49 protein-coding genes (1 of these 49 cut by a window edge) are annotated in these 55636 nt (G+C 68.2%); 16 read left to right on the top strand and 33 right to left on the bottom strand.

Annotated features, from left to right (window positions below; genetic code table 11):
* Positions 1-91: 91 nt before the first annotated feature.
* The 6 genes from malG to glk all read right to left on the bottom strand — a co-directional run bounded on the left by malG (position 92) and on the right by glk (position 9533).
* Positions 92-982, bottom strand: coding sequence for a maltose ABC transporter permease MalG (gene malG, locus AC3WQY_RS07425; RefSeq protein WP_285231592.1), 891 nt, complete (start codon positions 980-982; stop codon positions 92-94).
* 18 nt (positions 983-1000) lie between these two features.
* Positions 1001-2506, bottom strand: a complete 1506-nt coding sequence (malF, locus tag AC3WQY_RS07430) for a maltose ABC transporter permease MalF (protein ID WP_492707093.1) — start codon at positions 2504-2506, stop codon at positions 1001-1003.
* A complete protein-coding gene (gene malE / locus AC3WQY_RS07435; RefSeq protein ID WP_492707095.1) occupies positions 2503-3666 on the bottom strand; it encodes a maltose/maltodextrin ABC transporter substrate-binding protein MalE in 1164 nt (387 codons plus the stop codon). The genes malF and malE overlap by 4 nt, the downstream gene beginning before the upstream one ends.
* A 132-nt stretch (positions 3667-3798) precedes the next feature.
* Positions 3799-5313 (bottom strand): tryptophan halogenase family protein, encoded by a 1515-nt coding sequence (locus tag AC3WQY_RS07440; protein WP_492707097.1) that lies wholly within the window; start codon positions 5311-5313, stop codon positions 3799-3801.
* Positions 5314-5430: 117 nt separating this feature from the next.
* On the bottom strand, positions 5431-8226 hold the full coding sequence (locus AC3WQY_RS07445; protein ID WP_492707099.1) for a TonB-dependent receptor: 2796 nt from the start codon (positions 8224-8226) through the stop codon (positions 5431-5433).
* A 299-nt stretch (positions 8227-8525) separates the two neighbouring features.
* The gene (gene glk / locus AC3WQY_RS07450) at positions 8526-9533 is read right to left on the bottom strand and encodes a glucokinase (RefSeq protein ID WP_492707101.1); all 1008 of its coding nucleotides are present in this window, start codon (positions 9531-9533) and stop codon (positions 8526-8528) included.
* 349 nt (positions 9534-9882) lie between these two features.
* On the opposite strand from glk, the gene AC3WQY_RS07455 reads away from it, so the two are divergent.
* Both AC3WQY_RS07455 and AC3WQY_RS07460 read left to right on the top strand, forming a co-directional pair.
* Positions 9883-11796: a glucokinase gene (locus AC3WQY_RS07455; RefSeq protein WP_492707103.1), complete on the top strand. Its 1914-nt coding sequence runs from the start codon at positions 9883-9885 to the stop codon at positions 11794-11796.
* 93 nt (positions 11797-11889) lie between these two features.
* Positions 11890-12462, top strand: a complete 573-nt coding sequence (locus AC3WQY_RS07460) for a GGDEF domain-containing protein (RefSeq protein WP_285231586.1) — start codon at positions 11890-11892, stop codon at positions 12460-12462.
* Positions 12463-12465: 3 nt separating this feature from the next.
* On the opposite strand, the gene AC3WQY_RS07465 is transcribed toward AC3WQY_RS07460, so the two are convergent.
* From AC3WQY_RS07465 to AC3WQY_RS07480, 4 genes are all read right to left on the bottom strand, one after another.
* The gene (locus tag AC3WQY_RS07465; protein WP_492707106.1) at positions 12466-13164 is read right to left on the bottom strand and encodes a GNAT family N-acetyltransferase; all 699 of its coding nucleotides are present in this window, start codon (positions 13162-13164) and stop codon (positions 12466-12468) included.
* Positions 13161-13685, bottom strand: coding sequence for a MarR family winged helix-turn-helix transcriptional regulator (locus AC3WQY_RS07470; RefSeq protein ID WP_492707108.1), 525 nt, complete (start codon positions 13683-13685; stop codon positions 13161-13163). Before AC3WQY_RS07470 ends, AC3WQY_RS07465 begins: the two co-directional genes overlap by 4 nt.
* An 86-nt stretch (positions 13686-13771) precedes the next feature.
* On the bottom strand, positions 13772-14635 hold the full coding sequence (locus AC3WQY_RS07475) for a Rossmann-like and DUF2520 domain-containing protein (protein ID WP_492707109.1): 864 nt from the start codon (positions 14633-14635) through the stop codon (positions 13772-13774).
* An 8-nt stretch (positions 14636-14643) separates the two neighbouring features.
* The gene (locus AC3WQY_RS07480; protein ID WP_492707111.1) at positions 14644-15822 is read right to left on the bottom strand and encodes an acyl-CoA dehydrogenase; all 1179 of its coding nucleotides are present in this window, start codon (positions 15820-15822) and stop codon (positions 14644-14646) included.
* 127 nt (positions 15823-15949) lie between these two features.
* Here AC3WQY_RS07480 and AC3WQY_RS07485 point away from each other — a divergent pair, with 127 nt between their 5' ends.
* Complete coding sequence (locus AC3WQY_RS07485; RefSeq protein ID WP_492707113.1) at positions 15950-16861, top strand: LysR family transcriptional regulator; 912 nt, start codon at positions 15950-15952, stop codon at positions 16859-16861.
* 140 nt (positions 16862-17001) lie between these two features.
* Entirely contained in the window at positions 17002-17796 is a 795-nt protein-coding gene (locus tag AC3WQY_RS07490; RefSeq protein WP_492707115.1) for a transporter substrate-binding domain-containing protein, read from the top strand.
* 32 nt (positions 17797-17828) lie between these two features.
* Here the strand turns inward: AC3WQY_RS07490 and AC3WQY_RS07495 are convergent, their stop codons facing one another.
* The 13 genes from AC3WQY_RS07495 to AC3WQY_RS07555 are packed head-to-tail and all read right to left on the bottom strand — an operon-like array spanning position 17829 to position 30562.
* Positions 17829-18248, bottom strand: coding sequence for a RidA family protein (locus AC3WQY_RS07495; protein WP_492707117.1), 420 nt, complete (start codon positions 18246-18248; stop codon positions 17829-17831).
* Positions 18245-18679 carry an acyl-CoA thioesterase gene (locus AC3WQY_RS07500; protein ID WP_492707119.1) on the bottom strand — a complete coding sequence of 145 codons (435 nt, stop codon included), beginning with the start codon at positions 18677-18679 and terminating at the stop codon, positions 18245-18247. The genes AC3WQY_RS07495 and AC3WQY_RS07500 overlap by 4 nt, the downstream gene beginning before the upstream one ends.
* Before the next feature lie 2 nt (positions 18680-18681).
* Complete coding sequence (locus tag AC3WQY_RS07505) at positions 18682-19392, bottom strand: ABC transporter ATP-binding protein (RefSeq protein WP_425334617.1); 711 nt, start codon at positions 19390-19392, stop codon at positions 18682-18684.
* Positions 19389-20144, bottom strand: coding sequence for an ABC transporter ATP-binding protein (locus tag AC3WQY_RS07510; protein ID WP_492707121.1), 756 nt, complete (start codon positions 20142-20144; stop codon positions 19389-19391). The genes AC3WQY_RS07505 and AC3WQY_RS07510 overlap by 4 nt, the downstream gene beginning before the upstream one ends.
* Entirely contained in the window at positions 20137-21105 is a 969-nt protein-coding gene (locus AC3WQY_RS07515) for a branched-chain amino acid ABC transporter permease (protein WP_492707123.1), read from the bottom strand. The genes AC3WQY_RS07510 and AC3WQY_RS07515 overlap by 8 nt, the downstream gene beginning before the upstream one ends.
* Before the next feature lie 12 nt (positions 21106-21117).
* Positions 21118-22038, bottom strand: coding sequence for a branched-chain amino acid ABC transporter permease (locus tag AC3WQY_RS07520; RefSeq protein WP_285231575.1), 921 nt, complete (start codon positions 22036-22038; stop codon positions 21118-21120).
* A gap of 20 nt (positions 22039-22058) precedes the next feature.
* The gene (locus AC3WQY_RS07525) at positions 22059-23240 is read right to left on the bottom strand and encodes an ABC transporter substrate-binding protein (RefSeq protein ID WP_425334615.1); all 1182 of its coding nucleotides are present in this window, start codon (positions 23238-23240) and stop codon (positions 22059-22061) included.
* A 19-nt stretch (positions 23241-23259) separates the two neighbouring features.
* Complete coding sequence (locus AC3WQY_RS07530; protein ID WP_492707126.1) at positions 23260-24876, bottom strand: AMP-binding protein; 1617 nt, start codon at positions 24874-24876, stop codon at positions 23260-23262.
* 11 nt (positions 24877-24887) lie between these two features.
* Entirely contained in the window at positions 24888-26048 is a 1161-nt protein-coding gene (locus tag AC3WQY_RS07535; protein ID WP_492707128.1) for an acyl-CoA dehydrogenase family protein, read from the bottom strand.
* A gap of 2 nt (positions 26049-26050) precedes the next feature.
* Positions 26051-26902, bottom strand: a complete 852-nt coding sequence (locus tag AC3WQY_RS07540) for an enoyl-CoA hydratase family protein (protein ID WP_285231572.1) — start codon at positions 26900-26902, stop codon at positions 26051-26053.
* Complete coding sequence (locus AC3WQY_RS07545; RefSeq protein WP_285231571.1) at positions 26899-27465, bottom strand: MarR family winged helix-turn-helix transcriptional regulator; 567 nt, start codon at positions 27463-27465, stop codon at positions 26899-26901. Before AC3WQY_RS07545 ends, AC3WQY_RS07540 begins: the two co-directional genes overlap by 4 nt.
* Positions 27462-28235 carry an SDR family NAD(P)-dependent oxidoreductase gene (locus AC3WQY_RS07550; RefSeq protein ID WP_492707133.1) on the bottom strand — a complete coding sequence of 258 codons (774 nt, stop codon included), beginning with the start codon at positions 28233-28235 and terminating at the stop codon, positions 27462-27464. The genes AC3WQY_RS07545 and AC3WQY_RS07550 overlap by 4 nt, the downstream gene beginning before the upstream one ends.
* Positions 28232-30562: a bifunctional salicylyl-CoA 5-hydroxylase/oxidoreductase gene (locus AC3WQY_RS07555; protein ID WP_492707135.1), complete on the bottom strand. Its 2331-nt coding sequence runs from the start codon at positions 30560-30562 to the stop codon at positions 28232-28234. The genes AC3WQY_RS07550 and AC3WQY_RS07555 overlap by 4 nt, the downstream gene beginning before the upstream one ends.
* 219 nt (positions 30563-30781) lie before the next feature.
* On the opposite strand from AC3WQY_RS07555, the gene kynB reads away from it, so the two are divergent.
* From kynB to AC3WQY_RS07580, 5 genes are all read left to right on the top strand, one after another.
* Positions 30782-31411, top strand: coding sequence for an arylformamidase (kynB, locus tag AC3WQY_RS07560; RefSeq protein WP_492707137.1), 630 nt, complete (start codon positions 30782-30784; stop codon positions 31409-31411).
* Between the two features lie 13 nt (positions 31412-31424).
* A complete protein-coding gene (kynU, locus tag AC3WQY_RS07565) occupies positions 31425-32723 on the top strand; it encodes a kynureninase (RefSeq protein WP_492707140.1) in 1299 nt (432 codons plus the stop codon).
* Positions 32720-33571 carry a tryptophan 2,3-dioxygenase gene (gene kynA, locus AC3WQY_RS07570; RefSeq protein ID WP_285231566.1) on the top strand — a complete coding sequence of 284 codons (852 nt, stop codon included), beginning with the start codon at positions 32720-32722 and terminating at the stop codon, positions 33569-33571. The genes kynU and kynA overlap by 4 nt, the downstream gene beginning before the upstream one ends.
* 90 nt (positions 33572-33661) lie before the next feature.
* Entirely contained in the window at positions 33662-35401 is a 1740-nt protein-coding gene (locus AC3WQY_RS07575) for a right-handed parallel beta-helix repeat-containing protein (RefSeq protein WP_492707143.1), read from the top strand.
* A gap of 160 nt (positions 35402-35561) precedes the next feature.
* Positions 35562-37370: an aminopeptidase P family protein gene (locus AC3WQY_RS07580; protein WP_285231564.1), complete on the top strand. Its 1809-nt coding sequence runs from the start codon at positions 35562-35564 to the stop codon at positions 37368-37370.
* Between the two features lie 20 nt (positions 37371-37390).
* Here the strand turns inward: AC3WQY_RS07580 and AC3WQY_RS07585 are convergent, their stop codons facing one another.
* Both AC3WQY_RS07585 and AC3WQY_RS07590 read right to left on the bottom strand, forming a co-directional pair.
* Positions 37391-37606 carry a hypothetical protein gene (locus AC3WQY_RS07585; RefSeq protein ID WP_492707146.1) on the bottom strand — a complete coding sequence of 72 codons (216 nt, stop codon included), beginning with the start codon at positions 37604-37606 and terminating at the stop codon, positions 37391-37393.
* Positions 37607-37657: 51 nt separating this feature from the next.
* Positions 37658-38203, bottom strand: coding sequence for a GFA family protein (locus AC3WQY_RS07590; protein ID WP_492707148.1), 546 nt, complete (start codon positions 38201-38203; stop codon positions 37658-37660).
* Between the two features lie 139 nt (positions 38204-38342).
* On the opposite strand from AC3WQY_RS07590, the gene AC3WQY_RS07595 reads away from it, so the two are divergent.
* The 5 genes from AC3WQY_RS07595 (at position 38343) to AC3WQY_RS07615 (ending at position 46236) form a co-directional block, all read left to right on the top strand.
* Positions 38343-39971, top strand: coding sequence for an FAD-binding oxidoreductase (locus AC3WQY_RS07595; protein ID WP_492707150.1), 1629 nt, complete (start codon positions 38343-38345; stop codon positions 39969-39971).
* Positions 39968-41545, top strand: coding sequence for a glycerol-3-phosphate dehydrogenase/oxidase (locus AC3WQY_RS07600; protein WP_492707152.1), 1578 nt, complete (start codon positions 39968-39970; stop codon positions 41543-41545). The genes AC3WQY_RS07595 and AC3WQY_RS07600 overlap by 4 nt, the downstream gene beginning before the upstream one ends.
* A 7-nt stretch (positions 41546-41552) precedes the next feature.
* Positions 41553-43112: an FGGY-family carbohydrate kinase gene (locus tag AC3WQY_RS07605; protein ID WP_285231559.1), complete on the top strand. Its 1560-nt coding sequence runs from the start codon at positions 41553-41555 to the stop codon at positions 43110-43112.
* A gap of 15 nt (positions 43113-43127) precedes the next feature.
* A complete protein-coding gene (locus AC3WQY_RS07610; protein ID WP_492707155.1) occupies positions 43128-44177 on the top strand; it encodes an AraC family transcriptional regulator in 1050 nt (349 codons plus the stop codon).
* A gap of 127 nt (positions 44178-44304) precedes the next feature.
* Positions 44305-46236, top strand: coding sequence for a methyl-accepting chemotaxis protein (locus AC3WQY_RS07615; protein WP_492707157.1), 1932 nt, complete (start codon positions 44305-44307; stop codon positions 46234-46236).
* Here the strand turns inward: AC3WQY_RS07615 and thpR are convergent.
* The 4 genes from thpR to guaB all read right to left on the bottom strand — a co-directional run bounded on the left by thpR (position 46233) and on the right by guaB (position 51273).
* The gene (thpR, locus tag AC3WQY_RS07620; RefSeq protein WP_492707159.1) at positions 46233-46802 is read right to left on the bottom strand and encodes an RNA 2',3'-cyclic phosphodiesterase; all 570 of its coding nucleotides are present in this window, start codon (positions 46800-46802) and stop codon (positions 46233-46235) included. The two genes, AC3WQY_RS07615 and thpR, sit on opposite strands and share 4 nt — an antisense overlap.
* A 26-nt stretch (positions 46803-46828) precedes the next feature.
* On the bottom strand, positions 46829-48433 hold the full coding sequence (gene guaA, locus AC3WQY_RS07625) for a glutamine-hydrolyzing GMP synthase (protein WP_285231555.1): 1605 nt from the start codon (positions 48431-48433) through the stop codon (positions 46829-46831).
* A 13-nt stretch (positions 48434-48446) separates the two neighbouring features.
* Positions 48447-49742: an MFS transporter gene (locus AC3WQY_RS07630; protein ID WP_285231554.1), complete on the bottom strand. Its 1296-nt coding sequence runs from the start codon at positions 49740-49742 to the stop codon at positions 48447-48449.
* Positions 49743-49803: 61 nt separating this feature from the next.
* Positions 49804-51273, bottom strand: a complete 1470-nt coding sequence (gene guaB / locus AC3WQY_RS07635; RefSeq protein ID WP_285231553.1) for an IMP dehydrogenase — start codon at positions 51271-51273, stop codon at positions 49804-49806.
* 154 nt (positions 51274-51427) lie between these two features.
* Between guaB and AC3WQY_RS07640 the strand changes: the two genes are divergently transcribed.
* Entirely contained in the window at positions 51428-51964 is a 537-nt protein-coding gene (locus AC3WQY_RS07640; RefSeq protein ID WP_492707162.1) for a DUF4124 domain-containing protein, read from the top strand.
* 25 nt (positions 51965-51989) lie between these two features.
* On the opposite strand, the gene AC3WQY_RS07645 is transcribed toward AC3WQY_RS07640, so the two are convergent.
* Positions 51990-52337, bottom strand: a complete 348-nt coding sequence (locus AC3WQY_RS07645) for an RnfH family protein (protein WP_492707164.1) — start codon at positions 52335-52337, stop codon at positions 51990-51992.
* Positions 52324-52782 (bottom strand): type II toxin-antitoxin system RatA family toxin, encoded by a 459-nt coding sequence (locus AC3WQY_RS07650; protein ID WP_285231550.1) that lies wholly within the window; start codon positions 52780-52782, stop codon positions 52324-52326. The genes AC3WQY_RS07645 and AC3WQY_RS07650 overlap by 14 nt, the downstream gene beginning before the upstream one ends.
* A gap of 58 nt (positions 52783-52840) precedes the next feature.
* Between AC3WQY_RS07650 and smpB the strand changes: the two genes are divergently transcribed.
* Positions 52841-53314: an SsrA-binding protein SmpB gene (gene smpB / locus AC3WQY_RS07655; protein WP_285231548.1), complete on the top strand. Its 474-nt coding sequence runs from the start codon at positions 52841-52843 to the stop codon at positions 53312-53314.
* On the opposite strand, the gene AC3WQY_RS07660 is transcribed toward smpB, so the two are convergent.
* Together AC3WQY_RS07660 and rimO are read right to left on the bottom strand one after the other, a co-directional pair.
* Positions 53300-54523 (bottom strand): PLP-dependent transferase, encoded by a 1224-nt coding sequence (locus tag AC3WQY_RS07660; protein WP_492707167.1) that lies wholly within the window; start codon positions 54521-54523, stop codon positions 53300-53302. The genes smpB and AC3WQY_RS07660 overlap by 15 nt on opposite strands.
* A protein-coding gene (gene rimO / locus AC3WQY_RS07665; RefSeq protein ID WP_492707169.1) for a 30S ribosomal protein S12 methylthiotransferase RimO crosses the window boundary here: on the bottom strand, positions 54520-55636 show its 3' portion. 284 nt of this gene lie beyond the right edge of the window; only the last 1117 of its 1401 coding nucleotides appear in the window; the start codon falls outside the window, past its right edge — the gene reads right to left on this strand; it ends in the stop codon at positions 54520-54522. Before rimO ends, AC3WQY_RS07660 begins: the two co-directional genes overlap by 4 nt.

The raw sequence follows: 55636 nt of genomic DNA on the forward strand, positions 1-55636 counted from the left end.
GCGGGGGGTTGGCTCATGACGGAGGTGGAGGGCAAAAGGCAGGCCAGGGCCAGCAGGGTGGGAGCGAGGGAATGGAAGCGCACGTTGGGGTTCATCCTTTGACGCCGCCGGCCGCCAGGCCGGCGATGAGCCAGCGCTGGGCCAGCAAGAACACCGCGGTGATGGGCAGGCCCGACAGGATCGCCGCGGCCGCGAAATCACCCCAGTGGAAGTTGTGCTCATGCACGAAGAGCTTGGCGCCCACCGCCAGGGTGAGCTGGTCCTGCTGGGTCAGCAGCACCGAGGCGACCGGGTATTCGATGATGGCGCCGATGAAGGCGAGCAGGAACACCACCGCCAGGATAGGCAGGGCCATCGGCAGCAGCACGCGCCAGAAGGTCTGCCAGACGCTGGCACCGTCCACGCGCGCGGCCTCCTCCACCTCCTGCGGCAGGGTGTCGTAATAGCCCTTGAGCGTCCAGACATGCATGGCGATGCCGCCCGAATAGGCCAGCACCAGGGAGGCATGGGTGTTGAGCCCCAGCCAGGGCGCGACGCTGCCGAGGCGGTCGAAGATGGCATAGATCGCCACCAGGGCCAGCACCGCCGGAAACATCTGCATCAGCATCAGCGCGGTGAGCAGGGCACGCCGCCCGGCAAAGCGCATGCGCGCGAGCGCATAGGCGGCGGTGGTGGAGAACAGCAGCGTGACGAGGCCCGAGATGGTGGCCACCTTGATGGAGTTCCACAGCCAGCGCAGCACCGGCAGATCGGGCTCCAGCAGGCGCCCGTCGGGCCCCGCATAGGGCAGGCCCAGCACATAGCGCCAATGCTCCAGGCTCAGCGTCTGCGGGATCAGGCTGCCGGAGGCGAAGTTGCCGGGCCGCAGCGACACCGACAGCACCACCAGAAACGGAAACACCACCGCGGCGCAGAGCGTGAGCAGGAACAGATGCGCCGCCAGCTTGCGCCAGCGCTGCGACTTGGATTGAACAATCGCCATGCCTGCGCTCCCCTGCTGCTAACGCTTGTGATCCTGGTCCAGCCGCGTCATGCGCATCTGCACCAGGGTGATGGCGGCCACGATCAGGAAGATGAGCGTGGAGATGGCCGAGGCCAGGCCGAACTGCTGGCCCGAATCCTGGAAGGCGATGCGCCAGGTATAGGACACCAGGATGTCGGTGGTGCCGGCCGGCAGGCTGGTGTCGAGCTGATCCGGGCGGCCGCCGGTGAGCAGGCTGATCAGCACGAAGTTGTTGAAGTTGAAGGCGAAGGCGCTGATCAGCAGTGGCGTGAGCGGCTTCAGGATCAGGGGCATGGTGATGAGCTTGAAGTTGGCCCAGGGGCCCGCGCCCGCCACCGCCGAGGCCTCGTAGAGATCGGCGGGAATCGCCTTGATCATGCCGGTGCACAACACCATCATGTAGGGGAAGCCCAGCCACAGGTTGACGATCAACAGCATGCACTTGGCCAGCAGCGGATCGGAGAACCAGGCCGGCCGGACGCCGAACAGGCCGTGCAGGATCAGGTTGATCTCGCCCAGGTTCTGGTTGAACAGGCCCTTGAACACCAGGATGGAGATGAAGCCCGGCACCGCATAGGGCAGGAACAGCACCAGGCGGTAGGCCGCGCGCGCCTCCAGGCTCTCCCAGTTCAGCAGCACCGCCAGCAAGAGGCCCAGCGCGGTGGTCAGCAGCACCGTCATGCCGGCGAACACCACCGTCCAGACGAACACGCTCAGAAAGGGCGCGCGGAAACGCGGCTCGGTGAACACGCGTGCGTAGTGGCGCCAGCCCACGTTGACGCGGTAGCCGGGCTGCAGCTGTTCGCCGCTGGCACTGGTGTAGAAGCCCTCGCCCGCATCGGGCTGGTAGCGCGTGCCGCTCAGCTGGTCGGTCAGCACGCCGTCCGCCGCCTCCACATAGAGCGGCCGGCTCTGTGCAAACTCGCGCAGGCTGCTGAGGGTGTAGACCTGCCCTGCCGCATCGCGCAGGCGCAGTACGCGCAGGGCGGGCAGCAGGGCCACGCGCTCCGCCATGGCCAGGGGGGCGGCCAGCGTCTCGCCCGCCGCCACCAGGGTCAGGTCTTGCGGGTGCTCGGCATCGGGCCGGAAGCGCGGCGTCAGCAGCTCGCCCGCGGCGCCGGTCAGAAGCAGGCGCAGGCCGTCGCCCTCGCGGTGCAGGCTGAACTCGCGCTCCGAGCCCTGCTCGCGAATGCGCTCCTCCAGCAGATAGGCGCGCGCGCGCTCGAAGTCCAGCAGGTTCCTGGCGCTGTAGTTGCTGAAGCCCAGGCCGAAGGTGTAAAGCATGGGGAAGACCACGAACACCAGGGCCGCGGCCACACCGGGAAAGAGGTAGCGCAGCGCGCCGGTGCGCGGCGAGCTGTAGGTCCAGATCGCCAGCGCGCCCACCGCCAGCAGCATGGCGGCCAGCAGAGTCTGGCCGCTGGCATACACGCCCATCAGCGCATACAAGAGCCCCAGCACCGCGGCGGGCAGCAGCAGGCGCTGCAGCAGCGCAACGCTCATGCGCCCTCCCGGATGCGACGCACCGCCGCGGCCATGGCCTCGGCGGGCGTCTGCCGGCCCTCGCTGAGATTGGTCAGCGAGGATTTCATCGCGGCCCAGAAGCGCCCCATCTCCGGGATGCAGGGCGTGGGCATGCCGTCCTTGGCCGAGGCCATGATGCCGGCGATCCTGGGGCCCAGGCGCGGGTCGGTCAGCAGTTCGGCATAGAAGCGGCGGCTGGCCGGCGCGCCGATCGGCTCGGCCTGGTTCACCAGCCGCAGGCCCTCGGGCGTGAGCAGGTAATGCTCGATGAACTCCACCGCCAGCTCGCGCTGGCGCGTGGCGCGGTTGATCATCACGCCCTTCACGCCCACATAGGGCGCGGCGGCGCGGCCTTCCACCATGGGGATGCGGGCCACGCCGAAATCGATGCCGGCGCGCTGCAGATTCACCCAGGCCCAGGGCCCGTTGATCATCATGGCCACGCGCCCCTGGGCCAGCGCGGCCTCCATCTCGGCATAGCCGATGCCCGCGGGCATCAGGCCCTCCCGGATCATGCGCGCCAGCAGTTCCGCGCCCTTCAGCGCGCCGGGCGAGCCAAGGCCGGTGTCACGGGCGTCGTAGCTGCCGTCGACGCGGCGCTTGAAGGCGTAGCCGCCATGGGCCGAGAACAGCGGCCAGCTGAAATAGGCATTGGTGTAGTCCCACAGCATGGCCTTGCGACCCTGCCGCGACAATTGCGCGTCCAGCTCGAACACCTCGTCGAAGCTGGCCGGTGGCCGCGCCACCAGTGCCTTGTTGTAGAGCAGGGTCACCGCCTCGATCGCATAGGGGTAGCCCCAGCTGCGGCCGCGCCAGGCAAAGCCATCCCAGGCCAGCGCATCGATATCCTCGCGCAGCGCCCTGCCCGGCGTCACCGCATGCAGCAGGCCGCCCGCCACCCACTCGCCGATGCGGTCGTGGGTGTAGATGTAGATGTCCGGGCCCTTGCCCGCGGACGCGGCCTGCTGGAACTTGGAAGGGCCGTCGTCGGGCGTTTCCACCACCACCGGCACGCCGGTGGCCGCGCTGAAGGCCTCGGCCACACGCCGCATGCCCTTGGCCCCTTCGACGGTGAACCAGATCACCAGGGGCGCCGCGGCCGCGGGGGCCGCCGACGCCAGGCCGGTGGCGAGCGCCATGCCGGAAGCCGTGAACTGCCGCCTGGTGATGTGCTTTCTCAACATGACGTAGTTTTACTACGCATTGATAACGATTGCAAAACCTATATTTGCATGGTTTTCCCGGACATAAGACAAAATTTCGTAATCAAACTACATCTTCTTTGGCGCCGCACAGTGCTGCTGGATATAGGCCGCATGGTCCGGCATCACGTCCACGCATTTCGCAATCACGCCGCGCACGCTCTCGAGGTAGTCGGCCGTGTCGCCCTCGGGCAGCAGGTCGGCCAACGGGTTGTAGCCCTGGGTCGCGAGGTTCTGCCCTTCCATCACCTGCAGCCAGCCGACCTCGGAGAACAGTTCGTTGTTGAAGCGCACGATGCGGCCGCGCGACTGGTAGAGCGCCATCTTGCGCTGCAGCGACTCGGGCACCGCCATGGCCGCACAGGCCTTCCAGAACTCGGAATCGGTGCGCTGATTTGCGTGGTAATGCAGGATGATGAAGTCGCGGATGCTCTCGTACTCGAAGCGGTTCTGGCGGTTGAACTCGTCGATGTCGGTCTGGCTGAAGCCCTGATCGGGGAAGTAGTCGATCAGGCGCTGGATGGTGGCCTGGATCAGGTGGATGCTGGTGGACTCGAGCGGCTCCAGGAAGCCGCTGGCCAGGCCGATGGCGATGACGTTCTTGTTCCAGGTCTTGCGGCGCATGCCGGTGACGAACTTGATCAGGCGCGGGTCCGCCAGCGGCTTGCCATCCAGATTGGCCAGCAAGGTCGCCGCGGCCTCGTCCTCGCTGATGGCGTTGCTGCAGAACACATGGCCATTGCCGGTGCGGTGCTGCAGGGGGATGCGCCATTGCCAGCCGGCACGATGCGCGGTGGAGCGCGTATACGGCGTGAGCACCGGCACCGATTCGCAGGGCACGGCCAGCGCGCGGTCGCAGGGCAGCCAATGGGTCCAGTCGTCGTAGCCGGTCTTGAGCGTCTGCTCGATCAGCAGGCCGCGGAAGCCCGAGCAGTCGATGAAGAGATCGCCCTCCACGCGCTCGCCGCTTTCCAGCACCACGGCGTCGATGTGGCCATCGCCGGCGCGCTGCGTGGCATGGGTGATCTTGCCCTCGGTGCGCCGCACGCCGCGCTCTTCCGAGAGCTTGCGCAGATAGCGCGCATACAGGCTGGCATCGAAGTGATAGGCGTAGGCGATGTGGTTGAGCGGCGAGTTCTCCACATCGTGGCGCGGGGGCATGAACTTGTTGGCCTTGCAGGCCATGCGGGTGATGGAGTAGTTCTCCAGCCCCTGGGCGCGGCCGAGCGCGTGCATCTTGCGCCAGTACTGCTCGAAGGGCACGGTCCAGAGCGCCTGGCCGATCGGGCCGAAACCGTGCATATAGCGGTCGCCCAGCTTGCCCCAGTTGACGAACTCGATGCCCAGCTTGAAGCTGCCCTGGGTGGCGCGCATGAACTCGTTCTCGTCGATGCCCACCACCTTGTTGAAGAGCTGGATCATCGGGATGGTGGCCTCGCCCACACCCACGATGCCGATCTCGTCGGACTCCACCACGCGAATCTGGTAACGGCCGCGCAGGGTGGTGGCCAGGGCCGCCGCCGTCATCCAGCCGGCGGTGCCGCCGCCCACGATGACGATTGTTTTCAGAAGTGCCGGCTGCATCATGCTCATGCCTCACGAAATGAAAAACGGGGAACCAAAGTGCTCTTTGGTCCCCCGCGAGAATAGATCAGGTGCCCGGCCCGTTGGGGAGCACAAACACCTGTTGGCTCAGCGCGCTCAGAACTTGTAGTTCAGGCCCAGCATATAGGTCTTGCCGAACTTCTTGCGATCGGTGGTGTTGCCGTTCGCAGCGTCGTAATAGGCCAGCTCGGAGTTGGTCAGATTGCCAGCCTGGGCCAGCACCGACAGCCCCTTCAGGTAGCCATCGTTGAACTCGTACGAGGCCTGCAGATCGACCTGGGTGTCACCCTTGATGAAGACCAGCTGGGTCTTGTCCTGGTAGTCCGAGATCGAGCCCAGGAAGTCCGAGCGCTTGCGGGCGGCTACGGCGATCTGGAAGCCATGCTTCTCGTAGTAGGCGCGCAGGTTGGTGACCTGCTTGGACAGACCCGGCAGCGGGATCGACGGGATGTTGACGTTCTGGGTCTGGAAGGCCGCGGCCGGCAGCTTCAGCGAGCTGCTGGTGTTGGAGTAGTTGACCATCACGCCGAAGCCATCCAGGGCATCGAACACCATGTTCAGCGGCACGTTCACGGCCAGCTCGACACCGTGGATATTGCCGCCCGAGCCATTGAAGGGACGGCTCAGGAAGCCCACCGTGCTGCCGCTCGGCGGCAGCGTCGAACCCGGCGTCAGGTAGGACGCGAAGTCAAACACCTGGTCGACCTTCAGGATGTAGGTCTTGAGCTTCTTGGCAAAGCCGGCCACGCTGATGTAGCCCTTCTTGCCAAAGTACTTCTCGTAGGAGAGGTCCAGCGCGTCGGCGCGGAAGGGCTCGAGGTAGGGGTTGCCGCCGGAGCCGTTCAGGCGCGCCGGGGTCACATCGGACTTCAGGCTGAAGTCGATGGTGCCCTTCATGTCTTCCATGTTCGGACGAGCCAGCACGCGGCCCACACCGAAGCGCACCACCTGATCGCTGCCCAGATCGGCAGACAGGTTCAGGTTGGGCAGCACATCGTTGAAGCTGTGCGTGGCGCTCACGCCGGAGTACTGGCACTGGTGGGTGCCGCCGTCGCAAGTGGCCTGCTCGACCTTGAAGCCGGTGGCCGTCTGGCGCGTGTTCTGCACCTGCAGGCCGATATTGCCGCGCACCGGCAGGCTGCCGACGGTGGTGTCGATATCGCCCTTGAAGTAGGCGGTGGTGACCTTCTCCTCGACGCCCCAGCTCTTGCCCACGATGTCATGGTCGGACCAGGCATTGAGCTGGTAGACCGAGCCCACCGAGCCGGCAGGATTCCAGTTCAGGGTCGGGATGCCCGTCAGGCCGCCGACGCCGGTGCTGGGGTTGGGCATGTCGGCCGAGATCAGGCGGTTCTTCACCGAGCCGTCGGCATTCAGGCCGCCCAGGATCACCAGTGCGCCTTCACGCGTGATGCGCTCCTTGCTGCGGTCGGTGTAGTTGGCGCCGATGTCGAACGCCACCAGAGGGCCCAGCTCCACGTCGCGCTTGCCGCTCAGGCGCAGCGACTTGATCTTGTCGGTGGTGACGGGGTTGGCGTAATAGCCGTCCTGCACGCCATTGGCGCCGGCCCAGCCCTGCACGTCGGTCAGCTTGATGATGCTGGGGTCGGCGTAGTTCAGGCCGCTCGTGTACTTCACGTCGGCCAGGTTCTTGCCGTCGAAGCCGGTGTATGAGAGCGTGTCCTTGACGTTGGTGGTGTTGCCAGGCAGGCCGGCGGTGGTCTCGAAGCGCTCGGAGACCTTCTTCACGTCGGAGTAGGAAAGGTCGCTCTTCAGCGTCCAGCCGCCCGCCTTCAGGTTGTTGGCCCAACCCACGGACTTCAACTCGTCGGTGTAGTCCTCGTTGTGGTTGCGGATCACGCCCTTCCAGTTGGTGAAGGTGCCGGCCGTGGCCACGCCGCCCGAGACCGTGGCATTGATCAGCGTGCCGCCGGTGTCGTTCGCGCCTGCCGAGAGGCCGCCCACCGGGCCTTCCAGGCCACGCTTCTTGACCGAGAAATTGCCCTTGGACCAGAACGCATCCAGGATGGTCTCGAAGTCCTTGTTGGGCTTGTACTGCAGCACGGCCATCGCGCCGGTACGGTCGAAGTCGGTGCTCTCGATGTCGGTCGTGAAGCCGCCAGGCGTCTTCACCTTGCCGCCGTTGTAGTCAACGTCGGCCACCCAGCCACCCCAGGTGTTGAAGTTCGGACGGCCACCGCCCTTGGACTTGGACTTGGTCAGGCCCAGCGCCACACCCACGGTGCGATCGGCGAACTGGTCGATGTAGGACAGCGAGGCGCGATCGCCGCTGCCGGTGCCGAAGCCGGGCTGGTCCTCGGCCTTGGTCGTGTGTTCCTTGCGGTAGTTGATCGCCGTGGTGCGCTTGGCAAAGCTCAGCGGGCGCACGGTCTGCTGGTCGATGGTGGACGACAGGCCCTGACCCATCAGCGAAGCGTCCGGCGTCTTGTAGACCACCACGCTGCCCAGCAGCTCGGCCGGGTATTGGTCGAATTCCACGCCGCGGCTGCTGCCGGTGGAGGCTTGCTCGCGGCCATTCAGCAGGCCGCCGTTGAAGTCGGGCGACATGCCGCGCACGCTGACCTGCGAAGCACGGCCGGTCACGGCGCTGCGCTGTGCGGTCACGCCGGGCAGGCGCGAGATCGACTCGGCCACGCTGGCGTCGGGCAGCTTGCCGATGTCTTCGGCGGAGATGGCCTCAACAATGGAGTCCGATTGCTTCTTGACCGAGATGGCGTCTTCGATGCCCTTGCGGATACCGGTCACCACCACGGTGTCGAGCTTGTCGGTGGTCTGCGCCTGCGCGCCACCGGCCGCGATCATCAAGACCAGGCAGCCAGCCGTAACGGGATTGACCCGGAACAACTCGCGCTTCGTTTGCGAACTCTTCATTGCTTGTCTCCTGAAGCTTTTTGCAACAACACATGCCCCTGCTGGGATTCGACGCAATGCGCCTACAGGGAATCCAGAACCAACGATGACAGAAATTTTGTACTAAAACTAGATCACAAGACTAGCTAACACAAACCCTTAATCTCACTTTTTTGCCACAATTCCAGAAAATTCCATCGGATAACCAAGGGTTTATACGTATTTTTCGTGACCTTTGGCATCCAGAAACAGGTTTACGCGGTGTCGCATTTGTACTTTGACTACATTCACAAATTGATCGACACCGATGCAGCGGGCGATCACGCCTCCAATTGCTCGATCGCCAAGGCGGCACCACCCAGGGCCGCCAGGGTGTCGGTGATCAAGGCGCTGGGGATGCCGCGCAGATAAGGCTCAAACCGCCCCTTGGCCTCGAAGCGCCGACGGAACTCGGAGCAGAAGAAGCGTTCACCCAGGCGCGGCACGATGCCGCCGCCGATGTAGACGCCGCCGCGCGCACCGAGCGTGAGCGCCACATTGCCGGCAAAGCCACCCAGGAAGGCGCAGAACTGGTCCAGCGTGCGCGTGCACAACTCGTCCTGCTCCGCCACGCCGCGCTCCACGATCAGCTCCGGACTCAACGCCTGCAGCGGCGCGCCCCCGAGCAGGCGCGCCATCGCACCATGCAGCAGCGGCAGGCCGATGCCCGACAGCAGGCGCTCGGCCGAGACATGCACATGGTCCTCGCGCACCAGCGCCAGCAACTCACTCTCGAAGTTATTGGTGGCGGCCAGCGTGGCATGCCCACCCTCCCCCGGCAGCGCCACCCAGCCATGCGCCGTCTGCACCACACCAGCAACACCGAGCCCGGTGCCCGGGCCGATCACCGCCAGGCAACCGCTCGGCAGGGGCAGCTCACCATGGGCGCGCAATTGCGCCGCGCGCAGGCGCGGCAGCGACAGCGCCAGCGCCTCGAAGTCATTCAAGACCAGCAAGGCCTCCAGCCCCAGCTCCGCCTGCAGCTGCCGGCGTGAGAACGCCCAATGGCTGTTGGTGAAATCGACCTGGTCGCCGGTGACGGCGGTGGCCACGGCCAGTGCGGCGCGGCGCGGCCGCGCCTCCGGCACCCGGCCCGCAAGGCCGGCCAGATAGACGCGCGCCGCCTCCGCCAGGCCGCGATGCGCCGGCACCGACAGGGCCTGCACATGCTGCACCCCCGAATCCGGGCCGGCCACCCAACCAAAGCGGGCATTGGTGCCACCCACATCGGCCACCAACCAGGGATAGGCCTCCGCGCTCGGGCTTGCGTTGTTCGACAAATGGGGCACGGTCATCAATTCCAGCGGCATCTTGTGTACGGCCCGAAAGGTAGCAAAACTACATCACCAACACAAGAGCCGAAGCACCAGCCGAGCCCGAAGCGGCCCCATCTCGCGGGTTTTCACTGAAGAAATCGCCCGCTATTGCCAAAGGAATGCCGAAAATTCGCCGCCCACGCCACCCGCTTGCATTGAAGTCGACTTGTAGTCACACTACATTTCATCTCCGGAGAGTGCTCAGGCCGGGCCCTGGGGCGAACCCTTTCGGCAGCCCGGACGGGCGCGGCCATAATCACGCGCTCATGGCCCAGCGCCATTTGCCCTCGCACGCCCCAGCCCGCGCATCACACATTCATTCATGCTTGATTTCGACAGCCCCCGGCTGATCGCCGACATCGGCGGCACCTATGCCCGCTTCGCGCTGGAGACGGCGCCGGGCGAGTTCGGTCATATCTCTTCGCTGCGCTGCGCCGACCACGCCGACTTCCACGCCGCGGTGAGCGCCTACCTGGGCAGCCTGCCGGCGGTGCAGATCGCGCATGCCGCCATCGCCATCGCCAACCCGGTGGAGGGCGACCAGGTGCGCATGACCAACTACCACTGGGAGTTCTCGATCGAGGACATGCGCCAGCGCCTCGGCCTGGACACCCTGGTGGTGGTGAACGACTTCACCGCGCTGGCGATGGCGCTGCCACGCCTGCGTGGCAGCGAGCTGCGCCAGGTGGGCGGCGGCGAGGCGCGCGCCAACAGCGTGATCGGCATCCTAGGCTCGGGCTCGGGCCTGGGCGTGTCGGGCCTGATCCCGGCCGGCGATGGCTGGATCGCGCTGGGCACCGAGGGCGGTCACACCAGCTTCTCGCCGCGCGACGAGCGCGAGATCGCGCTGCTGCGCCATGCATGGAAAGAGTTCGAGCATGTCTCGTTCGAACGCCTGCTCTCCGGCCCCGGCCTGGAGCTGATGTACCGCGCCATGGCCGACTACCTGAAGGCGCCCGCGCTGGAGCTGCATGCGCCTGACATCACCCAGCGCGCGCTGGAGGCCAGCGACCCGGTGTGCGTGCAGACCCTGGAGCTGTTCTGCGCCCTGCTGGGCACGGCCGCGGCCAACCTGGCGGTGACGCTGGGCGCCTTGGGCGGCATCTATATCGGCGGCGGCATCGTGCCGCGCCTGGGCGAGTATTTCGACCGTTCGCAGTTCCGCGCCCGCTTCGAGCAGAAGGGCCGCTTCAGCAGCTATGTGGCGGCGATCCCGACCTTCGTGATCACCGCCGAGCATGCCACCTTCAAGGGCGCCTCGGCGATCCTGGAGGCGCAGCTGCGCAGCCTCGAGCACTCGCCGGGCTCGGCCATCCTGGAGCAGATCCGGCGTGCCCGCAGCGAGCTCTCGCCCGCGGAGCTGCGCGTGGCCGAGCATGTGCTGGCGCATCCGCGCAAGGCGCTCAACGACCCGATCGCCGAGATCGCCAAGGCCGCGGCGGTGAGCCAGCCCACGGTGATCCGCTTCTGCCGCTCGCTGGGTTGCGAGGGCCTGTCGGACTTCAAGCTGCGCCTGGCCTCGGGCCTCACCGGCACGGTGCCGGTCACGCACACCCAGGTCACCAACGACGACAGCATGATCGAGCTGGGCGCCAAGGTGCTGGGCAATACCGCCTCGGCGATCCTGCAGGTGCGCAGCCAGCTGAACCGCGACATGATCGATCGCGCCATCGAGCTGCTGGTGCATGCGCCGCGCGTGGAGTTCTTCGCCGTCGGCCACTACGGCGTGGTGGCGCAGGATGCGCAGTTCAAGTTCCTGCGCTTCGGCATTTCCAGCGGCGCCTACACCGATCCGCGCCTCCAGCTGCTGGCGGCGCAGACGCTCAAGCCCAACGACGTGGCGGTCATCATCAGCAGCAGCGGCAAGCTGCCCGAGCTGATGGCGGTGGCCGAGGCGGCGCGCGAGCGCGGCGCCGCCATCCTGGCCATCACCGCCAGCCAGTCGCCGCTGGCGCGCAAGGCCGATGCGGCCCTGATCGTCGACCATGTGGAGGACGTCTCCACCCACCTGCCCATGGTCAGCCGCATCCTGCACCTGCTGGTGATCGACATCCTCACCGTGGGCGTGGCGATGCGCCGCAGCCCCGACGGCGTGGGTCTGCTGACCGGCTCGGCACAGGAAGACCTGGACGAGCAGGACCCGGCCACCGCGCCCAGTCCGCAACGCGCGCGCCGCGCCGCGCCCGGCATCAGCCTGGCGTCACCGCTGGCCAAGCTGACCTCGCACAGCCGCTGAAACATTGACCTGTCGCAAGCCCCAGGGTTTTGGAGCATGGGGAAGGCCTGCGCGCCTCACTAGCATGGCTCATCGATCCCCTTGGAGTTTGTGATGCCCTCGACCCTGGCCTTGGATGAAGTTCTGACGACACTGCCCGACCGCAAGGCCATGCTGGAACAACTGGAGCAAGCCGCCACGCAAGCGCGCAGCAGCGGCAAGGTGCTCTCCCTGCTGACCCTGGATCTGGACCATTTCAAGGCCTACCAGGACAGCCAGGGCGCCGATGCCGCGCAGGCCGTGCTGCTGAAGCTGGCCGACACGCTGAGCGGCGCCATCCCCGCGGGTGCGCAGCTGAGCCATCTGGGTGGCGATGAATTCGTGGTGCTGCTGCCCGGCCATGATGTGCTCGCCGCCTCGGCCGTGGCCGAGCAATTGCGCGCCGCGGTGGAAGCCGCGTTCGCCGGCACCGAGGGCCCGGCCCGCCTCACCATCACCCTGGGCGTGGCCGCCAGCCCGGCCGGCAAGGACTGGAGCGCACGCAGCCTGCTCTCGCTGGCCGATGCGCGCATGACCTTTGCCAAGAAGCGCCTGCTGCCGCACCACAACCTGGTGTGGGCCGGCACCCTGCCCTCCGACTGGTACACGCGCCTGGACGTGCAGGCGGGGGTCTGGCCCAGCGTTTGAGCCTCAGTCGGCCCGCTGCAGCACCGCCACCTTGACCTCGGTGCGCTGCACGAAGCCCAGGCCTTCGTAGAGGGCGATCGCGGCCCGGTTGCTCGCCCAGGCGTGCAGAAAGGCCTGTTCGCCGCGCTGCTGGATGGCCACCGTCACGGCCGCCGACAGGCGCCGCGCCAGGCCGCGGCCGCGGAAGTCCGGATGGGTGCAGACCCCGCTCAGCTCGGTGGCGCCGGGAAAGCGCATGCGCTCGCCGGCCATGGCCGCGAGGCGGCCGCCGATGCGCACGCCCAGGAAGCGACCCATGCGATGGGTGCGCGCCAGAAACGGCCCGGGCTCGGTCAGGCGCGCCAGCGCCAGCATCTCGGCGGCATCGGCATCGCCGAGTTCGACGATGGCCGTATCGTCAACGGCGCCATCCGGCGGCGCGACGGCGCGGCCGGCCAGCATCTGCACGCCGCTGGCCTCGCGCAGGGCCACCAGGCCGTCCGGCACGCGGATGGCGGGCACCTGCAGCACATAGACGGTGTCGCCCGCCCCCACCAGCTCGCGCAGCGCCGCCAGGCTGGCTGCGCTGTCATCGCGCGCCGAGGCGAACAGGTTGACGTCGCGCTGGAAGCGCAGCGCCAGATCGCCGCCTTCGGCCCAATGCGGCGCCTGCCTGAGCGTGGCCCAGACGGGCCGATCGAGATCCTTGGTGTTCATCATCATGCTGGCGCCCTCCCGCGGCGCTGCGCCCGTGCGGGCTTGGATAAGCGGATGCCGGCGCGCTGCTGCAGCGGCGCCTCGCCGAGCGCGGCCTCCAGGCCCGCCAGTTGCTCCAGCAGGCTGCCCTGCAGGCTCGCGCAGGCCTGCGCCACCGCCGCCTCGATGGCCGGCCAGACCTCGGCCTGGGCGCGCTGCACCAGCTGCTGCCCCTTGCGGCTGAGCCGCACGCGACGCATGCGCAGATCGCCCTCGACGCTGGCGGACTGCACCAGCCCCTCGGCTTCGAGCCCACGCAGCGAGCGGCTGACCACCGGCTGGCTGACGCCCACCGCCTGGCCCAGCTCGCCGACCCCCAAGGGGCCCAGCCGGTCCAGCGCGGCCAGCAGGGGAAAGTGGGAGGCCGGCATGTCCATGCCCGCAGCCGCCAGCAGCGCCTGCGCCTGCGCCTGCAGCTGATCACCGATGCGCTTGAAGCGCGTGCCCAGGCTCAGATGGCCGAGTTCCTTGACGATGTCCTGCACCATGGTTCATTTCGCATAGCTAGATATATATCATGCTATGCATTTGGACATGAACCGTCAAGCCGCGACGAACGCGGAGGAATCCTGGATCAATCGTCGATCAGGCGGGCCAGCGCGGCCTGCTGCGCGGCGCTCAGGCGCCCGGCCTGCGCCGCCAGCAGCAGCTGGCGCCGCGACAGTTCGCGGTAGAAGGCCGCATGCGCCGGGCCCATGGCCTGCAGCGCCTGCAGATGGCCGGCCACCACGGCGGCGTCACCACGCGAGATCGGGCCCGAAAGCGCCCCCGCCAGGCCGCGCTGCTGGGCCGCCGCCAAGGTGCCGCGCGAGAGCGGCAGCAAGGCCTCCAGCGCCTGCTCGGCCGGCAGGCCGGCCGCGGCCCAGACCTGGCAGGCCTCGTCCAACATCGAGAGCAGAAAGCTGGCCGCCAGATTTGCTGCCGCGTGGTAGGCCGCGCGGCTACCCGGCGGGAGCGCAAAGGGTTTCATGCCCATGTCATGGGCGAGCCGATGCAGCAGCGCCTGCAAGCCTGCCTCGGCCTCGATGGCCACGCTGGTGCCGGCCAGCAGCGCGCGCGCGGTCTCAGGGTCGGAAAAAATCTGCAGCGGGTGAAAGCCACCCACCAGCGCGCCGGCGGCACGCGCCGCGTCGAGTGCGTCCAGCGCGGTGGCGCCGCTGCAATGCAGCGCCATCTGGCCGCGCCGCCAGGGTAAGGCGGCCACCGTGCCGGCAATCGCGTCGTCGGGCGTGGTGATGAAGACCAGCTCGGCCGTGGCCACCGCCTGCGCCATCGGCAGGGCCTGGCAATCGGGCAGGCGCGCGGCCAGCGCGAGCGCGCTCTCGCTGCGCCGGCTGCCCACCGCCAACACCGGCCAGCCCGCCGCCGCAAGCGCCGGTGCCAGGCTTTGCGCCAGGCGGCCGGCACCGATGAAGGCGATGCCAGGGCGGTGCTGCACGGCCGGGCTCAGAAGGCGGCGATGCCCGTCATCGCACGGCCCAGGATCAGCGCATGGATGTCGTGCGTGCCCTCGTAGGTGTTCACCACTTCCAGGTTCACCAAATGACGGGCGATGCCGAATTCGTCGCTGATGCCGTTGCCGCCCAGCATGTCGCGCGCGGTGCGGGCGATCTCCAGGCTCTTGCCGCAGCTGTTGCGCTTCATGATGGAGGTGATCTCCACCGCCGCCGTGCCCTCGTCCTTCATGCGGCCCAGGCGCAGGCAGCCTTGCAGGCCCAGGGTGATCTCGGTCTGCATATCGGCCAGCTTCTTCTGCACCAGCTGGTTCGCGGCCAGGGGTTTGCCGAACTGCTTGCGGTCCAGCACGTACTGGCGCGCCTTGTGCCAGCAATCCTCGGCCGCGCCCAAGGCGCCCCATGCGATGCCGTAGCGGGCGCTGTTCAGGCAGGTGAACGGGCCCTTCAGGCCGCGCACCTCGGGGAAGGCGTTCTCCTCAGGGCAGAACACCTCGTCCATGACGATCTCGCCGGTGATGGAGGCACGCAGGCCCACCTTGCCATGGATGGCCGGCGCGCTCAGGCCCTTGAAGCCCTTCTCCAGCACGAAGCCACGGATCGCGCCTTCGTCGTCCTTGGCCCAGACCACGAAGACATCGGCCACCGGGCTGTTGGTGATCCACATCTTGCTGCCGGTGAGGCTGTAGCCGCCCGCCACCTTCTTGGCGCGCGTGATCATGGAGCCGGGGTCGGAACCGTGGTTGGGTTCGGTCAGGCCGAAACAGCCGATCCACTCGCCGCTGGCCAGCTTGGGCAGGTACTTCTGCTTGGTGGCCTCGTTGCCGAATTCATTGATGGGCACCATCACCAGCGAGCTCTGCACGCTCATCATCGAGCGGTAGCCCGAGTCCACGCGCTCGACCTCGCGGGCGATCAGGCCGTAAGCCACGTAGTTGAGGCCGGGGCCGCCGTACTCGGGCGCGATGGTGGGGCCCAGCAGGCCGATCGCACCCATCTCGCGGAAGATCTCCAGATCGGTGCGCTCGTGGCGGAAGGCCTCCAGCACGCGCGGTGCCAGGCGCTCCTGGCAATAGGCGGCGGCGGCGTCGCGCACCATGCGCTCATCGTCGCTGAGCTGCTCGTTCAGCAGCAGCGGGTCGTCCCATTGGAAGCTTGCCTTGGTGGCCATGATGTTGATCTCCTGTCGTATCTGCCATGCACCGGGGTATTTCCCCGTGCCCGTCTGGTCGGCAAGTATTCCCTGTGCGACGATTCGTGTCCAATACTCTCTAGCCATTCAACGATAGGCAACGAATATGGCCACCTCCGCCGCAGCCGCCGCCCTGTCCCGCGTGGAACTGCGCCATCTGCGCTACTTCCTGGCGCTCGCCGAGGAGCTGCATTTCGGGCGTGCGGCGCAGCGCCTGGCGATGTCGCAGCCACCGCTGTCGGTGGCGCTGCAGCAGCTGGAAGCGGCGGTGGGTGCGCGCCTGCTGGACCGCGACAGCAAGGGCGTGCGCCTGACACCCGCAGGCGAAAGCTTCCGCACCAGCGCCCAGGCCCTGCTGGGGCGCTTCGAGGATGCCTGCGCCCAGGCCCGCGAGGTGCAGGCCGGCGAGGTGGGCCGGCTGCGCCTGGGCTTCGTCGGCTCCACGCTCTTCCACGGCCTGCCGGACTGGCTGCAGGCCTTCCAGGCCTCGCACCCGCGCGTGGAGGTGGTGGTGATCGAGCTGAACTCGCAGGACCAGATCCAGGCCTTGCTGCAGGAGGAGCTGGATCTGGCCCTGCTGCACACCGACCGCCTGCCCCCGGCGCTGGCCTCCGAGCCGCTCTATGACGAGCCCTTCCTGGCCTGCCTGCCCGAGACGCATGCCGCCGCGGCCAAGCGCCGCGTGGCGCTGGCCAGCCTCAGCGACCAGCCCTTCATCCTGTTCTCGCGCCGCGGCTCGCCGGACTATCACGCGCGCATCGTCGAGATGTGCCGTCAGCAGGGCTTCTACCCGCGCCTGCAGCACGAGGGCCGGCATTGGCTCTCGGTGGTGTCCCTGGTGGCGCGCGGCCTGGGCGTGTCCATCGTGCCGGCGGCGTTCCGCGAGGCCGGCATCCAGGGCGCGGTGTTCAAGCCCCTGGCCGAGACCATGGAACGCAGCCGCGTGTTTGCGGCCTGGCGGCAGGACTCGGCGCCGGCGTTGCGGGAAGCGTTTTTGGCGGCGCGGCGCGGGGGCTGAGACAGGGGCAGGCCTCGCTCGCGGGCCCCTTCGCCCAGTCTTGCTTTGCGACGGCCGTGCTCGGGGCTAGGATCTCATCGCCGCCCCTGCCGGTGCCGTCGATCGGAAGTTGCGGCTTGGTGCGACGCGAAAGGTGAGCCATGTCGTTCCACCGAACTGTCGCTAGCGCTCTTTTCTCGCTTTTCGTCGCTGCATGCGCGACTACATCAGAGGATCCGCATGAAGCGGCTCGCCGCGCGCTCGCTCCAACGGGGGCGCTCCGCGTAGGACTCATCAGCGTTCCCGTCCACGCCATCCGGGACCCCTACTCCGGTGAGTTGAGGGGCATATCGCATGACTTGGGGCGCGAACTCGCGGCGCGTCTGGCCGTGGTGTACGAGCCCATCGTCTATCCGAACCCGAAGGCGTACCTGGCGGCAGGACAAGCAGGTGAATGGGACGTCGGCTCCCTTGGGGTGATGCAAGAGCGCCAGTCGCTGTTTGACTTTGCGCAACCACACCTCGTCGTTGAATACGGCTACCTTGTGCCGGCTGGAACACGCATCGCATCGCTCAATGAGGTCGACCGCCCCGGTGTACGTCTGGCGCTCGTCGCAAGCAGTTCCTCCGACCTTGCACTCACCAAAGCACTTACGCACGCTTCGATCGTTCGCGGTCGAGACCTATCGGCATTGATCGAATTGCTCAGGAAGGGTGAGGCCGACGTCATAGGCGCCCAGAAGACGAATCTGTACGACATCGCTCCGCGCGTCCCCGGATCCCAGGTGCTGGACGGACGGCCCGGTACAGAGGAACAGGCACTGACGATCCCCAAGGGCCGCGATTCGGCCGGCCTGGCCTACCTGCGTGTCTTCGTAGACGAGGCAAAGAGCCGAGGCCTGGTGCAGCGCGCTATCGAGCGGACTGGCGTTCGCGGCGTACTCGTTCCCCCTTGAATTCGCTTGGCCTGCCAAGGTTAAGCGGCGGCTCAGACCACCACCGCCGTCACCTCGATCTCCACCTTCGCGCGGTCCTCCATCAGCGCCGCCACCTGCACCGCGCTCATCGCCACGCCATACTCGCGGCCCAGCACCTCGCGGTAGGCCTGGCCCACCTCGCGGCCGCGCGCCAGGTACTCGCGCTTGTCGATGACATACCAGGTCATGCGGCAGATGTGCTCGGGCCCGGCGCCGGCCTCGGCCAGCACGGCCTTGATGTTGACGAGGGTCTGGCGCACCTGCGCGATGAAGTCATCGCTCTCGAACTGGCATTGCGCATTCCAGCCAATCTGCCCGGCCACGAAGACCTGGCGGCCGGTGGCGGCCACGCCGTTGGCATAGCCCTTGGGGGCGGCCCAGCCCGCGGGTTGCAGGATGGTCTTGTCGTTGCTGCTGTTACTGCTGCTCATGGGGTCACTCCTTGCGCACGCTCGAGGGCGGCGCGCAGGTCATCGGGAAAGGGGATGGGGCGGTGGGTCGCCAGCGAGGTGCACACCAGCACCTGTTGAAAGGCCACGCGCTCGTCATCATCATCGCCATCGCTGCCACTGAAGCGCACGTCCAGCGTCAGCGAGCTGCGGCCGAGTTTCACGATGGTGATGGTCTGGGTCAGCAGCTCGCCCATGCGGCTGACGCGCTTGAACTCGGTGTTCAGCTGCACGGTCGGCATGCCCACCCGGCGCGGCCCCAGCAGCTCGGCATAGTCGACGCCCAGGCCCAGCGTGAACCAGTCTTCCACGCAGGCGTTGAGCATCTCGAAATAGCGCGGGTAGAAGACGATGCCGGCCGGGTCGCAATGGCCGAAGCGCACCAGTTCCTGTCGTTGGTAGCAGATGCTCATCGTCAGACTCCCAGGTAGCGCTGCCAGAGCGTGTGATCGGCATCGAGGGCCGCGGAGTCGCCGCTCCACACCAGCTGGCCGCGCTCGACGATGTGGTGCTGGTCGGCCAGCGCGATCAGGCGCTTCACATACTTGTCCACCACCAGAATCGTCTGGCCGGCCTCGCGCAGGGTGCGCAGGCAGCGCCAGATCTCCTCGCGTATCAGCGGCGCCAGGCCCTCGGTGGCCTCGTCCAGCACCAGCAGCTGCGGGTTGGTGATGAGGGCGCGGCCGATCGCGAGCATCTGCTGCTCGCCGCCGGAGAGCTGGTTGCCCATATGGGCGCTGCGCTCCTGCAGGCGCGGGAACAGCGCATAGACGCGCTCCAGATCCCAGGGCTCGCGGGCCGCGCAGCGGTTGCCGGCAAAGGCCTCGAGGTTCTCGCGCACGCTCAGATTGGGGAAGATCTGCCGGCCCTCGGGCACGATGGCCAGCCCCAGGCGCGCAATGCGATCGGCGCTCCAGCCGGTCACGTCCGTGCCGGCAAAGCGGATGCGCCCGCCCCTGGGCGCGAGCCAGCCGGTCAGGCATTTCAGCAGGCTGCTCTTGCCCATGCCGTTGCGGCCCAGCAGCGTCACCACCTCGCCATGGCGGATGCGCAGATCGATGCCGAACAGCACCTGGCTGCTGCCGTAGGCGGCCTCAAGGCCTTGGATCTCCAGCACGGCGCTCATACGTTCTCCATCTCGTCACCGAGGTAGGCCTTGCGCACCTCGGGATGCTCGCGGATCTCGTCCGGGCTGCCGGTGGCGATGACGCGGCCGAACACCAGGGTGGAGATGCGGTCGGCGAGCTTGAACACCGCCGCCATGTCGTGCTCCACCAGCAGCAGCGTGTGCTTCTCGCGCAGCAGCTGCAGCAAGGCCACCATGCGCTCAGATTCATCCGGCCCCATGCCGGCCATGGGCTCGTCCAGCAGCAGCAGGCGCGGCTCGGCCGCCAGCGCCAGGCCCAGCTCCAGCTGGCGCTGCTCGCCATGGCCGAGGCTGCCGGCGGCACGGTCCAGCTGGGCGGTGAGGCCCACGCGCTGGGCCAGGGCCTCGGCGCGCGCATGCGCCACATGGTCCTTGCGCGCCACCCGCCAGGCGCTGCGCTGGCCGCCCTGGCGTGCCAGCACCGCCAGCACCAGGTTGTCCAGCACGCTGAAGCGCCTGAAGATGCTGGTGATCTGGTAAGAGCGCACGAGGCCGGCGCGCACATGGGTGTCGACGCTGGCCAGGGTCAGGTCTTGCCCTGCAAACATCACCCGGCCGGCATCCGGGCGCAGCGCACCGGAGATCTGGTGAATCAGCGTGGTCTTGCCGGCGCCGTTGGGGCCAATCAGCGCATGCACCTCGCCGCGGCGCACCTCGAAGCTGGCGTGGTCGGTGGCGGCCAGCGCGCCGAAGCGCTTCACCAAGCCCTGGACTTCCAGCAACTCAGCCATGGCGCACCGCCTTGCTTCTGCGCACCAAGCCGCTGAGGCCTTGCGGCGCAAACAGCACCACCACCAGCAGCAGCAGGCCCAGCGCCATCTGCCAGTGCAGCGTGTAGCCGGACAGCAGCTCCTCCAGCAGCAGCAGCGCCGCCGCGCCGAGCGCGCCGCCCCACAGCGCCCCCGCGCCGCCGATGATGACCATGATCATCAGCTGGCCCGATTGCGACCAATGCATCAGGTGCGGCGTCACCAGCCCGTTCAGATTGGCCAGCAGCGCGCCCGCCAGCCCGGCGATGGCGCCCGCCAGCACGAAGGCCTGCCATTGCAGCGCGAACACGCGCGTGCCCACCGCCGCCATGCGCGTCTCGTTTTCCTTGATGCCCTGCAGCAGCCAGCCAAAGGGCGAATTCAGCAGGCGCTGCACGCCCGCCATCACCAGGGCGGCCAGCAGCAGCACGGTGAAGTAAAAGCTCTGGTCGTCCTTCAGGTCCAGGCCTAGCAGGGCCGAGCGCTGTGGCAGCGGCAGGCCGTCGTCGCCGCCATAGGCCTTCAGCGAGACCATCAGGTAATAGAACATCTGGGCAAAGGCCAGCGTGATCATGATGAAGTAGACGCCGCGCGTGCGCAGGCTGATGGCGCCGATCAGCGCCGCGGCGGCGGCGCTCGCCAGCATCGCCGCCGGCCAGGCGATCCAGGCGCTGCTCACGCCCGCATCCATCAAGATGCCCACCGTGTAGGCGCCCAGGCCCACGAAGGCGGCGTGGCCAAAGCTGACCATGCCGCCAAAGCCCAGGATCAGATTCAGGCTGGTGGCTGCGATGGCAAAGATCAGCACGCGCGTGGCCACGCCGGTGTAGAACTCATAACCCGCCGCCTTGAGCGCGAAGGGCAGGCCGCCCAGCGCCAGCAGCAGGGCCAGCGAGCCCCAGCGGCCGAGGCCCTTGTGATGCAAGGAAACGGAACTGCTCAAGGAACTCATGCATCAACCCCTGGCCGGGAACAGGCCCTGCGGTTTCCAGAACAGCACCGCCGCCATCAGCACATAGATCAGGATGGACGCCAGCGCCGGGCCCAGATTGGAGGCCACCTCGGGCGAGGCCAGCTGCCGCATCACGGCCGGCAGCAGGGTGCGGCTGAGCGTGTCCACCAGGCCCACCAGCAAGGCGCCCACCAGGGCGCCGCGGATCGAGCCGATGCCACCGATCACGATCACCACGAAGGCCAGGATCAGGATGCTCTCGCCCATGCCCACCTGCACCGCCAGCAGCGGCCCCAGCAGCGCGCCGGCCAGCGCGCACAGGGCCGCACCGAAACCGAACACCAGGGTGAAGAGGCGCTTGATATTGACGCCCATGGCGGTGGCCATGGCGCGATTCGAGGCGCCGGCGCGCACCCACATGCCGATGCGGGTGCGCGTCACCAGCAGAAACAGCAGCAGCGCCACCGCCAGGCCCACGCCGATGATGAGCAGGCGGTAGGCCGGATACATCAGGCCGGGCAGCAGCTCCACCGGCCCCGAGAGCGCGGCCGGCGTGTTGAGCATCAGCGGCTGCTCGCCCCAGATCATGCGCACGCCCTCGTTGCTGATCAGGATCAGCGCAAAGGTGGCCAGCACCTGGCTGAGGTGGTCGCGCTGGTAGAGGCGGCGCAGCAGTGCCAGCTCCAGCAGCATGCCCAGCAGCGCGGTGCCGATCACCGCGGCCGCCACGGCCAGCACAAACGACCCCGTCGCCAGCGCCGTGGCGGCGGCCAGATAGGCCCCCACCATGTACAGCGAGCCATGGGCCAGGTTGATCATGTCCATGATGCCGAACACGAGCGTCAGCCCGGCCGCCAGCAGGAACAGCATCAGCCCGAACTGCAGGCCGTTGAGGGCCTGCTCGGCAACGAGGATCCAGTCCATCTGCGCGCTTGCTCTTCAGCTCACTTCATCTTGCACGCAGAGGCATAGGCATCGGCGTGGTTCGCGAAGATCTTGCCCAGGGTCTTGTTGGTGACGCGACCCTGCGCGTCCTTGCCGATCACGCGCAGGTAGTAGTCCTGGATCGGGTACTGGTTGTTGTTGAACTTGAAGGGGCCGCGCACCGACTCGAACTTGGCCGCCTTGAGCGCCTTCAGCACCGCGTCCTTGTCCTCGATCTTGCCCTTCACATCGCGCACCGCGGCATTGATCAGCAGCGCCGCGTCATAGCCCTGGCTGGCGTACAGCGAAGGCAGGCGGCCATAGTCCTTCTGGAAATCGGCCACGAACTTCTTGTTGGCGGCGTTGTCCATGTCGTGCGCCCAATGCGAGCTGTTGAACATGCCCAGCATGGGCTCGCCCACCGCCTTGATCACGTCCTCGTCGGCCGAGAAGCCGGGGCCGAACAGGGTGATGTCCCTGGACAGGCCGGCGCCGACGAACTGCTTGATGAAGTTGATGCCCATGCCGCCCGGCAGGAAGATGTACATCGCGTCGGGCTTGGCAGCGCGCGCCTGCGCCAGCTCGGCCGCATAGTCCAGCTGGCCCAGCTTGGTGTAGATCTCCTCCGCCACCACCGCATTCGGCCCCTTGTAGAAGCGCTTGAAGCCGGTGATGGCGTCCTTGCCCGCGGGATAGTTGGGCGCCAGCACCACCACCTTCTTGAAGCCCTTGTCCAGCACCGTCTTGCCCACCGCCTCGTGCAGGTTGTCGTTCTGCCAGGCCACGTTGAAGAAGAAGGGGTTGCACTGCTCGCCGGCGTACTGCGAGGGGCCGGCATTGGCGCTGATATAGGGCGTCTTGCTGTCGAACACGCCCTGGCCCACCGCCAGCATGATGTTGGAGAACACGATGCCGGTCATGAAGTCGACCTTGTCGCGCTTGATCAGGCGGTCGGTGGTCTGCTTGGCCACATCGGGGTTCTGCTGGTCGTCGGCGGTGATCACCTCGGCCGGCAGACCGCCCAGCTTGCCACCCTGGTGCTTGAGCGCCAGGTTGAAGCCGTCGCGGATGTCCACGCCCAGACCGGCGCCGGGGCCCGAGAGCGTGCTGAGCATGCCCACCTTGACCTTGTCGGCGGCATAAGTCGTCTGCTGAGCCGCAAGCAGCGCCAGTGCGGCGCAGAGCATCGTCCTCGTCTTCATTGTCTTTGTCTCCTGAGGGTCACATGGATTGCTTCAACTTGAAGCGCTGCAGCTTGCCCGTTTCGGTGCGCGGCAGGCTGGCGCGGAACTCTATCGCACGGGGGTATTTGTAGGGCGCCACCGTCGCCTTGACGAAGTCCTGCAGGGTCTTGACCATGGCCCCATCCTCCGCATGGCCGGGGCGCAGCACCACGAAGGCCTTGACGATCTGGCCGCGCTCCTCGTCGGCCACGCCGATCACGCCGCATTCGGCCACCGCCGGGTGCGCCAGCAGGGCCGCCTCCACCTCGGGGCCGGCGATGTTATAGCCGCCGGAGATGATCATGTCGTCGGTGCGCGCCTGGTAGACGAAATAGCCGTCCGCGTCGATCAGATAGGCGTCGCCGGTGAGGTTCCAGCCCTTCATCACATAGCCGCGCTGGCGCTCGTCGGCCAGGTAGCGGCAGCCAGTGGGGCCCTTGACCGCCAGCTTGCCCACCTGGCCGGCCGGCAAGATCTGACCCTCGTCGCTCATCACGCAGGCCTGGTAGCCCGGCACGGGCTTGCCGGTGGCGCCGGGGCGGGCCTGCTCTTCCGTGTGCGAGATGAAGATGTGCAGCAGCTCGGTGGCACCGATGCCGTCGATCATCTCAATGCCGGTGCTGTCCTTCCAGAGCTTGCGCGTGGCGGCCGGCAGGGCCTCGCCGGCGCTGACGCATTTGCGCAGGCTGGAGAGATCATGCTGTTTCACCTGGGCCGCCATGGCGCGATAGGCGGTGGGCGCGGTGAAGCACACGGTCGCGCGGTACTGCGCGACGGCGGCCAGCAGCGCATCGGGCGCGGCCTTTTCCAGCAGCACCGTGGAAGCGCCCACGCTCATCGGGAACAGCACCAGGCCGCCCAGGCCGAAGGTGAAGGCCAGCGGCGGGCTGCCGATGAAGATGTCCGCGGCCACGGGCTTGAGCACATGCGGCGGCCAGCAGGCACAGATCGCCATCACGTCGCGATGGAAGTGCATGGTGCCCTTGGGCTGGCCGGTCGTGCCCGAGGTGAAGGCGATGATGCAGCAGTCGTCTGCCGCGGTGTCCACGTTCAGGAAGCTGGCCGGCTTGGCGGCGGCGCGCGCCTCGATGCCGTCGGCGGCGTCGCTCATATAGTGCGCCACCGACTTGAGGTCCGCGCATTGCGCCTGTGCCAGGTTCAGCTCCTCGGCCAGGCGCGCATCGCACAGCGCATGGCTGACCTGGGCCTTGTCTATCACCTGGGCCAGTTCCTTGGCGCGCAGCAGCGGCATGGTCGCCACCGCAATGGCACCGACCTTCATGATGGCGAACCAGCAGGCCGCCAGCATCGGCGTGTTGGCGCCGCGCAAGAGCACGCGGTTGCCGGGTTGCACCCCCAGGTCCTGCACTAGCACATGGGCGATGCGGTTGGCCTGGGCCTGCAGATCGGCATAGCTCCAGCGCAGGCCCGGCGCCTGCATGCACAGACGCTCGCCCTGCCCTTCCCGCTCGACCCAGCGGTCCAGCAGCTCGGTGGCGCAATTCAGGCGCGCGGGGAACTGCAGCCCGGGGCCGTCGAAGATCAGCTCGGGCCACTGATCGGCTGGCGGCAGGTTGTCGCGGGCGAAGGTGTCGACATGTGCGGTATAGCTCATGGTGTTCTGCTCTAGCCGTTGTTCTTCAACAAGTCGCGTCCGATGATGAGCTGCTGGACCTCGCTGGCGCCCTCGTAGATGCGCAGCGCGCGGATCTCGCGGTAGAGCGACTCGACCATCTCGCCGCTCTTCACGCCGCGGCCGCCGAACAGCTGCACCGCTGCATCGATGACGCGCTGTGCGCCCTCGGTGGCCATCAGCTTGGCCATGGCGGCCTCGCGCGTCACGTTCTTGCCCTGGTCGCGCTGCCAGGCGGCGCGGTAGACCAGCAGCGCCGAGCTGTCCACCGTGCAGGCCATGTCGGCCAGCTTGGCCTGGGTGAGCGGCAGGTCGGCCAGCGTGGCGCCGAACATTTTTCTTTCCCTGGCCTGCTGCAGCCCCTCCTGCAGGGCGCGGCGCGCAAAGCCCAGCGAGGCCGCGGCCACCGAGGTGCGGAACACGTCCAGCGTGCGCATCGCCACCTTGAAGCCCTCGCCCGGCGCGCCAATCATCTGGCTCTTGGCCACGCGGCAATTCGTGAACTTCAGGCGCGCCAGCGGATGCGGGGCGATCACTTCGATGCGCTCGGCGATCTCGAAGCCCGGCAGCCCGGCATCGACGATGAAGGCGCTGATGCCGCGCGCTCCCGGCTGTTCGCCAGTGCGGGCAAACAGCACATAGAAGTCGGCGATGCCGCCGTTGGAGATCCAGGTCTTCTCGCCGTTCAGCACATAGGCATCGCCGTCCTCGACGGCGCTGCACTGCATCGCGGCCACATCCGAGCCCGCCTCGGGTTCGGAGAGCGCAAACGCGGCCAGCGCCTCGCCGCGCGCCACGCGCGGCAGATAACGTTCGCGCTGCGCGTCCGTGCCAGCCAGCGAGATCGCACCCGAGCCCAGGCCCTGCATCGCGAAGGCGAAATCGGCCAGCCCGTTGTAGCGCGCCAGGGTCTCGCGCAAGAGGCAGATGGCGCGGGTGTCGATCACCTCCGCCGCGCCGCCCAGGGCCTGGCCGGCGATCGCATGCTTGAGCCAGCCGCCCTCGCCCAGGGTCTTGACCAGGGAACGGCATTCCGCGTCGATGTCTTGCCCATGGCCGGCATGCAGATGGGCAGCACACCAGGCGTCGAGCTCACCGGCGAGTTGACGATGCTTGTCGTCGAAGAAGGGCCATTCAAGGTGTTTGAGATGCATGGTCAGTCTCCCTCGAATACAGGTTTCTGCTTCGCGACAAAGGCGTGATAGGCGCGCTGGAAATCCTGCGTCATCATGCAGACCGCCTGGGCCAGGGCCTCGGCCTCGATGGCGTCGTCCACGCTCATGGACCACTCCTGGTGCAGCATCTTCTTGGTCATGGCGTGGCCGAAGGTGGGGCCGCTGGCGATTTCCTGCGCCCATTGCAGGGCCGTGGCCTCCAGGGCCTCGGGCTCGGCCAGGCGGTTGTGGAACCCCCATTGGTAGGCTTCCTCGCCACCCAGCGAGCGGCCCGAGTAGAGCAGGTCCGAGGCGCGCCCCTGGCCGATGATGCGCGGCAGGATGGCGCAAGCGCCCATGTCGCAGCCGGCCAGGCCGACGCGCGAGAACAGAAACGCCAGCTTGGAGCGCGCCGTGCCCACGCGCAGGTCCGAGGCCATCGCCATGATGGCGCCGGCACCGGCACACACGCCGTCGATGGCCGCCACGATGGGCTGCGGGCAGGCCCGCATGGCCTTGACCAGATCGCCGGTCATGCGCGTGAAGGCCAGCAGGTCCGGCATGGTCATCTGGGTCAGCGGGCCGATGATCTCGTGCACGTCGCCACCCGAGCAGAAGTTGCCGCCCGCGCCCTGCACCACGATGGTCTTGACCTCGTCCACATAGCAGAGCACGCGGAACAGATCGCGCAGCTCGGCGTAGGACTCGAAGGTCAGGGGATTCTTGCGCTCCGGGCGGTTCAGCGTGATCACGCCCACGCCGCCCTGCTGGCGCCAGAGGAAATGCTCGGGTTGGTAGCCGGCGAGGCTGCGGCGGTTGCCGCCGGCCAGATGCGAATCGATGGCTCGGGTCATGATGATGCCTTCCTACTTTTTCTTGCTTCCTTGCGGGCCGGCTTCTTTATGTCCGCCGCGGGCGCGGCTTCCAGGCCGCCCAGGTGTTGCTTGAGGTCGGCCAGCAGGCCGTAGACCTGGGCCTTCTGCTCGGGCGCCCAGCCGCCCAGCAGCTCGATGATCCAGCCCTCGTGGGTGGCCGCCATCTTCTTGAACTGGCGCCGGCCGGCGGGCGTGAGCCTGACGCTGAAGGAGCGCCGATCGCTGGGATGCGGCACGCGCAGCACCAGGCCTTCCGCCTCCAGCTGGTCGGTGATGCCGGTGATATTGCCGCCCGTGACCATCAGGCGCTGCGAGAGTTCGCGCATCGCCAGGCCGTCGGGGTGGCGCTCCAGCTGGGCCAGCAGGTCGAAGCGCGGCAGCGTGGTGGCGAAGTCCTGGCTCAGGCGCTTGCGGATCTGGCCCTCGATGCGGGTGGTGCAGGCCAGCAGGCGCAGCCAGAGCTTGAGCGCCTGGTGGTCATCGGCCACCACACGGGATTCCAGATCCGGCCCCAGGCCTTCGATGGCATCGATCAGATTCATGACCACTCCCCGCCACAGACGGCAATCGCCTGGCCCGTCATCGCGCTGGCGCCGCGCGAGGCCAGCCAAGCCACCGTGTGCGCTACCTCCTCGGGCTGCACCAGGCGGCCCTGCGGATTCCCCGCGGCCAGCTGCTGGCGCGCCGCCTCGGCCGTGCGCCCGGTCTTGGCGACGATATTGGCCACCGCCTGCTCGACGATCTCGGTCTCGGTATAGCCGGGGCAGACAGCATTCACCGTCACGCCCTTCTTGGCCATTTCCAGCGCCAGCGCGCGCGTCAGGCCCAGCACCCCATGCTTGGCGGCGCAGTAGGCCGCCACATAGGCATAACCCTTCAGCGAAGCGGTGCTGGCCACATTGATGATGCGGCCAAAGCCGCGCTCGGCCATGTCCGCCACCACCTGCTGGGTGCACAAAAAGGTGCCGGTGAGGTTGACCTGCAGCATCTGCTGCCACTCGACCAGGCTGGTCTTCACAAACGGCGCGGTCTGGGCCTGGCCGGCGTTGTTGACGAGGATGTCGATGGCGCCGAAGTCCGCCGCAGCGGCGGCAAACGCGGCCTGCACGCTGGCCTCATCAGCCACGTCACAGCGCTGCTCGGCCACCGGGCCCAGCTCGGTGAGGCGGGCGCGCTGCGCCTGCAAGCGCGCCAAGTCACGCCCCATCAGGGTGACGCGGGCGCCGCGCAGCAATAACTCGCGCGCCACCGCGGCGCCGATGCCCGAGCCACCGCCCGTGACCACCGCGTGCAGATCGTGCAACTCGCTCATGGCTGCGCCTTGGCCCGCGCAAACAGGCTCTCCATCTGCGGCTTGGCCGAGCGGTATTGCTTGGGCCAGGCCAGTTCGGTGAAGCCGATCTTGGCGGCCTCGGTGAGGGTCCAGGCCGGATTCGCCAGGTGCGGGCGGGCCACCGCGCAGAGGTCGGCGCGGCCGGCGGCGATGATGGAGTTCACATGGTCGGCCTCGCTGATCGCGCCCACCGCGATGGTGGGGATGCCGGCCTCCTGGCGCACGCGGTCGGCGAACGGGGTCTGGAACATGCGGCCGAAGGTGATCTTTTCCTGCTTGCTGACCTGGCCCGAGGAGCAGTCGATCAGGTCGGCACCGGCGGCCTTGAAGGCCTTGGCAATCAACACAGCGTCGGCCGGGGTGATGCCACCCTCCACCCAGTCGTGCGCCGAGATGCGCACCGACATCGGCAGCTGCGCCGGCCAGGCGGCGCGCACCGCGGCAAACACCTCGAGCGGATAGCGCAGGCGGTTTTCCAGGCTGCCTCCGTACTCGTCGCTGCGCCGGTTGGTGAGCGGCGAGATGAAGGATGAGAGCAGGTAGCCGTGCGCGCAATGCAGCTCCAGCCAATCGAAGCCGGCCGCGGCGGCGCGCTGCGCGGCGGCGACGAAGTCGGCCTTCACGCGGTCCATATCGGCGCGGTCCATGGCCCGCGAGAGCTGGCTCACACCCTCCAGATACTGCTGGGGCGAGGCGCTGATCAGCGGCCAGTTCGGTTCCGTATCGGTCTCCAGCAGCTGCCGGTCGATGCCATCCCAGGCGCGCCGCGTCGAGCCCTTGGCGCCGGCATGGCCCAGCTGGATGGCCATCTTGGCGTCGGAGTTGGCATGCACCCAGTCGACGATGCGCTTCCAGGCCGCGCCCTGCGCATCGGTCCACAGGCCTGGGCAGCCGGGCGTGATGCGGGCATCCGCGCTCACGCAGGTCATCTCCGCGAACACCAGGCCGGCGCCACCCATGGCGCGCGCGCCCAGGTGCACCAGGTGGTAGTCGCCGGCGATGCCGTCCACCGCCGAGTACTGCGCCATCGGCGAAACCACGACGCGGTTCTTCAGCGTCACCGAGCGCAGCGTGTAGGGCGTGAACATCGGCGGCACGGCGGGCTGAGCCGGGTCGCGCTCGAGGCCGGCGCGTGCGGCGAACCAGCGCTCATAGCCCTCCAGCCAGGCCTTGTCGCGCAGGCGCAGGTTCTCGTGGCTGATGCGCTGGCTGCGCGTCAGCATCGAGTACATGAACTGCTCGGGATCCAGCTGGTCGCAGTAGCGCAGGCCGCAGACCTCGAACCACTCCATCGCGTTCCAGGCCGCGTTCTGCAGGCGCAGGGTCTCGATGCGGCGCGCCGCCTGGTAGTCGGCCAGCACTTGCGGGATGTGGCCGGCCTCGTCGCCCTGCTCCTTGAACAGCCGCGTCAGCTCGATCGCATCCTCGATCGCCAGCTTGGTGCCCGAGCCGATCGCGAAATGCGCCGTGTGCACCGCATCGCCCATCAGCACCACATGGCTGCCATGCCGGTTCTGCAGCGACCATTGCTCGCACACCACGCGCTGGAAGTTCAGCCAGGCCGAGCCGCGCAGATGGCGCGCATTGGTCATCAGCTTGGCGCCCTGCAGGTTCTTGGCGAAGAGCTGCTCGCAGAAGGCGATCGACTGCTCCTGGTCGGCCTGGTCCAGGCCATGGGCCAGCCAGACATGCTCGGGGCATTCGACGATGAAGGTGGTGGTCTGCTCGTCGAACTTGTAGACATGGGCCTGGAACCAGCCATGCTCGGTCTTCTCGAACAGGAAGTTGAAGGCGTCGTAGTTCTTGTGCGTGCCCAGCCAGATATAGCGGTTCGGGCGCGTCACGATGTCGGGCTTGAAGACCTCCGCGTAGCGGCCGCGGATGCGCGAGTTGATGCCGTCGCTGGCGATGATGAGGTCGGAGTCGGCATAGTCCTCGTCGGACTGCGCGTCGCACTCAAACACCAGCTTCACGCCCAGCGCCTCGCAGCGCGCCTGCAGGATGTTGAGCAGCTTCTTGCGGCCAATGCCCACAAAGCCATGGCCACCCGAGCGGATGGCGCGGCCCTTGAAGTGCAGCTCGATGTCGTCCCAGTGGTTGAAGGCCTCCTGGATCTCGGCGGCCGTCTCCGGATCCCAGGCACGCATGTTCTCCATCGTGGCATCGGAGAACACCACGCCCCAGCCAAAGGTGTCGTAGGGCTTGTTGCGCTCCACCACGGTGATGTCATGCGCCGGATTGAGCTTCTTCATCAGCAGCCCGAAATAGAGGCCGGCCGGCCCTCCGCCTATGCAGGTGATGCGCATGATCGTGAACCTTGCCTAATGTTTGCTGAGCCTGCGGCGAACTTTAGGCCTAGATCGTTTAGGTGTCAATTAAATAGAAAATGTGCCAGACTACGGACATTCCCGCGCTCGTACCCCGCTGCGAGCGGGACTTTCCAGGCAGCGCGTTTCCTGTTGGAATTAACCGACACCACGGCACCGGAAGCCTTGATAAGGTGCGCGCCGATCGAAGGAATCCCGATGAACAAGAGACTCTGGGACATCTCGCCGCTGGTGGCAGCGGATGCGCCCATCTTCCCCGGCGACGAGCCCTATGCGCTGCGCTGGACCGCGCGCCTCTCGCCCGACTGCCCGGTGAACCTCAGCGCCATCACCATGTCGCCCCATGTTGGCGCGCATGCCGATGCGCCGCTGCACTATGCCGATGGCGTCGCCTCGGCCGCCGAGGTGGACCTGCAGGCCTATCTGGGCCCCTGCCGCGTCATCCACGCGATCGGCTGCGGCCCGCTGATCCGCATCGAAGATCTGCAGCATGCGGCCGGCGCGCCCTTACCCGAGCGCGTGCTGGTGCGCTGCTGCGCGCGCGCCGACACCGTTTGGAACCCCGACTTCACGGCCTATGCGCCCGAGACGGTTGAGTGGCTGGCCGCGCAGGGTGTCAAGCTGATCGGGCTGGACACGCCCTCGGTGGACCCGGCCAGCAGCAAAAGCCTGGCCAGCCATCAGCAGCTCTTGCGCCTGAACCTGCGCGTGCTCGAGAACCTCGTGCTCGACGAGGTGCCCGAGGGCGACTACGAACTCATCGCCCTGCCGCTCAAGCTGGCCGGGGCCTGTGCATCACCCGTGCGCGCGGTTTTGCGCGAACTCTGAAGGAGAACCCCACGTGACCACCCGACAAGACTGCGACGTCCGCGACGCCGAAGACCCCTTGCGCGAGCTGCGCCACCAATTCGATCTGCCCGCCGGCGTGATCTATCTGGACGGCAATTCGCTCGGCGTGCTGCCGAAAACCGCGCTCGGCCGCGTGCAGCAGGTCATCACCCAGGAATGGGGCCACGACCTCATCAAGAGCTGGAACAGCGCCGGCTGGATCGACCTGCCGGCCCGCATCGGCAACAAGATCGCACGCCTGGTGGGTGCCGATGCCGGCGAGCTGGTGGTGGCCGACTCCACCTCGCTGAACCTCTACAAGGTGCTCTCGGCCGCGCTGCGCATCAGCCGCGCCGACGCTCCGGCGCGCAAGCTGATCGTCTCCGAGCGCAGCAACTTCCCCACCGATCTCTACATCGCCGAGAGCCTGGCCCAACAGCATGGCCTGACGCTGAAGCTGGTGGACAGCGTGGACGAGATCCCCGCCACGCTGAACGGCGAACTGGCGGTGCTGATGCTCACCGGCGTGAACTACCGCAGCGGCTATCTGCACGACATGAAGGCCATCACCGCCGCGGCCCATGCCGCCGGCGCGCTGGTGATCTGGGACCTGGCCCACTCGGCCGGCGCCGTGCCGGTGGACCTCAAGGGCGCGGACGCCGACTTCGCCATCGGCTGCGGCTACAAGTACCTGAACGGCGGCCCCGGCGCGCCCGCCTTCGTGTGGGCGCATCCGCGCCATGCCGAGCGTTTCTGGCAGCCGCTGTCGGGCTGGATGGGCCACGCCGCGCCCTTCCAGTTCACGCCCAACTACCAACCCGCACCGGGCATCCAGCGCTATCTCTGCGGCACGCCGGCGGTGCTCTCGATGGCGGCGCTGGAATGCGGCGTCGACACCCTGCTGGCCGCCGAACCCATGGGTGGCATGCAGGCGCTGCGCCAGAAGTCCCTGGCCCTCACCGAGCTCTTCATCGAGCTGGTGGACGAGCGCTGCGCCAAGCTGGGCGTGCGCGTGGCCTCGCCGCGCCAGGCCGCCCAGCGCGGCAGCCAGGTCTGCCTGAGCCTGGCCGCACCGCTGGAGCATGCCAGCTATGCGGTGGTGCAGGCCCTGATCGCGCGCGGCGTGATCGGTGACTTCCGCGCCGGCGACCCGGCCAATCTGCAAGCCATGCCGCACATCCTGCGCTTCGGCTTCACCCCGCTCTACATCGGCTACACCGAGGTCTACGACGCGGTGGAGCACCTCGTGCAAGTGCTGTCCACCCAAGAGTGGAAGCAGGAACAATTCAACCAGAAAGCCGCCGTCACATGAGCTGCCCGCACCACTCCACCGAAGCCATCGTCAAGGACGAGGGCGCCCAGCTCGACTTCTCCAAGGACATGAGCTACGGCGACTACCTCAAGCTCGACCAGGTGCTGACCGCCCAGCATCCGCTCTCGCCCGAGCACAACGAGATGCTCTTCATCGTGCAGCACCAGACCTCGGAGCTGTGGATGAAGCTGATGCTGCACGAGCTGCACGCCGCCGTGGCCTGCGTGGCCGAGGAGCGCCTGCCCGAGGCCTTCAAGATGCTGGCGCGCGTCTCGCGCATCATGGAGCAGCTGGTGCACGCCTGGGATGTGCTGGCCACCATGACGCCGCCCGAGTACACCGCCATCCGGCCCTACCTCTCCAACAGCAGTGGCTTCCAGAGCTGGCAGTACCGCGAGATCGAGTTCATGCTCGGCAACAAGAATTCAGCCATGCTCAAGCCGCATGCGCACCGGCCGGATCTGCTGAACCAGGTGCAGGCCGCCTACCAGGCACCCTCGCTCTACGACGTGGTGCTGCAGCTGCTGGCCAAGCGCGGCATCGCCGTGCCCGCCAGCCATCTGCAGCGCGACTGGACCGAGCCCTATGCCGCCAGCGAGGGCGTCAAGCAGGCCTGGCTGCAGGTCTACCGCGACCCGCAAGCGCATTGGGATCTCTACCAGATGGCCGAAGAGCTGGTGGACCTGGAAGACGCCTTCCGGCTCTGGCGCTTCCGCCATGTCACCACGGTGGAGCGCGTGATCGGCTTCAAGCGCGGCACCGGCGGCACCTCGGGCGTGGGCTATCTGCGCAAGATGCTGGACGTGGTGCTGTTCCCGGAACTGTGGGCGGTGCGCACCGAGCTGTGAGTACGGAACAGCCACGCCGGCAGGCGAGGGCCGGCGCGAACAAACCCCAATAATCGCGACTCGATCAACCAAGCCACCAGGCTCCGCCCCATGACCAAGCACCAAGCCGTCTTCAGCGGCCTCACGGCCCTGCTGCTCGTCCTCAGCCCCGCCGCGCACGCGGCCGAGTACATCGTGGCGCCGAACGGCAGCGACAGCAATCCGGGCAGCTTGAGCGCGCCGCTCGCCACGCTCGGCAAGGCCCTCACCCTGGCCGGGGCGGGCGACACGGTCTACCTGCGTGGCGGCAGTTACGGCCTCAGCAGCAGCATCAACGTCAGCAAGAGCGGGGCCAGCGGCAATCTGCTGAAAATCCACGCCTATCCCGGCGAGCGTCCGGTGCTGGACGCCGCTGCGATGAGCAGCACCGGCTACTACAGCGGCTGGCCTCTGGTGCTGAACAACGCCTCCTGGGTGCACCTGAAGGGACTGGAGATCACGAACGGGCCGATGGGCGGCCTCGTGATCCTCGGAGCCTCGCATCACAACCTGATCGAAGGCCTGGACGTGCACCACAACGGTCGGCTGGCGCAGTGGGAGGGCAAGGGCATCAGCCTGTACGGCAGCTCGGCGGACAACCTGCTTCTCAACAACGATTCGCACCACAACCGCGACCTGCAGGACAGCAATGCCGACGGCTTCCAGGTCAGCACCACCGGCGCCGGCAATGTGTTGCGGGGCAACCGCGCCTGGCGCAATTCGGACGACGGCTTCGACTTCTTCAACATCTTCGACAACAGTCTGGCCGCGCCCTTGACGCTGGAAGGCAACTGGGCCTTCGAGAACGGCTACCTGGAGAACGGAACGGCCAGCATCGGAGACGGCAATGGCTTCAAGCTGGGCGGGCGCCGCGCCAATACCAGCGGCAGTTCGGGCGGGCACACGCTGCGTTTCAATGTCTCCTGGGGCAATCGCAACAAGGGGTTTGACGAGAACGACGCCACCCAGCCGCTAACCCTGCACAGCAATACGGCCTATGCCAATGGCCGCTACGACTATGCGTTCTGGACCACTGCCCATGTGCTGCGCAACAACTTGGCGTACGCGGGTGCGCTTGGCGTTTCGGTGTGCTGCGGCGCGGCCGGCTCGGTGGCGGATCACAACAGCTGGACCCTGCCGGTGAGCGTGAACGCGGCCGACTTCCAGAGCCTTGTTGCCAGCAGCGCCACGGCTGCGCGTGCCGCCGATGGCAGTCTCCCGACCTCGGGCTTCCTGCGTCTGGCGGCCGGCAGTGACCTGGTGGACGCGGGTGTCAATGTGGGCCTGAGCTACCAGGGCTCGGCCCCGGATCTCGGCGCCTATGAGCAGGCCGTTGGCACCGGCGACACCAATCCGCCCAGCACCCCTAGCTCGCTGAGCGCGAGCGCGGACTCAGCCAGCGGCGTGCAGCTGGTCTGGAGCGCCGCCACCGACAACGTCGGCGTCAGCGGCTATCGTGTGCTGCGCAATGGCGGTGTGGTCGGCAGCAGCAGCGCCATCAGCTTCCGCGATACCGGGCTGAGCGCGCGTACCACCTACAACTACCAGGTGCAGGCCCTTGACGCTGCGGGCAACGCCTCCGCCCTCAGCAGCACGGCCACGGCCACCACCTGGCGCTTCAGCCTGGGCCAGCGCGTCAAGCTCAGCGGCAAGACCACCGTCTACGCCAGCGTCGGTGGCAACGTCATCGGCAGTCAGGGCAAGGGCGCCTGGGGCGGCGTCACGGCCGGCCCGGTGTTCAGCGGCGGCGACGAATGGTGGCAATTCGATTTCGACAGCGGCGTCGATGGCTGGCTGCGCTTTGCGCCCTGAGCCCCCGCGGCCTCCTCCAAAAAGGCGGCCGCGGCGGCCATGACCCTCGGGACGGCGAGGCATGGGGCTCGCCGCCTACAATTCGCGCCACCCTTCAATGACAGGGCCGGCGCATGCCCATCAGGCCTGACGCATGGCCCACGGAGCAGACAAGCAAGCCATGGACACCCGCACCCACACCATCACCCTGCGCGTCGCCGCCCTGCGCGATGCCATGAAGAACGCGGGCGTGCATGCCTGCCTGGTGCCCAGCGCCGACCCGCATCTCTCCGAATACCTGCCCGAGCGCTGGCAGGCGCGCCAATGGCTGTCGGGCTTCACCGGCTCGGTGGCCACCCTGGTGATCGGCCTGGACCGCGCCGTGCTGTTCGCCGACAGCCGCTACTGGACCCAGGCCGAGGCCGAGCTGGCCGGCACCGGCATCGAGCTCTTCAAGGTCAACAGCGCCGCCGCCACCCATTTCATCGACTGGATCGCCGAGCAGCTCAAGCGCGGCGAGAGCCTGGCCGTGGACGGCCAGGTGCTGGGCCTGGCGCTGGCGCAGCAGCTGCGTGCCGCCATGCTCAAGGCCGGCATCACACTGCGCACCGAGCTCGACCTGATCGAGCGGATCTGGGAGGGCCGGCCCGGCCTGCCCGGCGCGCCGGTCTACGAGCACCTGCCGCCGCAAGCCACCGCCACGCGCGCCGACAAGCTGGCCCAGCTGCGCGCCGCCATGGCCCGCCATGGCGCCAGCCACCATTTCATCTCCAGTGTCGACGACGTGGCCTGGCTGCTGAACCTGCGCGGTGCCGATGTCTCCTACAACCCGGTGTTCATCGCCCACGCGCTGCTGGACGCCGCCGGGCTGACCCTGTTCGTTGCCCCCGGCAAGATCGATGCTGCCCTGCGGGCCACGCTGGCCAAGGACGGCGTGAGCCTGGCCGACTATGCCCAGGCGCCCGCCGCCCTGGCCGCCCTGCCCGCCGGCGCCACCGTGCTGATGGACCCGCGCCGCGTCACCCTGGGCCTGCGCGAGGCGGTTGCGGCCGGCGCGCGCGTGATCGAGGCGATCAACCCCAGCACCCTGGCCAAGAGCCGCAAGACCGAGGCCGAGGCCCGGTTCGTGCGCGAGGCCATGGAGCAGGACGGCGCGGCCATGTGCGAGTTCTATGCCTGGTTCGAGGCCGCGCTGGGCAAGGAACGCATCACCGAACTCACCATCGACGAACAGCTCAGCGCCGCGCGCGCAAAGCGCCCCGGCTTCAAGGGCCTGAGCTTCTCCACCATCGCCGGCTTCAATGCCAATGGCGCCCTGCCGCATTACCGCGCCACCGAGGCCTCGCATGCGGTGATCGAAGGCGACGGCCTGCTGCTGATCGACTCGGGCGGCCAGTACCTGGGCGGCACCACCGACATCACGCGCGTCTGGAAGATCGGCAGCATCACGCCCGCCCATCAGCGCGATTACACCCTGGTGCTCAAGGGCACGATCGCGCTCTCGCGCACCTGCTTCCCGCGCGGCACGCTGAGCCCCATGCTGGACGCGATCGCGCGTGCGCCGATGTGGGCTCATGGCCTGGACTACGGCCACGGCACCGGCCATGGTGTGGGCTACTTCATGAATGTGCACGAGGGCCCGCAAAGCATCTCCAAGGCGGTGCCCGACGCCAATATGGCGATGGAGCCCGGCATGATCACCTCGATCGAGCCCGGCCTCTACCGGCCGGGGCAATGGGGCGTGCGCATCGAGAACCTGGTGCTGAACGTGGCGCTGGACACCCCCGAACAGGGCGCGTTCGGCGAGATGCTGGCCTTCGAAACGCTCACCCTGTGCCCGATCGACACGCGCTGCATCGCGCGCGAGCTGCTCAACGCGGAAGAGATCGCCTGGCTGAACCAGTACCACGCCGAGGTGCGCCGCCGCCTGCAGCCGCTGGTGAGCGGCGCGGCGCTGGACTGGCTGCTGCTGCGTACCGAGGCGATCTAAGCCACAGCTGCCGAGCCCCCTCAGGGGTTGGCATCCGAAGCGCGCTGAGCCCCCAGCTCCAGCGCGCTTTGTACTTGTTGGCCCAGCGCCTGCGGATTGGGCAGGGCCTGTGGCTGCGCCGCCGCTGCGCTGGCCGCCGGTGCGGGCTTGGGCAGTTGCTGCACCTGCTTCTTCATCACGAACATGACGACGGCGAAGGCGATCACGAGGCCGAGGATGCTGAGGGCAGCGCGCATGGTTGGAGACTCCGGGAATTGACGATCGGGTGATGCCGAGGCCGCCGCCAGCTAGCGGCCGCGGCGCAGCGCCGCCTGGTAGGCCTCGATCAGCGGCTGCAGGGCGGCACGCCTGGCCAGGCTCGCGGCCGGCCACAGCCGCTCGCGCTCGTAGTATTCCTCGCAGGCCGGCACCGCGCCCGAGAGCTGCACCCAGGGCTGCTTGCTGGCGGTGAAGATGTGCACATCGGGGCCCAGCAGATCGGGCTGGTCGAGCGTGCCCACGCGCACGAAGCGCAGCGCTGGCCCGGCCCCGCCGTAATTGCTCCACAGCGCGATCCTGCAATGCGGGCAGCGCGCGATCAGCTGGCCGGCGCCGCTCGCCGAGGGCGTGTTCACCAGCTCGGGGTCCAGGCCCAGGGTCTGCACCCGGTCGGCCTCGATGATGGCGTTGAGCGCAAAGGCCGAGCCGGTCTCGCGCTGGCACCAGCGGCAATGACAGCAATGCACGAACATCGGCGCGCTCGTGAGCCGGTAGCGCACGGCGCGGCAATCGCAGCCGCCGTCGGCGGGGAAATCGCTGGGCCTGGGCGGCGTCGAAAGGGCTTCCTGTGGCATGGCAAGGCTCCGGTGTGTGGGGAGTTTCGCATCGTGGCGCCATCGCGCAAGCGCCATGGCATCAAGAAGCAAGCCAGGCGCGGCGCAAGTCCCTATGCTGGCGGCTGTTGTGCAGATCCAAGAGTGAGAAGGGACAAGCATGCGACGCTGGAATGGCTGGGGCGATGACACCATCAACGCCGAACTGAACCCCGATGCCCTGGCCTTTTTGCGCCAGCAGATCGGCGCCACCGAGGCGCCACAGGACGCCTCGCTGGAAGCCGCGCTGGCCCAGGTGGCACAGCAGCCTTCGCGCCTGCCGCCGCACCCGCTGGTGAGCAGCGCGCCCGAGCACCGCCTGCAGGCCAGCTTCGGCCAGAGCATGGGCGATTGGCTGCGCCTGCGCTTCGGCCGCATCGGCCGCGTCAGCGATGGCGTGGCCTGGCCCGAGAGCTCGGCCCAGGTGCGCGAGCTGCTGGACTGGGCCGCCGCGGTGGGCGCCATCGTGATTCCCTGCGGCGGCGCCACCAGCGTGGTGGGCCATCTGAGCCCACCGGCGGCGGGTGAAAGCGGCGACAGCAGGCCGGTGCTGACGCTGATGCTGTCGCGCCTGCGCAAGCTGCTGCAGCTGGACACTGTCTCGCAGCTGGCGAGCTTCCAGGCCGGCGTGGCCGGCCCGGATCTCGAAGCCCAGCTGCGCGCCCAGGGCTGGATGCTGGGCCATTACCCGCAGAGTTACGAATACGCCACCCTGGGCGGCTGGATCGTCACGCGCAGCTCGGGCCAGCAATCGGCGCGTTATGGTCGCATCGAGGCCATGTTTGCCGGCGGCCGGCTCGAGACGCCCACCGGCACGCTGGAAATCCCCACCTTCCCGGCCAGCGCCGCCGGCCCCGACCTGCGCGAGTGGGTGCTGGGCTCGGAGGGGCGGCTGGGCGTGCTAACCGAGGCCAGCGTGCGCGTGCAGCGCCTGCCCGCCTGCGAGCGCTTCGTCGGCGTGTTCCTGCCCGGTTGGGCCGAGGGCGAGGCGGCGGCGCGCGAGCTGGCGCAGGCACGCCTGGGGCTCTCGATGCTGCGCCTCTCGAACCCGATCGAAACCCTCACCACCCTGCGCCTGGCCGGCCACGCCAAGGCCATCGCCTGGCTGGAGCGCTACCTGGCGCTGCGCGGCTGCGCGGCCGGCGACAAGGTGCTGCTGATGATGGGCCTCACCGGCAGCAAGGCGCAGGTGGCGGCGATGCAGGCCCAGGCCCGCGCCATCCTCAAGCGCCATGGCGGCGTTTCCACCGGCACGCTGCTGGGTGCCAAATGGCAGGCGAACCGCTTCCGCGGCGTCTATCTGCGCAATGCGCTGTGGGCCCAGGGCTATGCGGTGGACACCATGGAAACCGCGGTGGACTGGCCGCGCGTGCCGGCCACCATGGCGGCCATCGAGGCGGCCGGGCGCGAGGCCCTGGCGGCCCTCGGCGAGCGCTGCCATGCCTACACCCATCTCTCGCATGTCTATGCCCAGGGTTCCAGCGTCTACTCGACCTTTGTGTTCCGCACCGGCCCCGATTTCGAGCGCGCCTGGGCGCGCTGGCAGGCGCTCAAGGGCGCGGTCAGCCAGGCCATCGTCGCCAGCGGCGGCACCATCAGCCACCAGCATGGCGTGGGCAAGGACCACGCGCCCTACCTGGCCCATGAGAAGGGCGCGCGCGGCATGCAGGGCCTGCAGGCGCTGGTGGCGCATTTCGACCCGCAGGGCGTGATGGCAAGCGGCAACCTGCTGCCGCCTCAGCCCCGATGAAGCGCGCGCAAGACCTGACCCTGCTGGGCGGCGGCGCGCCGTTGGACCTGCTGGTGGTGGGCGGCGGCATTGCCGGCGCCGGCATCGCGCTGGAGGCGGCGCGCGCCGGCGTGCGCGTGGCCCTGGTGGAGGCCCGCGACTTTGCCAGCGGCACCTCCTCGCGCTCCTCCAAGCTGGTGCACGGTGGCCTGCGCTACCTGGCCCAGGGCCGCATCGGCCTCACCCGCGAGGCCCTGCACGAGCGCCAGGCGCTGCTGCGCGACGCCCCCGGCCTGGTGACGCCGCTGCGCTTCGTGCTGCCGGTGCGGCGCGGCGATGCCAATGGCCGGCGCAAGCTGGGCCTGGGCCTGGCGCTTTACGACCGCCTGGCCGGCCAGCGCAGCCGGCAATGGCATGAGCCGCAAGCCCTGCTGGCGGCAGCGCCGGGCCTGCAGGGCGCCGGCCTGTTGGGCGGCTGGAGCTATCTGGACGCCCAGGTGGACGACGCCCGCCTGGTGATGCGCGTGCTGGCCGAGGCCGAGGCGCATGGCGCGCTGGTGCTCAACCATCTGGCCGTGGAGAGCCTGCAGCGCAAGGGCGCCAAGGTCTGCGGCGCCGGCCTGGTCGATGCACTGGACGGAAGCCGCTTCACGGTCGAGGCCGGCTGCGTCATCAACGCCACCGGCGCATGGGCCGATGATTTGCGTGGCAGCCTCGGTGCCAAGCCGGTGCTGCGGCCCTTGCGCGGCAGCCATCTGCTGATCCCCGACTGGCGCCTGCCCGTCGCCCAGGCCATCACCTTCTACCACCCCGAGGATGGCCGGCCCGTCTATGCCCTGCCCTGGGAGGGCGCCACCCTGGTGGGCACCACCGATGTGGACCACCGCGAGGACCTGGCCCAGGAGCCCGGCATCACGCAGCCCGAGTTCGACTACCTGCTGGGCGCCATGCAGCTGGCCTTCCCGGCGCTGGCGCTCAAGCCCGCCGATGTGTGCGCCACCTGGGCCGGCGTGCGGCCGGTGGTGGCCTCGGGCAAGAACGTGGCGCCGTCCAAGGAGCCGCGCGAGCATCTGATCGTCGACGAGCAGGGGCTGATCACCGTCACCGGCGGCAAGCTCACCACGTTTCGCTCCACCGCCCTGCTGGCCTTGCGCCAGGCCGCGAACCATGTGCCGGCACTGCAAGGGCTGGTCACGCCCGCCGCCATCTTCGACCCCACGCCGTCCAGCGCGGCCCAGGCCCTGCAGGGCCTGAGCCCGGCGCTGCGCGAGCGCTGGCTGGCGCGCTTTGGTGCGCGCGCGCCCGCGGTGCTGGCCTGCGCGCAGGCCGGCGAGCTGCAGACCATCGCCCACACCGGCATCGCCCTGGCCGAGCTGCGCTGGGCCTGCCGCGCCGAGGGCGTGGCGCATCTGGACGATTTACTGCTGCGCCGCACGCGCCTGGGCCTGCTGCTGCCGCTGGGCGGCCAGGCCCTGCTGCGGCAGTGGCGCGCCCTGGTGCAGGCGGAGCTGCACTGGGATGATGCGCGCTGGCAGGAGGAATGCGCCCGCTACCAGACCCTGATCCAACGCTGCTACAGCCTGCCCAAGACATAAGCACCCCATGAGCACAACCACCGAGCCCCTGCTGCTGTCCCTGGATCTGGGCACGCAAAGCGTGCGCGCCCTGCTGATCGATCTGCGCGGCAACATCCTGGGCAAGGCCCAGCATGCCTTCAGCGACTACATCAGCCATCACGAGGGCTGGCATGAGCATGAGGCCGAGGGCTTCTGGCAGGCCAGCGCCTTGGTCTGCCGGCAGCTGCTGGCCGCGCACCCCGAGGCCCTGCCCCGCCTCAAGGGCATGGCCGTCACCACCCAGCGCGGCACCCTGGTGCCGGTGGACGCGGGCGGCGTGCCGCTGCGCCCCGCCATCACCTGGCTGGACCAGCGCCGCGCCACGCGCAGCCGGCCGATCAATGCGCTGTGGCGCAGCGCCTTCCGCCTCGCCGGCGTGAGCGACACCATCGATTACTTCAACCACGAGGCCGAGCTCAACTGGATGGCCGAGCACGAGCCCGAGCTGCTGGCGCGCACCCACAAGGTGCTGCTGGTGTCGGGCTGGCTCAACTACAAGCTCACCGGCCGCTATGCGGATTCGATCGCCTCGCAGGTGGGCTATCTGCCCTTCGACTTCAAGGGCCAGCGCTGGGCGCCGGACTGGGACTGGAAATGGCAGGCCCTGGCGGTGCGGCGCGAGCAATTGCCCGAGCTGCTGCCGGTGGGCGAAACCATCGCCGGGCTGTCGCGCGCGGCCGCCGAGGCCACCGGCCTGCCGCAGGGCCTGCCGGTGCTGGCGGGCGCGGCCGACAAGGCCTGCGAGATCGTCGGCGCCGGCGCCATCACGCCCGACATCGCCGCCATCTCCTACGGCACCACCGCCACGGTGGACATCACCACGCCGCGTTATGTCGAGGCCTTGCCCTTCATCCCGCCCTACCCGGCCCTGCTGCCGGGCCAGTACAACTGCGAGGTGCAGATCTTCCGCGGCTTCTGGCTGGTGCGCTGGTTCAAGGAGCAGTTCGGCCACCCCGAACTGGCCCAGGCCGAGGCCGCCGGCGTGGCGGTGGAGACCCTGTTCGACCGGCTCGTGGCGGCCGTGCCGCCGGGCTCGCAGGGCCTGATGCTGCAGCCCTACTGGACCCCCGGCATCCGGCACCCCGGGCCGGACGCGCGCGGCGCCATCATCGGCTTCTCCGACGTGCACACCCGCGCCCATCTCTACCGCGCCATCCTCGAGGGCCTGGCCTATGCGCTGCGCGAGGGCAAGGAGCGCATCGAGAAGCGCAGCGGCGTGCCCATCACCCAGCTGCGCGTCTCGGGCGGCGGCGCGCAGTCGGACGCCGCGATGCAGCTCACCGCCGACATCTTCGGCCTGCCGGCGGCGCGCCCGCACACCTTCGAGACCTCGGGCCTGGGCGCGGCCATCGCCAGCGCCGTGGGCCTGGGCCTGCACAGCGACTACGCCAGCGCGGTGGCGGCAATGACGCGCATCGGCCGCCAGTTCGAGCCCAACCCGGCGCATCGCCGGCTCTACGACGAGCTCTACCGCGGCACCTATCTGCGCATGTACAAGCGGCTGGAGCCGCTCTATGCGCAGCTGCAAAAGGTGCTACGCCCCTGAGCCATACTGCGGGCCATGTCTGTGCATGGCCTGCCCTCTCTTGAACACGCCCGCGTCGCCGGCGCCTATGCCGCCACGGCGCTGGAGACCGCGCGCGAACTCGGCGCCGACATGGCGGCCCTGCAGGCCTGTTGTGACCTGCCCCAGGCAGCACAGGCCACGCTCAGCGTCAGGCAATACCTGACCCTGCTGGACAGCGCCGCCACGCAACTGGGCGAGCCGGCCTTCGGCCTGCAGGTGGGCGAGCGCATGCGCCTGGCCACCTTTGCCGGCTATGGCCTGGTGCTGTGCACCTGTGCCGACTTCCGCACCGCGGCAGCGCAGACCTGCCGCTTCGAGGGCCTGGCGCACGACCTGGGTCGCTCGGAGATCGTGGAGCAAGGGCCGCTGGCGAGCTATCGCTGGCATTCGCCCTGGCTGGACCTGCCGGGCGGCCGCCACCTGGCGGAAAGCGTGCTGGTGGGCATACGCAGCTTTGCGGTCTGGCTGGCGGGCCGCGATCTGCCAGGGGTGGATATTGCATTCACCCACGCCCGGCCTGCCGCCCTGAGCCAGGCCGACTATGAGTCACTGCTCGGCGTGCCGGTGCGCTTCCAGGCCGAGGCCAACGAGCTGCGTTTTCCGGCCCAGCTGCTGGACGCCCAGATCCCCAATGCCGATACCAGCCTGTTCCCGGCGCTGGAGCGGCTGGCGCACGAGCGCCTGCGCTCGCGCACACGCGACACGCAGAGCCCGGCCATCATTGGCCAGGTGCGCGAGCGCATCCAGGCCCAGCTGATGCATGAACGCGCCTCGGTGGCCGAGGTGGCGGCGGCCCTGCAGCTCTCCACCCGCTCGCTGCAGCGCAAGCTGGCCGAGGCCGGCAGCCCGCCCTTCAGCGAGCTGGTGGACCAGACCCGGCGCGAGCTGGTGCAGCGCTATCTGCGCGAGCCCGGGCTCTCGCTCACCGAGGTGGCCTTTCTGCTGGGCTTTCGCCAGCAGAGCAGCTTCAACCATGCCTTCCGCGCCTGGTTCGACTGCACGCCGGCGCAATGGCGCGCCAATAGCCCGCCGGGGGCGGCATAAGTTCACGGGTTTACCCGGGCCGTTCTTGGCTTATATCAAGCGCGCTCGCGCCGGCGCCCCGAACAATCGCTGACTGAAGAATCTGCCGCCCTGCCGGCATGTCCGCGATCACCTGATGAGGCCACCCATGTCTTCGTTCATGCACCAGCTGAGCCTGGCTCGAAAATTCCTGCTGCTCGGCGTCGTCGCCCTGGTGATGATCAATCTGCCGACCCTGCTGTACCTGAAGCAGAGCTCGGGCGAGATTGCCACCGCCCAGCTGGAAGCCCGCGGGGCCGCGCCGGTGATGGCGCTGCAGCAGGTGATACGCATGACGCAGCAGCACCGCGGCCTCTCGGCCAGCATGCTGGCCGGCAACGAGACGCTGGCGGCCAAGCGGCCGCAGACCGCCGAAGCCTTGGCCAAGGCCTATGCGCAGCTGGAAGCCAGCCTGCAGACCGCCGGCGCCTCGAGCTCGCTGCAAGCGGCCGCGGCCGAGCGCAAGCGCGGCTTCGCCGGCCTGGAGCAGGCGGTGGCCGGGCGCTCGCTCAAGCCGATGGAGAGCTCGGTCCAGCACACCCAGCTGATCGAACAGCTGATGGCGCTGGGCGACGGCATGCTGGATGAATTTGCGCTGAGCCTGGAGGCCAAGCCCGAGCTCTACGCGCTGGTGATGGCCAGCTTTGTGCAGGCGCCCGGCCTGACCGAGCGGCTGGGCCTGCTGCGCGCCCAGGGCAGCATGTACCTGACCGCCGGCAGCGTGCCGCCCGAGGGCAAGCTGGCCCTGCATGCGCTGCAGCTGCGCGCCCAGGAATACCTGAACACCCAGTTCATCGAGCTGGGCAAGGCCACCAAGGGCAGCCCCGAGCTGAAGGCCGCCCTCGGCAGCAAGGCCGAGGCCCTGAAGGCCCAGGTCAGCAAGACCCTGAGCCTGGCCAAGCAGGAGGTGATCGACGCCAGCGAGCTGAAGCTCGCCGCCCCCGAGTACTTCCAGAACGTCACCGACACCATCGACGCGGTCTACGCCTTCAATGCCCAGGCCTCCGACCTGCTCACCCAGCAGCTGGAGCAGCGCGCCAGCGGCCTGCAGCGTACCCGCCTGCTCATCCTGCTGGCGCTGAGCCTGCTGATGGCGGCCTCGGTAGCGCTGTCGGTGGCGATCGTGCGCAGCATCACCCTGCCGATCAAGGAGGCGGTGCAGGTGGCGCGCGCCGCCGCGGTGGGCGACCTCAGCGTGGTGGTGACGGTGCGCGGCAGCAATGAGATCGGCCAGCTGATGCAGGCTCTGGCCGACATGAACGCGCAGCTGAGCCACATCGTCGGCAAGGTGCGCCAGAGCGCCGACAGCGTGGCCACGGCCTCGCACCAGATCGCCCAGGGCAACAACGACCTCTCCAGCCGCACCGAGCAGGAGGCCAGCGCGCTGGAGCAGACCGCCGCCGCGATGGAGCAGCTGGGCGCCACCGTCAAGCAGAACGCCGACAACGCCAAGGAGGCCAACCAGCTGGCCCACGACGCCTCGACCGTGGCGGTAGCCGGCGGCAGCGTGGTGAGCCAGGTGGTGGACACCATGCGCGACATCAACAACAGCAGCAAACAGATCGCCGACATCATCGGCACCATCGACAGCATCGCCTTCCAGACCAACATCCTCGCCCTGAATGCCGCAGTGGAAGCCGCACGCGCCGGCGAGCAGGGGCGCGGCTTCGCGGTGGTGGCCAGCGAGGTGCGCAGCCTGGCGCAGCGCAGCGCGCAGGCGGCCAAGGAGATCAAGGGCCTGATCTCGGCCAGCGTCGAGCGGGTGGAGCAAGGCACGGTGCTGGTGGACCAGGCCGGCAGCACCATGACCGAGGTGGTGGCCTCGATCAAGCGCGTCTCCGAAATCGTCGCGGCGATCAGCACCGCCAGCGCCGAGCAGAGCACCGGCGTCTCGCAGGTGGGCGAGGCGGTCAGCCAGATGGACCGGACCACGCAGCAGAACGCCGCCCTGGTGGAGGAAAGCGCGGCGGCGGCGGAGAGCCTGCAGGCTCAGGCCCAGGAGCTCGTCGGCGCGGCGGCCGTGTTCAAGCTGACCACCTAACAGGCTGTTGTTGCGGGCCAGCGCCCCAGCACCCGGTGGGTGCGGCGGCCGATCAGGCTGTGGATGAGCAGGAACTCGTCGGCCCGCCAAGGCAGCGGCGTGATCGGCTGAGGCGCCACCGCGCGGTCGTCATAGCCCAGCGTGAGGTGGGGCGTGAAGCTACCCGGCGCGGGCGCCAGGCCCATCGCGACCAAGGCCCGCTCCAGCTCGCCCTGGAACTGCCGCAGCGGCGCCAGCGGCTCGCCGGCCAGCAACACGAAGGGGAAGTTGCGCCGCCGCCGACCGCTTTGAAAGCTCAGGGCCTGGTCCAGCACCAGCTGCAGCGGCGGCATGCGCAGCCGGGCAGCCTGCGCACACAGGGCCTCGACCAGCGCCGGCGGCAGGCCCCAGAAATCTCCCACCATGCGCAGCGTGAGATGGAAATGCTCGGGCCGATTGGCGCGGCCGCGCAGGCCATGCTCGGCGCGCAGGCGCTGCTGCAGCGCGGCGATGCGCGCGACGGCCGCGGCATCCGGGCGCAGCGCGAAGAACAGACGGTCGGTGGGACGCGGTGTGCCCTCGTCCATCACCGACTCCGGTTCCGGCTAAGCCATCACTCCCACTCGATCGTGGCGGGAGGCTTGCTCGAAACGTCGTAGGTCACGCGGTTGATGCCGCGCACCTCGTTGATGATGCGGCCCGAGGTGCGCTTCAGGAGGCTGTAGGGCAGCTCGGCCCAGTCGGCGGTCATGAAGTCGCTGGTCTGCACCGCGCGCAGCGCCACCACGTAATCGTAGGTACGGCCGTCGCCCATCACGCCCACGCTCTTCACCGGCAGGAACACCGTGAAGGCCTGGCTGGTGAGTTCGTACCAGGTCTTGCCGCTGGCTTCGTCCTTGGTGTTGCGCAGCTCTTCGATGAAGATCGCGTCGGCGCGGCGCAGCAGATCCGCGTACTCCTTCTTCACCTCGCCGAGGATGCGCACGCCCAGGCCCGGGCCCGGGAAGGGATGGCGGTAGACCATCTCGGGCGGCAGACCCAGGGCCACGCCCAGCTCGCGCACCTCGTCCTTGAAGAGCTCGCGCAGCGGCTCCAAGAGCTTCAGGCCGAGCTGCTCGGGCAGGCCGCCGACGTTGTGGTGGCTCTTGATGGTGGTGGCCTTCTTGGTCTTGGTGCCACCGCTTTCCACCACATCGGGGTAGATGGTGCCCTGGGCCAGGAAGGTCGCGCCCTTGTGGCCCTTGTCACCGGCCTTGAGCTTGGCGGCCTCGGCCTTGAACACGTCGACGAACAGGCCGCCGATGATCTTGCGCTTCTGTTCCGGGTCGGTGACACCGGCCAACTGGCCCAGGAAGAGCTCGCTGGCATCGACGCGGATGACATGGGCATGCAGCTTGCCGGCAAACATGTCCATCACCATATCGCCCTCGTTCAGGCGCAAGAGGCCATGGTCGACGAACACGCAGGTGAGCTGGTCGCCGATGGCGCGGTGGATCAGGGCCGCGGCCACCGAGGAGTCCACGCCGCCGGAGAGGCCCAGGATGACCTCCTCATCGCCGACCTGCTCGCGGATCCTGGCCACGGCCTCGTCGATATAGCTGCCCATGATCCAGTCGCCCTTGCAGCCGGCGATGTCGCGCACAAAGCGCGTCAGCAGCGCCTGGCCCTGCAGCGTGTGCGTGACCTCGGGGTGGAACTGCACCGCGTAGTAGCCCTTCTCCTCGTTCGCCATGGCGGCGATCGGGCAGCTGGGCGTGGAGGCCATCAGCTTGAAGCCGGGCGGCAGCGTGGCGACCTTGTCGCCATGGCTCATCCAGACCTTGAGCATGCCGTGGCCCTCGGGCGTGGCGAAGTCCTCGATGCCGTTCAGCAGCTTGGTGTGGCCATGGGCGCGCACCTCGGCATAGCCGAACTCGCGGTGGTCGCTCCAGGCCACCGAACCGCCCAGCTGCACCGCCATGGTCTGCATGCCGTAGCAGATGCCCAGCACCGGCACGCCCAGGTCCCACACCGCCTGCGGCGCGCGCAGTTCGTGGTCTTCGTAGGTGGAGGCATGGCTGCCGGAGAGGATGATGGCCTTGGGTGCGAAACCGCGGATGAACTCATCCGACACATCGTTGGGGTGGATCTCGCAGAACACATGGGCCTCGCGCACGCGGCGCGCGATCAGCTGGGTGACCTGGGAACCGAAATCGAGGATCAGGATCTTGTCATGCATGGCGTGGCAACTCTCAAGGCTTGGTAACTGAGGCGGAGGGGGCCGCGGCCGCATTGGCAGCCGCCGCGGGGCCCGACACATGCACGCGGTGGAAATGCCGCCATGCAAAGAAGAGCGCGCAGGCTTGCAGCAGCGCGCAGAAGTAGAACGGCGCGCCGATGCGCCAGTCGCCCTTGGGCAGCTCGGACACCAGGCCCAGCAGGCCCGCGCCGATGACGGGGGCGAACACCGCCATCAGGCTGTTCAGCGAGGCCACGGCGCCCATGGTCTGGCCCTGGGTCTTGGCATCGGCGGCATTGGAAATCATGCCCTGGATGGCGGCGCTGGCGGCAAAGCCGAGCAGATTGCAGGCGATCACCGCATACATCATCCAGCCCTCGCTGGCCGCGCCCCAGCCGGCAAAGGCCAGCACCGAGGAGATCAGGCCCAGCATGGCGAGGCGCTCGGAGGAGAACACTTTCAGCAGCTTGGTGAGCAGAAAGCCCTGCACCAGCACCGACATCACGCCCACCGCGAACATCGACCAGCCGTTCTCCTTGGGGCCCCAGCCGAACTTGAAGCTGGTGTAGAGCACCCAGCTGCTGTGCAGGATGAACTGCGCCAGCGCCGACAGGCCGATCACATAGACCAGCGGGCCCACGCCCTTGAGCGAGGCCAGCTTCTTGAGCGAGGCCACCGGATTGGCCTGGCGCCAGCTGAAGGGCCGGCGGCTCTCGGGCTTGAGCGACTCGGGCAGCACGAAGAAGCCGTACAACCAATTCGTCAGCGCCAGGCAGCCCGCCACCACAAAGGGCAGGTGCAGATTGATGGCGCCCAGCAGCCCGCCCATCACCGGGCCCAGGATGAAGCCCAGGCCGAAGGCCGCGCCCAGCATGCCGAAGCGCTTGGCGCGCTCCTCGGGGGCGGAGATGTCGGCCACATAGGCATTCGCCACCGCGGCATTGCTCTGCATCGCGCCGCTCACGAGGCGCACCGCAATCAGCATCCACAGCGCGGTGGCCATGGCGGTGACGAAGAAGCTCAGCGCCAGGCCGCAGAAGCCGATCAGCAGCACCGGCCGGCGGCCGTAGCGGTCGGACAGCGCGCCCAGGATGGGCGAGCCCAGGAAATTGGCAAAGCCGAAGGCAAAGGCCACCACGCCGTACCAGAAGGCGTGGTCAGCCTGCGAGCCGGTGAAGGTCCCCACCAGCGGCGGCAGCACCGGGATGATGAGGCCGATGGCGATCATGTCGATCAGCACCGTGACCATGATGAAGCCCATGCCGGCGGCGCGCTTCGCGGGTAGGCCAGCTGCTGCGGAGTCACTCACTGCGATGATTTCCTTAAGTGAGGAACGGGGCACTAGGCCCCGTTCGTCAAGCGGCTAGCGCTTATTCAGAGCGGTAGTTCGGCGCTTCCTTGGTGATCTGCACATCGTGCACATGGCTTTCGCGCATGCCCGCCGAGGTGATCTCCACGAACTCCGCCTTGTTCTGCATGTCGGCGATGGTGGCGCAACCGCAGTAATGCATCGAGGCCTTCAGGCCACCGGCCATCTGGAAGATGACCTGCACCACCGAGCCCTTGTAGGGCACCTGGCCCTCGATACCCTCGGGCACCAGCTTGGAGGTGTTGGGGTTGTTGGCCGAGGTGTCCTGGAAGTAGCGGTCTGCCGAGCCCTTGGCCATCGCACCCATCGAGCCCATGCCGCGGTAGCTCTTGTAGCTGCGGCCCTGGTAGAGGATCAGGTCGCCGGGGGCTTCTTCGGTGCCGGCAAAGGCGCCGCCCATCATCACGCAGTCGGCGCCCGCGGCGATGGCCTTGGCCAGGTCGCCCGAGAAGCGCACGCCGCCGTCGGCGATCACCGGCACGCCGGTGCCGCGCAGCGCGGTGGCGACGTTGTCGATGGCGGTGATCTGGGGCACGCCCACACCGGCGACGATGCGGGTGGTGCAGATCGAGCCCGGGCCGATGCCGACCTTGACGCCATCGGCGCCGGCTTCCACCAGGGCCAGCGCGGCCGCGCCGGTGGCGATATTGCCGCCGATCACGTCCACGCCGGGGAAGTTCTGCTTCACCCAGCGCACGCGCTCCAGCACGCCGGCGCTGTGGCCGTGCGCGGTATCGACGATCAGCGCGTCCACGCCGGCCTTCACCAGCAGGCTGACGCGCTCTTCGGTGTCGTCACCGAAGCCCACCGCGGCACCCACGCGCAGCTTGCCCTGGGCATCGCGTGCGGCGTTGGGGAAGCTGGTCTGCTTGGTGATGTCCTTCACCGTCATCAGGCCGCGCAGCTCGAAGGCGTCGTTGACGACCACCACGCGCTCCAGCTTATGCTTGTGCATCAAGGCCTTGGCCTGCTCCAGCGAGGCGCCCTCCTTGACGGTGATGAGGCGTTCGGCCGGCGTCATGATCTCGCGCACCGCGACATCCATGCGGGTCTCGAAACGCAGGTCGCGGCCGGTGACGATGCCCACCACCTTCTTGCCGTCCAGCACCGGGAAGCCCGACACGCCATGCAGGCGCGAGAGCTCCACCACCTCGCGCACGGTGGCGCTGGGGGTGATGGTGAAGGGCTCGCGCACCACACCCGATTCGTAGCGCTTCACGCGCGCCACTTCACGGGCTTGTTGCTCGGCCGAGAGGTTTTTGTGGACGATACCGATGCCACCCTCTTGCGCGATGGCGATGGCCAGACGCGCCTCGGTGACCGTGTCCATGGCGGCGGACACGAGCGGCAGGTTCAGTTGGATATTGCGCGACAGACGGGTCGCAAGGCTGGTGTCGCGAGGCAACACCTGGGAGAACGCTGGCACCAACAACACATCATCGAAGGTGAGCGCTTTTCCTAGAAGGCGCATGAGGGAAGCTCCAGACGCAAAGCGGCATTATACGGAGTTCGGCGCGAGGCGTCCGGCGGGCATGGCTGCGGACATTTGGCAACACCTCCGGCCGGCCCTGCAAGGGGCCGGCGGCGCTACACTGAGTCCCTCCTTTCGCACCCCGATGGCGCCCATGTCCGCACCGCGTATTTCCAACCCGCCGGCCGGGTTCTACCGCCTCATCGTCTGCCTGGCTCTGCTGGCCCTGGCGGGCACGGCGCAGGCGCAGTGGAAGTGGCGCGATGCCCGTGGCAATGTGCAGTACAGCGACCTGCCCCCGCCGCCCGGCGTGGCGGAGAAGGACATCCTGCAGCGCCCGGTCAACCAGCGCCAGCGCATCGTCGTGACGCCGGTGGGCACCGGCGCTGCCAATGCCGCCAGCGCCCCGGCGGCCGCGGCGAGCACCCCCGCAAGACCCGACCCCGATGCGGCCGCACGCAAGAAGCAGGAACAGGAGCAGGCCGCGCAGCGCGTCGAAGAGGATCGCAAGCTGAAGGCCCAGAAGGCCGAGAACTGCAAGACCGCGCAGGGCCAGTTGCGCCTGCTGGAAGACGGTGTGCGCATCAGTCGCAAGGACGAGCGCGGCGAACGCGTGTTCCTGGACGATCAGCAGCGCGCCGAAGAAACCAAGCGCGCACGCGCCATCATCGCGGTGGATTGCGCGCGCTGACGATCAGCGCAGGGTCAGCGCGAGTTCAACGCGAGGTCTTGCCGGCCAGCGGCCGGTGCCGCGAGACGATGCGCTCGCCCTTGGCGCGGTAGCGTTCGCGCCGCGCCTCCTTGGGATCGACGGTGAGCGGGCGATAGATCTCGATGCGGTCGCGCGCGCGCAGCGGCGTGTCGAGCGCCTGCAGCCTGCCCCAGATGCCGATCTTCAGCGTGGGCAGCTGCTCGAGCAGCGCGGCGTCGAGCTCGCCGCAGCCGCGCAGGGCCTGCTCCAGCGTGGTGCCGGCGCTCAGCTGCAGCAGGCAATGCCGCACATCGCCGCGGGCCGGGCTCCACACCAGTTCGACCGCGAAGCGCTCGCCCTCAGCGTGGCCCATAGACCGCCTCGGCACGCTGCACAAAGCTGTCGACAAAGGTGTTGGCGATGCGGTCGAACACCGGGCTCACCACCGCCTCCAGCGCCATGCTGGAGAAGGCATAGCTGAGCTCGAACTCGATCTTGCAGGCGAGTTGCTCGCCCTCGCCGCCCGGCTTGCCCAGGGGCAGAAAGCTCCACACGCCGTCCAGCGAGGAGAACGGCCCATCCACCAGGCTCATCTGCACGCGATGCGGCGCCTCGTGGGTATTGCGGGTGGTGAAGGCATGGCGCACCCCGGCATAGGCCAGGCCCAGCCTAGCCGTCATGCCGGCCTCATGTTCGTCGCTGACCTCGGCGCGTTCGCACCAGGGCAGGAACTCCGGATAGCGGGTGACGGCCGTCACCAACTCGTACATCTCGCGCGGCGAGTACCAGAGCAGAACGGATTTCTTGACGTGCTTCATACAATGGCTGGATTGTATTGGGGCCGACCGCCCCATTCCTGCCCCCAGATTGAGCCCCATGTCGATTGCTGAAAACCGCCGCGCCCGATTCGAATATCACATTGAAGAACAGTTCGAGGCCGGCATGGTGCTGGAGGGCTGGGAGGTCAAGGCGGTGCGTGCCGGCCAGGTCCAGCTGACCGACGGCTACGTGATGATCCGCGACGGCGAGCTGTTCCTGATCGGCTGCCGCATCAACCCGCTGCGCACCGCCTCCACCCACGTCAACCCCTTGGCCGACCGCACCAAGAAGCTGTTGATGAAGAAGGAGGAAATCCGGCGCCTGATCGGCAAGGTGGAACAGAAGGGCTTCACCCTGGTGCCGCTGAACCTGCATTACAAGGGCGGGCGCGTGAAGTGCGACATCGCCCTGGCCAAGGGCAAGGACCTGCACGACAAGCGCGAGACCGAGAAGAAGCGCGATTGGGAGCGCGAAAAGGGCCGCTTGATGCGGCACGCCGTGCCGTCCAACAAGCGCTCAGGCAAGGACTGAGAGCGCCCGCTCCAGGTCGGCGCGCAGATCGGCCTCGGCCTCCAGGCCGATCGCGAAGCGCACGATCTGCCCCTCGGCATAGGGCAGGCCCAGCGCGCGGCTGCGGCTCATGTCGTAGGGCACGGCCAGGCTCATCGGGCCGGCCCATGAATAGCCGATGCCGAAGAGTCGCAGCGCATCCACGAAGGCATCGACCTCGCGCTGGCCGTACTGCGGCTTGAACACCACGGAAAACAGGCAGGCCGCGCCGGCCGAACTGGTCTGCAGCCAATGCTCGTGCCCCGGCGAGCCGGGCAAGGCGGGATGCAGCACCCGCGCCACCTCGGGCCGCGCCTGCATCCACGCCGCCAGCGCGCGCGTGCAGGCATCCTGGGCCCGGTAGCGCAGCTCCAGCGTGGGCAGGCCGCGCAGCACCAGCTCCACATCGTTCTGGCCCAGGCCGTAGCCCAGGTGCTCGTGCGCATGGTTGAGGCGCTCGTGCAGGGCCAGATCGCGGGTGCAGACCGAGCCCATCAGCACATCGGCGCCGCCCGAAGGGTATTTGGTAAGCGCCTGCATGACGATGTCGCAACCCAGGCCAGCATGGCTTTGCGGTGCGATCTCGAAGGCATTGAAGGCAAGACCTGCCCCCCAGGTGTTGTCCATCGCGGTCAGCACGCCGTGCGACTTGCAGGCCTGCAGGAGGCCGATCAGATCGGGGAATTCCAGCGTGATCGAGCCCGCCGCCTCCAGCCAGACCAGCTTGGTCTGCGGCCCCAGCAGGGCCTTGAACCCGGCCGCGTCGAGCGGATCGTAGAAGCGGTGCGTGATGCCGAACTGCGGCAGGAAGGACTCGCTCAGATAGCGGTTCTGGCCGTAGACATTGTCCGGGACCAGCACCTCGTCGCCGGGGCGCAGCAGGCCCAGGCTCACCAGGGTCACGGCCGCCAGGCCGCTGGGCACCAGCAGGCAATGCTCGGCATGCTCCAGCGTGGCCAGGCGCGCCGCCAGGGTGTAGCTGGTGGGTGTGCCATGCAGGCCGTAGCGGTAGCTGTGGCCATCGCGCGGGCGCGGGGTGCGCAGGTCGGCGGTGTTCTTGAACAGCACCGTCGAGGCCTTGTAGACGCCCACCGGCACCGCCTCCCAACCCTCCGGCGCCCGATAGGGGTGGTGGATCTGCTGGGTGCTGACGGCCTGCGGCTGCTTGTCGCGCTGCTGCTGCTCGCTCATATGGGCATGGCGATCAGGTCATGGCCTTCGGTGGCGACGATGCGCGCACGCGTGAACTCACCCACCTTGAGTTGCTTGCTGGCCTTCTCGGGCGGCAGCAGGCGCACGGTGCCGTCGATCTCCGGCGCGTCGGCGTAGGAGCGCCCCACCCCACCCTTGCGGCCCAGGGCCGGGGCGGAATCAACCAGCACCTGCATGGTGGCGCCGACACGGCGCGCCAGCTTGGCGGCGGAAACCCGCTCGGCCACTTCCATGAAGCGGGCACGGCGCTCCTCGCGCACGGCCTCGGGCAAGGCACCGTCCAGCTCGTTGGCGCTGGCGCCCTCCACCGGCGAGTAGGCGAAGCAGCCGGCGCGGTCGATCTGCGCTTCCTGCATGAAGTCCAGCAGGTACTGGAATTCGGCCTCGGTCTCGCCGGGGAAGCCGGCGATGAAGGTGGAGCGGATCACGATGTCCGGGCAGCTCTCGCGCCAGCGCAGGATGCGCTCCATATTCTTCTCGCCATTGGCGGGGCGCTTCATCCGCTTGAGCACGTCCGGGTGGGCATGCTGGAAGGGCACGTCCAGATAGGGCAGCACCAGTCCTTCGGCCATCAGCGGCAGCACCTCGTCCACATGGGGATACGGGTAGACGTAGTGCAGGCGCACCCAGGCACCATATTGCTTGGCCAGCTCGCCCATCTGCGCCACCAGGTCCAGCATGCGGGTCTTGACCGGCTTGCCATCCCAGAAACCCATGCGGTACTTGACGTCCACGCCATAGGCGCTGGTGTCCTGGCTCACCACCAGCAGCTCCTTCACGCCCGACTCGAACAGCGCGCGCGCCTCGTTCAGCACGTCGCCGATCGGGCGCGAGACCAGGTCACCGCGCATGCTGGGGATGATGCAGAAGCTGCAGCGGTGGTTGCAGCCCTCGCTGATCTTCAGATAGGCGTAATGCTTGGGCGTGAGCTTGATGCCGGCCACGCCGCGTGCCTCGGGCACCAGATCGATGAAGGGATCGTGGGGCTTGGGCACATGGGTGTGCACCGCGTCCATCACCTCCTGCGTGGCATGCGGGCCGGTCACGGCCAGCACGCTGGGATGCATCTCGCGCACCAGGCTGCCGGCGTCC

This window comes from Roseateles sp. FW301-B2, assembly GCF_058788955.1.

What these genes read in the sequence shown, in the direction of transcription:
- AC3WQY_RS07645 (WP_492707164.1), bottom strand. Translation starts at nt 52,337, where the DNA reads ATGGGCCACGCTGAGGGCGAGCGCTTCGCGGTCGAACTGGTGTGGAGC.
- smpB (WP_285231548.1), top strand. Translation starts at nt 52,841, where the DNA reads ATGTCGATTGCTGAAAACCGCCGCGCCCGATTCGAATATCACATTGAA.
- kynA (WP_285231566.1), top strand. Translation starts at nt 32,720, where the DNA reads ATGAGCTGCCCGCACCACTCCACCGAAGCCATCGTCAAGGACGAGGGC.
- AC3WQY_RS07465 (WP_492707106.1), bottom strand. Translation starts at nt 13,164, where the DNA reads ATGATGATGAACACCAAGGATCTCGATCGGCCCGTCTGGGCCACGCTC.
- AC3WQY_RS07585 (WP_492707146.1), bottom strand. Translation starts at nt 37,606, where the DNA reads ATGCGCGCTGCCCTCAGCATCCTCGGCCTCGTGATCGCCTTCGCCGTC.
- AC3WQY_RS07485 (WP_492707113.1), top strand. Translation starts at nt 15,950, where the DNA reads ATGGCCACCTCCGCCGCAGCCGCCGCCCTGTCCCGCGTGGAACTGCGC.
- AC3WQY_RS07605 (WP_285231559.1), top strand. Translation starts at nt 41,553, where the DNA reads ATGAGCACAACCACCGAGCCCCTGCTGCTGTCCCTGGATCTGGGCACG.
- AC3WQY_RS07600 (WP_492707152.1), top strand. Translation starts at nt 39,968, where the DNA reads ATGAAGCGCGCGCAAGACCTGACCCTGCTGGGCGGCGGCGCGCCGTTG.
- AC3WQY_RS07540 (WP_285231572.1), bottom strand. Translation starts at nt 26,902, where the DNA reads ATGACCCGAGCCATCGATTCGCATCTGGCCGGCGGCAACCGCCGCAGC.
- AC3WQY_RS07490 (WP_492707115.1), top strand. Translation starts at nt 17,002, where the DNA reads ATGTCGTTCCACCGAACTGTCGCTAGCGCTCTTTTCTCGCTTTTCGTC.
- malE (WP_492707095.1), bottom strand. Translation starts at nt 3,666, where the DNA reads ATGGCGCTCGCCACCGGCCTGGCGTCGGCGGCCCCCGCGGCCGCGGCG.
- AC3WQY_RS07545 (WP_285231571.1), bottom strand. Translation starts at nt 27,465, where the DNA reads ATGAATCTGATCGATGCCATCGAAGGCCTGGGGCCGGATCTGGAATCC.
- AC3WQY_RS07640 (WP_492707162.1), top strand. Translation starts at nt 51,428, where the DNA reads ATGTCCGCACCGCGTATTTCCAACCCGCCGGCCGGGTTCTACCGCCTC.
- guaB (WP_285231553.1), bottom strand. Translation starts at nt 51,273, where the DNA reads ATGCGCCTTCTAGGAAAAGCGCTCACCTTCGATGATGTGTTGTTGGTG.
- AC3WQY_RS07555 (WP_492707135.1), bottom strand. Translation starts at nt 30,562, where the DNA reads ATGCGCATCACCTGCATAGGCGGAGGGCCGGCCGGCCTCTATTTCGGG.
- AC3WQY_RS07575 (WP_492707143.1), top strand. Translation starts at nt 33,662, where the DNA reads ATGACCAAGCACCAAGCCGTCTTCAGCGGCCTCACGGCCCTGCTGCTC.
- AC3WQY_RS07610 (WP_492707155.1), top strand. Translation starts at nt 43,128, where the DNA reads ATGTCTGTGCATGGCCTGCCCTCTCTTGAACACGCCCGCGTCGCCGGC.
- malF (WP_492707093.1), bottom strand. Translation starts at nt 2,506, where the DNA reads ATGAGCGTTGCGCTGCTGCAGCGCCTGCTGCTGCCCGCCGCGGTGCTG.
- AC3WQY_RS07650 (WP_285231550.1), bottom strand. Translation starts at nt 52,782, where the DNA reads ATGAAGCACGTCAAGAAATCCGTTCTGCTCTGGTACTCGCCGCGCGAG.
- AC3WQY_RS07445 (WP_492707099.1), bottom strand. Translation starts at nt 8,226, where the DNA reads ATGAAGAGTTCGCAAACGAAGCGCGAGTTGTTCCGGGTCAATCCCGTT.
- guaA (WP_285231555.1), bottom strand. Translation starts at nt 48,433, where the DNA reads ATGCATGACAAGATCCTGATCCTCGATTTCGGTTCCCAGGTCACCCAG.
- AC3WQY_RS07455 (WP_492707103.1), top strand. Translation starts at nt 9,883, where the DNA reads ATGCTTGATTTCGACAGCCCCCGGCTGATCGCCGACATCGGCGGCACC.
- AC3WQY_RS07595 (WP_492707150.1), top strand. Translation starts at nt 38,343, where the DNA reads ATGCGACGCTGGAATGGCTGGGGCGATGACACCATCAACGCCGAACTG.
- AC3WQY_RS07500 (WP_492707119.1), bottom strand. Translation starts at nt 18,679, where the DNA reads ATGAGCATCTGCTACCAACGACAGGAACTGGTGCGCTTCGGCCATTGC.
- AC3WQY_RS07550 (WP_492707133.1), bottom strand. Translation starts at nt 28,235, where the DNA reads ATGAGCGAGTTGCACGATCTGCACGCGGTGGTCACGGGCGGTGGCTCG.
- AC3WQY_RS07615 (WP_492707157.1), top strand. Translation starts at nt 44,305, where the DNA reads ATGTCTTCGTTCATGCACCAGCTGAGCCTGGCTCGAAAATTCCTGCTG.
- AC3WQY_RS07460 (WP_285231586.1), top strand. Translation starts at nt 11,890, where the DNA reads ATGCCCTCGACCCTGGCCTTGGATGAAGTTCTGACGACACTGCCCGAC.
- AC3WQY_RS07590 (WP_492707148.1), bottom strand. Translation starts at nt 38,203, where the DNA reads ATGCCACAGGAAGCCCTTTCGACGCCGCCCAGGCCCAGCGATTTCCCC.
- AC3WQY_RS07480 (WP_492707111.1), bottom strand. Translation starts at nt 15,822, where the DNA reads ATGGCCACCAAGGCAAGCTTCCAATGGGACGACCCGCTGCTGCTGAAC.
- kynB (WP_492707137.1), top strand. Translation starts at nt 30,782, where the DNA reads ATGAACAAGAGACTCTGGGACATCTCGCCGCTGGTGGCAGCGGATGCG.
- AC3WQY_RS07440 (WP_492707097.1), bottom strand. Translation starts at nt 5,313, where the DNA reads ATGCAGCCGGCACTTCTGAAAACAATCGTCATCGTGGGCGGCGGCACC.
- AC3WQY_RS07505 (WP_425334617.1), bottom strand. Translation starts at nt 19,392, where the DNA reads ATGAGCGCCGTGCTGGAGATCCAAGGCCTTGAGGCCGCCTACGGCAGC.
- AC3WQY_RS07530 (WP_492707126.1), bottom strand. Translation starts at nt 24,876, where the DNA reads ATGAGCTATACCGCACATGTCGACACCTTCGCCCGCGACAACCTGCCG.
- AC3WQY_RS07525 (WP_425334615.1), bottom strand. Translation starts at nt 23,240, where the DNA reads ATGAAGACGAGGACGATGCTCTGCGCCGCACTGGCGCTGCTTGCGGCT.
- AC3WQY_RS07470 (WP_492707108.1), bottom strand. Translation starts at nt 13,685, where the DNA reads ATGGTGCAGGACATCGTCAAGGAACTCGGCCATCTGAGCCTGGGCACG.
- AC3WQY_RS07535 (WP_492707128.1), bottom strand. Translation starts at nt 26,048, where the DNA reads ATGCATCTCAAACACCTTGAATGGCCCTTCTTCGACGACAAGCATCGT.
- AC3WQY_RS07660 (WP_492707167.1), bottom strand. Translation starts at nt 54,523, where the DNA reads ATGAGCGAGCAGCAGCAGCGCGACAAGCAGCCGCAGGCCGTCAGCACC.
- AC3WQY_RS07495 (WP_492707117.1), bottom strand. Translation starts at nt 18,248, where the DNA reads ATGAGCAGCAGTAACAGCAGCAACGACAAGACCATCCTGCAACCCGCG.
- thpR (WP_492707159.1), bottom strand. Translation starts at nt 46,802, where the DNA reads ATGGACGAGGGCACACCGCGTCCCACCGACCGTCTGTTCTTCGCGCTG.
- AC3WQY_RS07510 (WP_492707121.1), bottom strand. Translation starts at nt 20,144, where the DNA reads ATGGCTGAGTTGCTGGAAGTCCAGGGCTTGGTGAAGCGCTTCGGCGCG.
- malG (WP_285231592.1), bottom strand. Translation starts at nt 982, where the DNA reads ATGGCGATTGTTCAATCCAAGTCGCAGCGCTGGCGCAAGCTGGCGGCG.
- AC3WQY_RS07580 (WP_285231564.1), top strand. Translation starts at nt 35,562, where the DNA reads ATGGACACCCGCACCCACACCATCACCCTGCGCGTCGCCGCCCTGCGC.
- AC3WQY_RS07520 (WP_285231575.1), bottom strand. Translation starts at nt 22,038, where the DNA reads ATGGACTGGATCCTCGTTGCCGAGCAGGCCCTCAACGGCCTGCAGTTC.